The sequence below is a fragment of the Gemmobacter sp. genome (assembly GCF_046292685.1).
Classification (GTDB): domain Bacteria; phylum Pseudomonadota; class Alphaproteobacteria; order Rhodobacterales; family Rhodobacteraceae; genus Wagnerdoeblera.
Map to the genome: position 1 here is coordinate 1 of NZ_JBKBQM010000025.1, position 43,147 is coordinate 43,147.

Here is a 43,147-nt window from a genome sequence, read left to right on the forward strand (position 1 = left end):
TGAACAGCGACCCGCTCGCCTCGTCCGTCCCGCGCATCATCACCCCCACCGTTGTCGTGCAAAGGGTGAAACATGTTCCTAACTCCGGGTCGAGGGCTGACTTCTTCAGCAGCCTGCTAGGGCACGCGGCCGGCGCGGGCTCAGGCCGGATGCGCCGGCATCAGCCCCCGCAGGGCATTGCCGACCCAGAGCCGGACATGGGGCAGGTCGGACACCTTCAGCACCGCCTCGCGGCAGGCGCCCGTCGCCAGCAGTTCGGCCCGCAGACAGCCGGGCAGGCAACCACAGGACAGGGGCGGGGTGCATAGCCCCTGCCCGGCATCGAAGAAAAGGTTGGTGATCGTGCCTTCGCAAAGCTCGTCGCGGGTGTTGGCATAGATCAGTTCGTCCACGCCTTGGGGCAGCACGGCGCGGTCGGCATCATAGCGGGCGCGGCGGGTGGATTTGACGCGCAACCACGGATCGGCAGGGTCGAGCCGCACCGCTGCCAACCGGATGCGCCAGGCGGCCGTGGCCGGCGGCAGGGGGGCCACCGTCACCGTGGCGCCGTCTGGCCCCGACAGCAGCCGCACCCGCTGCGCCTGCCCCGGCGCCACGACCGCTTGCAGCAATGGCACAGGGTCCAGCGGCGCCCAGCCAAAACCCGCCCGCCCCGCCGCGTGCCGCGCCAGATGCCGGCGCAGCAACGGAAAGGCCGCACCATCCCACAGCAACGTCTCGATCAGCGCCACGCCGCTCAGGTCAAGGTGGCGAAACGGGCTTTCCACAGCGCCTCCTCCCATTCGCCAGCGGCGGTCGAATCGGCCACCACGCCGCCACCGACGTTCAGCACCGCGCGCCCGTCGGGAAACAGGCTGACCGTGCGGATGGTGACGTTGAAGCTGGCATCCCCGCCGGGGGCCATCCAGCCCAGGGCGCCGCAATAGGCCCCCCGCGGGAGAGGCTCGACCTCGCGGATGATTTCCATCGCGCGGATCTTGGGCGCCCCGGTCACCGAGCCGCAGGGAAACAGCGCCGCCATCAGCGGCGCCATGCCGCCTTGCCCCGGCCGCAGGCGCCCGACCACCCGGGAAATCATCTGATGCACCGTGGCATAGCTTTGCACATGGAACAGCGCCGGCACCCGCACCGACCCGACCGCGCAGACCCGGCTGAGGTCGTTGCGCAAAAGATCGACGATCATCAGGTTTTCCGCCTGCCCCTTGTCGCTGTCGCGCAGCGCCTGGGCCAGCGCGGCATCGCGCTGCGGGTCGGGGTCGCGCGGCGCGGTGCCCTTCATCGGGCGGGTTTCCACGGCATCGCCCGCCACCCGCAGGAACAGTTCCGGCGACCGCGACAAGACCACCGGCCCTTCGCCCAGATCGGCCATGCCGCCATGCGGCACCGATTGCCGGGCGCGCAGCGCGGCGTAAAGCCCGCGGGCATCGCCCGACCAGCGCGCCGCCATCGGGAAGGTCAGGTTGACCTGATAGATGTCGCCTGCGGCGATATAGGCGGCCACGCGGTCGAAGGCCGCCTGATACTGCGCGCGGGTGACCATCGGTTCCGGCCGGGTCAGGTTGCCTGCAGCGGCGCCCTCCAGCCACCCCGCCGCCGGCAGCGGGCGATCGAACAGGCCAAAGGCCAGCAGCGGGCCTTCGGGCGCGCGAAACCCCGGCCGCAGACGTGGCTCCAGCACGTGCCCCGCCTCGTAACCGATCCAGCCGGCAACCCAAAGCCCGGCCGCGCGCGCCGCATCCAGTGCGGCCAGGGCGGGTGCCACCTCCTCGGGGCTGCAGGCCACGACCACCCGGCGCGGCGCGGCAAAGACGGCCGGTTCCCCGCCCGGCCCATCCTCGACCAACACCCACCCGTCGCTCATGCCGCCCCCTCGCGCCTGCCCCGAGCCGCCTATCACACCCACCCCGCGCTGCCGAGCCATGTCCGACACGCAATCCGCCTTTTGCGCCACCGAACAGGCTTGCACGTGGGGGCGCGGTAGCTATAACGCCGGACAATTTGCGCAAGGGGTCCGTCATGCCGAAAAGAACCGATATCTCCTCGATCATGATCATCGGTGCCGGTCCCATCGTGATCGGCCAGGCCTGCGAGTTCGACTATTCCGGCGCGCAGGCGTGCAAGGCGCTGAAGGAGGAAGGCTACCGCGTCATCCTCGTCAACTCCAACCCGGCCACGATCATGACCGACCCGGGGCTTGCCGACGCCACCTACATCGAGCCCATCACCCCCGAGGTCGTCGCCAAGATCATCGAGATAGAGCGCCCCGATGCCCTGCTGCCCACGATGGGCGGCCAGACCGGCCTGAACACCAGCCTGGCGCTGGCGGACATGGGCGTGCTGGAAAAGTTCGGGGTGGAGCTGATCGGCGCCAACCGCAAGGCCATCGAGATGGCCGAAGATCGCAAGCTGTTCCGCGAGGCGATGGAGCGCATCGGCCTGGAAAACCCCAAGGCCACCATCATCGCCGCCCCGAAACTGCCGAACGGCAAGTACGACATCGCCGCCGGCGTGCGCGAGGCCGTTGCCGCGCTGGATTACGTGGGCCTGCCCGCCATCATCCGCCCCGCCTTCACGCTGGGCGGCACCGGCGGCGGCGTCGCCTACAACCGCGACGACTACGAAGCCATCGTCAAATCGGGGCTGGAGGCCAGCCCCATGGCGCAGGTGCTGGTCGACGAATCGCTGTTGGGCTGGAAGGAATACGAGATGGAGGTGGTGCGCGACCGCGCCGACAACGCCATCATCGTCTGTTCCATCGAAAACGTCGATCCGATGGGCGTGCATACCGGCGACAGCATCACCGTTGCCCCGGCCCTGACGCTGACCGACAAGGAATACCAGATCATGCGCAACGGCTCCATCGCCGTGCTGCGCGAGATCGGGGTGGAAACCGGCGGATCCAACGTGCAATGGGCGATCAACCCGCGCGATGGCCGCATGGTGGTGATCGAGATGAACCCGCGGGTGTCGCGCTCGTCCGCGCTGGCATCCAAGGCCACCGGCTTCCCCATTGCCAAGATCGCGGCGAAACTGGCCGTGGGTTACACGCTGGACGAGCTGGACAACGACATCACCAAGGTCACGCCCGCCAGCTTCGAGCCGACCATCGACTATGTCGTGACCAAGATCCCGCGCTTTGCCTTCGAGAAGTTCCCCGGGTCGGTCCCGAACCTGACGACCGCGATGAAATCGGTGGGCGAGGCGATGGCCATCGGCCGCACCATCCACGAATCGCTGCAGAAGGCGCTGGCCAGCCTGGAAACCGGCCTGACCGGCTTTGACGAAATCGCCATCCCGGGCGCCCCCGACCGCGCCGCAATTTCCAAGGCGCTGTCCGAAGCCACCCCCGACCGGCTGCGGGTCATCGCCCAGGCGATGCGCTATGGGTTTTCCAACGACGACATCCAGGCGATCACCGCCTTCGACCCGTGGTTCCTGGCCCGCATCCGCGAAATCATCGACACCGAGGCCGAGGTCCGCAGGAACGGCCTGCCGGTGACCGAAGCCGGGCTGCGGAGGCTGAAGATGATGGGCTTTACCGACGCGCGCCTGGCAAAACTGACCGGCCGCGACGAAGGCCAGGTCCGCCGCGCCCGCCGCAATCTGGGCGTGACCGCCGTTTTCAAGCGCATCGACACCTGCGGCGCCGAGTTCGAGGCGCAGACCCCCTACATGTATTCCACCTACGAGGCCCCGGCGATGGGCGACGTGGAATGCGAAGCCCGCCCGAGCAGCGCGAAAAAGGTGGTGATCCTCGGCGGCGGCCCCAACCGGATCGGCCAGGGGATCGAGTTCGATTACTGCTGCGTCCATGCCTGCTATGCGCTGACGGCGGCGGGCTATGAAACCATCATGATCAACTGCAACCCCGAAACCGTGTCCACCGACTACGACACCTCGGACCGGCTGTATTTCGAGCCGCTGACGCTGGAACACGTGCTGGAAATCCTGCGGGTGGAACAGTCGAAGGGCACGCTGCACGGGGTGATCGTGCAGTATGGCGGGCAGACGCCGCTGAAGCTGGCCAACGCGCTGCACGAGGAAGGCATCCCGATTCTGGGCACCACCCCCGACGCCATCGACCTGGCCGAGGACCGCGAGCGGTTCCAGAAACTGCTGCACGACCTGGGCCTGCGCCAGCCGGTGAACGGCACCGCCCGCAGCCGGGACGAAGCCTTTGCCGTCGCGGCCGAGGTGGGCTACCCGCTGGTGATCCGCCCCAGCTTCGTGCTGGGCGGCCGCGCGATGGAAATCATCCGCGACGATGCCGGTCTGGAACGCTATATCCGCGATGCGGTGCAGGTGTCGGGCAAGAACCCGGTGCTGCTGGACAGCTACCTGTCGGGCGCGATCGAAGTGGATGTGGACGCGCTGTGCGACGGCGAACAGGTGCATGTCGCGGGCATCATGGAACATATCGAGGAAGCGGGCGTGCATTCCGGCGACAGCGCCTGCTGCCTGCCGCCGCACAGCCTCGATGCGGCGACGGTCGAGGAGCTGAAGCGCCAGACCGTGCTGATGGCCAAGGCGCTGAACGTTGTGGGCCTGATGAACGTGCAGTTCGCCATCAAGAACGGCACGATCTACGTGCTGGAGGTGAACCCCCGCGCCAGCCGCACCGTGCCTTTCGTGGCCAAGGCCACCGACAGCGCCATCGCCAGCATCGCCGCCCGGCTGATGGCGGGCGAAAAGCTTTCGGCCTTCCCGATGCGGGCCCCCTACCCTGCCGGCGTCGGCCCCGACACGCCCTTGCCGCTGGCCGACCCGCTGACGCTGGCCGACCCGCACACCCCCTGGTTCAGCGTCAAGGAGGCCGTGCTGCCCTTTGCCCGTTTCCCGGGCGTGGACCCGCTGCTGGGCCCCGAAATGCGATCGACCGGCGAGGTCATGGGCTGGGACCGCACCTTTGCGCTGGCCTTCCTCAAGGCGCAGATGGGCGCGGGCACGCATCTGCCGACCGCTGGCCGCGTGTTCGTCTCGGTCAAGGATGCCGACAAGTCCGACGCCCTGGCCGATGCTGTCCGCGACCTTTCGGCGATGGGGTTCGAACTGACCGCGACCAAGGGCACGGCCGACTGGCTTGCCGCGCGCGGAATCCGGGCCGTGCCGATCAACAAGGTCTACGAAGGACGCCCCAACATCGTCGATGCGCTGAAAAACGGCGACATCGCGCTGGTGATGAACACGACCGAGGGCGCGCAATCCATCAACGACAGCCGCGATATCCGCCGCGTCGCGCTGATGGACAAGATCCCCTATTTCACCACCGCCGCCGGCGCCATTGCCGCCGTGGCCGCAATGAAGGCCCGCAGCGAAGGCTACGGCGTCCGCACCCTGCAAGGCTAGGGCAAGCGGGCCCGCACGCGCGTGGTGAATCGGGGCGGCACAGAGGTTTGCGCCGCCCCGATCTGCTTGACAGTCAAGCTTTTGCCTAAAAAATAGTCAAGCCGCACCGAGGCCCAACCTCAAGTTGCCCTTGCGGCAACCGAACCGCGACGCCTTGCCGTGGCATCGCCGCAAGGCCGAACAAGTATTTTTCAGTCAAAACATCGACTTGCGCACAGTGTCGCCGCATGCGGCAGGCATTTTCGCCTATCGAAACGCAACAGTCTGATTGACAAAGATTTTCCCCGCTCCTTAGCCTGCACCTCAGCGCGTTCGAGTAGCCGACCGCCGTAACCGCGGCACATGTCCACCGACCGAGGGCCACCCATGACCTGGTTCGTCACCGCCGTTGTCGTTCTTGTCGTCGCCGTTCTGGTGATCCTGTTTCTCAACCGCTATTACCGCAAGGCCTCGCGCGAGGTCAGCGTGGTGCGCACCGGGGCGGGGGGGCAGCGGATCGTCCTGGATGGCGGCTGCATCGCCTTGCCCTTCCTGCACAAGGTGGCCGAGGTGAACATGCGCACCACCCGGCTGGAAATCGAGCGTCTGGGCCCGAAGTCGATCATCACGCGGGATCGTCTGCGCGTCGATGTGGCCGCAGAATTCTACGTGCGCGTGATCGCCAGCCGCGAAGGCGTTGCAACGGCCGCGCAGGCGCTGGCCGGCAAGTCGTTTCGCGCCGCCGAACTGGCCGAAACGCTGGAAGGCAAGCTTGTGGACGCGATGCTGTCGGTTGCCGCCCGCTACACGATGGACGAATTGCAGGACAACCGCGGCGCCTTTGCCCGCGAAGTCTCGGATGCGCTGCGCGACAACCTGGCGCAGAACGGGTTGATGCTGGAATCGGTGTCGCTGACACGCATCGACCAGACCCCGTTTCATGCGCTGGACGAAAACAACGCCTTCAACGCGCTGGGGATGCGGCGCCTGGCCGAAATCATCGCCGTGAACAAGAAGGAACGCGCCGCGATCGAGGCGGATGCCGAAGTGGCCGTGCGGCAAAGCCAGCTCGACGCCACCAAGCGCAAGCTGACGATCAGCCGCGAGGAAGAAGAGGCGATGATCGTCCAGCAGCGCGAGATCGAGATCGCGCGCTCGCGGTCGATCGCCGAAACGGCCGAGGAACAGGCCGCCAGCGAAAAGCGGCGCGAGGCCGCGCGCATCGCGCGCGAACGCGAGGTGCGCCTGACCGAGATCGAGAAAGACCGCGAACTGCGCCGGCAAGCGCTGGCCGCCGATCTGGCAACCGCGCTGGCGAAATCCGAAAATACCGTTCAGCTCGCGGCCAAGCGCGCCGAGGAAGCCCAGGCCGAAGCCGCCGCCATCGCCGCGAAGGCCGCCGAGGCCGAGGCCGAAGAACGCGTGCGCACCATCCGCGAACAGGCCGCGGCCGAAAGGGAAAAGGCATTGGCCCTGATCCGCGCTGCCGAACAGGCCGAGGTGGACGATACGCGCGTGAAGTCCGAGGTCGGCACCCTGCTGTCGATGGCCGAAGCCGAAGCCCGCGCGACGCTGGAGCGGGCCGAAGCGCAACGAAAGCGCCTGCTGGCCGAGGCCGAAGGGCGCGCCGCGGTGATCGCCGCCGAAAACGCCCAGTCGCCGGAACTGATGGCGATGAAACTGGATGAGGCGCGGCTCAAGGCCTTGCCCGACGTGGTGGAACGCCTGCTGAAGCCGGCCGAAAAGATCGAAAGCATCCGCATCAACCAGATCACGGGCATCGGCGGCGCCTCGGGCGGCGGCGGCACGGCAGAAGGCGGCGGCAGCACCGTGAATCAGGTCGTCGATGGCGTGCTGTCGATGGCGCTGCAGCTTCCGGCCGTTCAGCGGCTGGGCGAGGAAGTGGGGATGAACATCGGCGACGGCGTGCGTGGCCTGGCCGCGCAGCTGGACCGCCGCGGTGTCGCGCGCGGCGCCGACGACAAGGGCGACAAGCCCGCTGAAAAGGCCTAGGGCTACGCATCGCCCCGGCACCAACCCCAGACAGGAGATATGGAAATGGCACTATCCCGCAGACAGTTCGTCGTCGGCACTTCGGCCTTTGCCCTGGCCTCGCCCGCCCTGATGGGGCGCGCGCAGGATGCGACGATCAAGATTGCCTCGATCCTCGACCTTTCGGGCGGGCTCGATATCTACGGTGCCCCGATGGACGTGATGACCCGCCTTGCGGTGGATGACATCAACGCCGCGGGTGGCCTGCTGGGCCGCAAGGTCGAGCTCAAGACCTATGACGCGCAATCCTCGATCCAGCTTTACACCCAATACGCCACCGAAGCCGCCGCGGGCGAGCGGGTGGCCGCCGTGCACGGCGGCATCACCTCGGCCAGCCGCGAGGCGATCCGCCCGACGCTGGGGCGGTTCAAGACGCTGTATTTCTACAACACCCAGTACGAAGGCGGCGTCTGCGACTACAACTGCTTCTGCACCGGCACGACGCCGGCGCAGACGGTGGCCAAGGTCGTGCCCTATGTGATGAAAAAGTGGGGCAAGAAGGCCTACATCGTCGCGGCCGACTACAACTACGGCCAGATCATCGCGCAGTGGATGCAGAAGTTCGTGGCCGACGCGGGCGGCGAGACGCTGGCGGTGGAATTCTTCCCGCTGGACGTCACGAACTTCGGCCCGACCATCACCAAGATCCAGCAGGCGAAACCGGATTTCGTGTTCTCGGCGCTGGTCGGGGGAGCGCACGTTTCCTTCTACCGCCAGTATGCGGCGGCGGGGCTGAAATCCTCGATCCCGATGGCGTCGACGACCTTCGGCGTCGGCAACGAGAACATGCTGATCTCGGCGGCCGAAGGCAACGGGCTGGTGGCATCCTATTCCTACTTCGAATCGGTGCCCACGGCGAAGAACGCCGACATCCTGGCACGGCTGACCGCCAGCATGGGCGACAAGCGTCCCGGGCTGAACGAGCTGGCCGTGCGGTCCTACGAAGGCGTCATGCTGTGGGCCGAGGCGGTGAAGGCCGCCGGCACCGCCGACCGCGACCCGGTGATCGAGGCGTTGCGCACCGGGCTGACCTATGACGGCCCCACCGGCCCCCTGACCGTGGACCCGAAGACGCATCACTGCATCCAGAACGTCTATCTGGCCGAGTTGCAGGACCAGAAGTTCAACATCATCGAAACGCACGAGGCGCAGCCCCCCAGCGATACCCAGCTGGTCTGCGACCTGGTGGCCAACCCCGATCAGGCGACCTTCTATTTCGAAAACGGTCTGGCTGCCGCCGGGATCAAGTGATCCGGCCTTCGTGAACCCCGGGCCGGGGGCCTTGTCCCCGGCCTGACCGATCCGCCTGCCCGGAGGCCGTCTTGGACCTAGTCATCGCCATCGGACTGCAACTGCTCTACGGCATCGCGCATCTCGCGCTCATCAGCCTCGGCCTTGCGATCATCTTCGGCATGATGCGGGTCATCAACCTGGCCCATGGCGAATTCCTGATGCTGGGGGGCTATACCGTGGTGGTTTCCACCAACGCCGGGGTCAACATCTGGCTGGCGATGCTGGTTCTGGCGCCTCTGGTGGTGGGAATCGTCGGCGTGGTGGTCGAACGGCTGCTGATCCGCTGGCTTTACGGCCGGATGGTTGACACCCTGCTGGCGACCTGGGGCCTGTCGCTGCTGCTGATCGGGATCGTGACATCGGTGTTCGGCGCCTCCACCGCCAGCACCATCGCGCCGCCCCTGGGCGTGGTTCGGATCGGGGACTATTCCGTTTCGGGCTACGAGATGTTCCTGATCTGCGTGACGGCGGTGCTGCTGCTGGCGGTCTGGGCGACGCTGCGCTTTACCCGGCTGGGGCTGCTGGCACGCGGCACGATGCAGAACGCGCAGATGGCTTCGGCGCTGGGGGTCTCGACCAATCGCATCTACATGGTCACCTTCGGCCTCGGCGCCGCGGTCACGGGGCTGGCCGGCGGGTTGCTGGCGCCGGTGACCGGCGTGTTGCCCACGATCGGGGCCACCTACATCGCCAAGGCCTTCATCACGGTGATTTCCGGTGGCGCGGCGATTCTGGCAGGCACGGCGGCAGGCTCGGTGCTGCTGGGCGGCATCAACGGCATTGTCACCTTTCTGTCCGGCCCGACCTTCGGCGAGGTTGCCTTGCTGCTGACCGCCATCGTGCTGTTGCGCCTGATGCCGCGCGGCATCACCGGCCGCTTCTTTCGGAAATCGCTATGAGCGCGGAGAGCTGGCGCCAGATGCGCCCCGCGCTGGCATGGGCGCTGATCGGGGTGGTGTTCATGGTGGCGGCACCGCAGGTGCTGGCGCTGTTCACCATCATCAACCTGACCACGGCCATCGCGCTGGCGGTTCTGGCACTCAGCCTTGCGCTGATCTGGGGGCACGGCGGGATCCTGTGCTTTGGCCAGGTCGCGTTCTTCGGGCTGGGGGCCTATGTCTACACCATCTCGGCGATCAACTTCGGCGGGTCGACCTGGGCCATCCTGCTGGCGGTCGTGCTGACCTCGGCCTTTGCGGCGGCGCTGGGGTATTTCATCTTTTACGGTCGCGTGTCGGACGTGTATCTGGGCGTCATCACGCTGACGGTGACGCTGATCCTGTTTTCGCTGATCCGCCGCACCTCGGGCCCGGAATACAAGATCGGCAAGGCGCTGCTGGGCGGCTTCAACGGGGTCACGGCGCCGCCCTTGAACCTGCCGTGGGATGCGCGCGCCTTCCTCTTTCCCGAACAGGTGTTCTACGTGGCGATGGCCGCGCTGATCCTGTGCTATCTGTTTGCGGCCTGGCTCATGCACACGCGTTTCGGCCGGGTCTGCGCCGCCATCCGCGAAAACGAGGTGCGGGCCGAGCTGCTGGGCTATGACGCGCGCGCCTACAAGCTGGGCATCTTCACCATCGGCGCCGGCATTGCCGCCATCGGCGGCGTGCTGTTCGCAAACGGGGTCGGTCGGGTCACGCCCGACGTGTTCAGCCTGTTCAACGCGGCGCTCACGATCATCTGGGTGATCGTCGGCGGGCGCGGGACGCTGATCGGGCCGATCGGGGCCACCTTTGCGCTGTTCTACCTGACCAGCGCGCTCGGGGGGCAGTCGGTGCTGAACAACAACCTCGTGCTCGGCATCATCCTGATCGTCTTCGTGCTGCTGGTGCCGCGCGGCGTGGCGCCCACGGTGGCCGATTGGGTGCAGGGCCGGCGCAAGGGCGCGCCGGTGCGCCAGCGCCGCCGCCGCAGCCAGCCGGAGGACCGGGCATGACCCGCAACCGCGGCGAAACCGTCGTCGAAACGCGCGACCTGTGCATGCACTTCGGCGGGGTGCGCGCCGTCGAAGGGGTGAACTTCACCTTGTTCGACAAGGAGTTGCGCTGCCTGATCGGGCCGAACGGCGCGGGCAAATCCACCTTCTTCAAGTGCCTGACGGGGCAGCTTGTGCCCACTTCGGGCGAGGTTCTGGTGCGCGGGCAGAACGTGACGGGCTGGGAAAGCCACCAGATCGCCAGCCTTGGCATCGGGATCAAGACCCAGGTTCCCAACGTGTTCGACGGGCTGACGGTGGACGAAAACATCTGGCTTTCGGCCCGCCGCTGGCATGGCGAGGCGCGCGCCCGCAGCCTGACCGCCGAAACCATCGAGCGCCTGCGCCTGGGCGACATCCGGCGCAAGCTGGTGGGGCGGCTGGCGCATGGCCAGCGGCAATGGGTGGAGCTTGGCATGGTGGTGGCGGCCGAACCCTGGCTGGTGCTGCTGGATGAACCCGCCGCCGGCATGACGCACGAGGAAACCTTTCGCACCGCCGAGCTGATCGAGGAGATCAACAAGACCGCGGCCCTGATCGTGGTGGAACACGACATGCAGTTCATCCGCATGATTTCCCGCAAGGTGACGCTGTTCCACGAAGGCCGCATCCTGATGGAGGACACGATGGACGCGATTTCCGCCGACAAGCGGGCGCGCGAAATCTATCTGGGGCACCGGGCATGAGCGTGCTGCTGAAGGTCTCCGGCCTGCGGGCGGGCTATGGCCGGGTGCCGGTGCTGCATGGCATCGACCTGCACGTGAACGAAGGCGAGATCCTTGGCGTGCTGGGCCATAACGGCATGGGCAAGAGCACGCTGCTGAAAACGCTGATGGGCATCGTGCCCGCCACCGGCGGCAGCATGGTCTATGACGGGCAGGATCTGGTCGGTGTGCGGTCCTCGGGGCGGGCGCGGTTGGGCATCGGCTATGTGCCGCAGGGCCGGGGGATTTTCCCCAACCTGACGGTGCGCGACAACCTGCGCATGGGCGTTGCCGCGCATGACATGGACGAGGACGCCGCCATCGACCGCGTGCTGGGCGACTTTCCGCGCCTCGTGCGTCTGCTTGACCGCGACGGCGGCGCGCTGTCGGGGGGCGAACAGCAGTTGCTGGCGCTGGCGCGCTGCCTGATCGCGCAGCCCGACCTGATCCTGCTGGATGAACCGACCGAAGGCATCCAGCCCTCGATCATCGACGAGATCATCGAGACGCTGAAGGCCCTGAACCGCCGCGAAGGGCTGGCCATCGTGCTGGTGGAACAGAGTCTCGATTTCATCACCGCACTGTCGGACCGGGTGCTGCTGATCCAGAAAGGCGTGATCGTGGGCGAGGTTGCGGGCTCCGACGCCGCCGACCCCGCCCTGATCGAGGAGTTTACCGGCCTTGGTGCCAGCGCCGCGGCACGCCGCCCCGCCAGCGGTGCGGCCGCCGCCGCCGTTGCCGCCACCCACGGGGCCGCGCCCGCCAAGGCCGCCGGCCCATCCCGCCCGCAGGCGCCCGCCAAGGGCAGCGCCTCGGCCCCGCTTCAGGAAAGGATGTCCTACATGACCGTCCAGCGCCCGACCCATGCCCAGATGAAGGCCATCGTCGCCGAGCTGGGCATGAACATGTCCGACGCCCGCATCCAGGAATTCCTCGACGTGATGCAGGGCACGCTGGACGCCTACGACGTGGTGGATGCCCTGCCCGATTACCTGCCCCCGGTGCTGTATCCGCGCACCTCGGGCATCCGGCCCTTGCCGGAAGACAACCCGATGAACGCCTGGTATGTGAAGACCGAAATCCGCGGCGCACCGCGCGGGCCGCTGTTGGGCCGCTCCGTGGCGCTGAAGGACAACGTGTGCCTGGCCGGCGTGCCGATGATGAACGGCGCCTCGACGCTGAAAGGCTATGTGCCCGACATCGACGCTACCGTGGTCACGCGCCTGCTGGATGCCGGCGCCACCATCACAGGCAAGGCGCATTGCGAATACTTCTGCCTTTCGGGCGGCAGCCACACCAATGCGACCGGCCCGGTGCACAACCCGCACCGGCACGGGTATTCCGCTGGCGGGTCATCCTCGGGCTCGGCGGCGCTGGTCGGTGCGGGGCTGGTGGACATGGCCATCGGCGGCGATCAGGGCGGGTCGATCCGCATGCCGGCCAGCTGGTGCGGCATCTACGGCATGAAGCCGACCCACGGCCTTGTGCCCTATTCCGGCATCATGCCCATCGAGACGACCATCGACCATGCCGGGCCGATGACGGCGAATGTCATGGACAACGCCCTGATGCTGGAGGTGATCGCCGGTGCCGATGGCCTCGACCCCCGGCAATACGACGTGCGCACCGACCGCTACACCGCTGCCGTCAACCGCGGCGTATCGGGCCTGCGCATCGGCGTGCTGAAGGAGGGGTTCGGCCATGCCGGGTCCGAACCCGATGTCGATGCCAAGGTGCGCGCCGGGGCCGAGCTGTTCCGCAAGCTGGGGGCCACGGTGGACGAGGTTTCGATCCCCTGGCACCTGCACGGGCTGGCGATCTGGACCCCGATCGGGCTGGAAGGCCTGACCAACCAGATGATGATCGGCAACGGCATGGGCACCGGGTGGGAAGGGCTCTATACCACCTCGCTGCTCGACTATCACTCCAACTGGCGCAGCCGGGCGGACGAACTTTCCGACACGCTGAAGATTTCCATGCTGGTCGGCCAGTATCACCTCAAGCACACCCGCGGGCGCTATTACGCCAAGGCGCAGAACCTGGCGCGGCAGTTGCGCGAACAGTACAACCGCATGCTGGCGTCCTATGACCTGCTGCTGATGCCGACGACGCCGATGAAATCCACGCCCTTGCCGCCGCCCGATGCCTCGCTGGCGTTGTGGTGCCAGCGCGCCTTCGAGATGCTGCCCAACACCGCCCCCTTCGACGTGACCGGCCACCCGGCCATGTCCATTCCCTGCGGCATGTCGCAAGGGTTGCCCGTGGGCCTGCAACTGGTGGGGCGCCGTTACGAGGAAAGCACGATCTACCGCGCGGCCGGCGCCTTTGAACAGGCCGGCGACTGGCGGCGCATGTAATGGCCGCGCGCCTGACCGACCGACCCGGCATCGTGCCGCAAAACGGCCTGTCGCATGTGGCAGGCGCGACCTCCCGCCCGCTGCTGGAGGCCACGATCCCCGCCTTTCTGGCCGAGGTCGTGCGCCGCCACGGCCCCCGCACGGCGGCCGTGTTCCGCGCCACCGGCGACCGCTGGAGCTATGAGGACTTCGCCCGTCTGGCCGACCGGCTGGCCGCGGGGCTGCTTTCGATCGGGGTTTACAAGGGCGACCGGGTGGGCATCTGGGCGCCGAACCGCCCCGAATGGCTGCTGGCACAGTTCGCCACCGCCCGGATCGGCGCGATCCTGGTGAACATAAACCCGGCATACCGGGTGGCAGAGCTGGAATATGCCTTGAACAAGGTCGGCGTATCCACGCTGTTGCTTGCCCCGCAGTTCAAGACATCGGACTACCTCGGGATGCTGGCCGAGCTTGCGCCGGAACTGGCCGGGGCCGTGCCGGGGCGTTTGCACGCCAGGCGCCTGCCCGACCTGCGCCGCGTCGTGCAGCTTGGCCCGAACCCGCGCCCGGGCGCCTATGGCTTTGCCGAGGTGATGGACCGCGGCGGCAAGGCACCGCGCTCGCGGCTGGATGCAATTTCGGCCGGGCTGAAACCCGACGATGCGATCAACATCCAGTTCACCTCCGGCACCACCGGCGCGCCGAAAGGCGCCACGCTGAGCCACCGCAACATCGTCAACAACGCCATTTCCACCGCCCGCGCCATGCGGCTGCAACCGGGCGAAGGGCTGTGCATTCCGGTGCCGTTCTATCATTGCTTCGGCATGGTGCTGGGCAACCTGGCCGCCTGTTCCTATGGTGCCAGGATGGTGATCCCGGGCGAAGGCTTCGATGCCGGCGAAACGCTGGCGGCCATCGCGGCCGAAGGTTGCGCCGCGGTGCATGGCGTGCCCACCATGTTCTCGGCCATGCTGGACCATCCCGATTTCGCCCGATACGACCTGCGGTCCTTGCGCACCGGCATCATGGCCGGCGCCCCCTGCCCAGAACCGCTGATGCGCCGGGTCATGGCCGACATGCACTGCCGCCAGATCACCATCGGTTACGGCATGACGGAAACCAGCCCGATCAGCTTTCAATCCGCGGTGGACGACCCGGTTTCCGTGCGGGTTTCCACCGTCGGGCGCATCCAGCCCCATGCCGAGGTGCGCATCGTCGATGACCGGGGCCGCACCCTGCCCATCGGCGCCACCGGCGAGCTGGTGACCCGCGGCTATCTGGTGATGAAAGGCTACTGGAACGACCCCGAGCGCACCGCCGAATCCATCCGCGACGGCTGGATGTATACCGGCGATCTGGCCACCATCGACGCCCAGGGCTATTGCCGCATCGTCGGCCGGTCCAAGGACATGCTGATCCGCGGCGGCGAAAACGTGTATCCGGCCGAGGTGGAGGAGTTCCTTTCGGCCCATCCGGCCATCCAGCAGGTGCAGGTTTTCGGCCTGCCCGACCCGAAATACGGCGAGGAGGTCGCCGCCTGGGTCATCCTGCGGCCCGGCGCGGCGCTGACGGCCGAAGCCTTGCGCGACTGGTGCAAGGGCCGCATCGCGCATTACAAGGTGCCGCGCTACATCCGGTTTGTCGCCGAAATGCCGCTGACGGCCACGGGCAAGCCGCAGAAATTCGTCATGCGCGATGCGATGATCGCCGAGCTCGGGTTGAAGGGTTAGCCCCTTCAACCCGTTGTGCGGTTTCAGGACGCCACGTGCACGTCGCGCGACAGCCCCGACAGGATGCGACAACCATCGGCGGTGACAACGGCGACTTCCTCCAGCCGGATGCCGAAGCGGCCGGGCAGGTAGATGCCGGGTTCCACGGTAAAGACCATGCCTTCTTCCAGCAGCAAGGGGTTGGTGGCGGTCATGTAGGGGGGCTCGTGAACCTCCGACCCCAGCCCGTGCCCCGTGCGATGGGTGAAGAACGCGCCATAGCCTGCCGCCGCAATCACGCCGCGCGCCGCGTCGTCTACCGCATGGGCCGGCACCCCGGGGCGGATCGCCGCCAGCGCCGCCTGCACCGCCGCATCGACCACGGCATGCACCTCGGCATAGCCTTCGGGCAGGTGGCCCACCGCCGCCATGCGGGTGATGTCGGAGTAATACCCGCCCTTGCGGCCGCCGATGTCGACGACCAGCACATCGCCGGGCTTCAGCACCGTGTCCCCGGTGTGGTGATGCGGAAAGGCCGAATTGGCCCCGGCGCCCACGATGGCGAATTCGCAGCGCGCGCCATGCGCGGCAAAGGCGGCGCGGGCGGCATCGGCCAGGTCGGTTTCGGTCATCCCCGGCCGGATCGCGGCGCGCACCGCGATTTGGGCAAGGTCGGCGATGCGCGCGTTTTCGGCCAGCGCGGCCAGTTCTGCGGCATCCTTGACCATGCGAAGGGCGCCCAGGGTTTCGCTGGCAAAGCCCCGCGCCACGTTGGGCAGGCTGTCGAGCAGCAGCAGCGCATGGTCGGCGCGCATCGCCTCGTCCAGGCTGACGCGGCGCGGGTTGGGGGCGACCGCCTGCAAGGCGGCCTCCAGCGCGGCGGCCGGGCCGGTCGCATCGGTCCAGTCCCAGAACGGCAGGTCGGTGTGCTGGCGCGCATCGGCGGCGTTCAGCCCCGGCATGACGAACCCGGCCTTGTCCGGGCCGACCAGCAGCAGGCAGGCGCGTTCGTCGGGGTGCGGGGCAAAGCCCAGCAACCATTGCATGTGCGCACCGGGTGCCAGCGCGACCAGGCCGGTTCCGGTGGCCTGCATCCGCGCCCTCAGGCGGTCGAGCCGGGTCATGCCGGGTTCTCCATCGGCACTTGCGCCATCGCCGCCAGCAACGCCGGGCGATGTTCGGCCACCAGACGCTCCAGCACCGCGACGCGTTCGGGGGTGAAATGGCCGGCCGCGTCCAGCACGTTCACCGTGCCCACAACCTGCGTTCCGTCCGACACCGGGATGTTCAGGGCGGATTCGCACCCCAGCGCGTTGATGAGCGCGTGATCGGAAAAGTAGATCGCAAACTCCGGCGTGGAATTGGCCACAAAGCTGCGCCCGCCGTCGATCACCTGCACCGACCAGGCATCCGAGCGCATGGGCTTGGTGCCGGTCGCCGGATAGGCGTCGGGGTGCGAAGTATAGGCCCGACGCGCCAGCCCCGCCTTGCGGTCCAGCACGGTCACGGTGAAAAGCCGGGCCCCGGCGGCGGCATCGGCCGCAGCATGCAGGGCCGCAAAAGCGGCATTCGGGTCGGTCATGGCGAAACTTTCGGAGGCGAGAAGGCCCGGGGGCGGCGGAGTGCCGCCCCCGGCTTGTGCGGGTCAGTTCTTTTCGACCAGCCGGTAGAAGACGTAGTCGGCCGAGGCGCCGTTGACATAGCCCTTCACCTTGTCGGCCATCGCCACCTGCTTGATGGCCTGGAACATGATGACGAAGGGGGCTTCGTCCTGCATCGCCTTCTGAAGCTCGACATACATCTGCAGGCGCTTTTCCGGGTCTTGCTCGGCCAGCGCCGCCATCGTCTTGGCGTTGATTTCGGCCGGCGGCATCCAGGCGTTGCGCCAGGTGGTGGTGGACACGTACTTGTCGTCCGAGTTGTCGGCGTTATAGGCGAACGCCTTGGCGTTCGAATGCGGGTCCATGAAGTCGGGGCCCCAGTACAGCAGCATCCCCTGATGGGTCCGCGCGCGATACTTGGTGATGACCTGCGCCCCCGTGCCCGGCAGGATTTCAAAGTTGATGCCCGCCGGCGCAAAGGTCTGCTGCAGGCTGGCCGCGATATCGGTGAAGGGGGCCGAGTTGATGACATCCAGCTCGATCTTCAGCGGCAGCTGCACCCCGCCCTCGGCCAAGATCTGCTTGGCCTTTTCCAGATCGTAGGAATAAGGCGTATCGTTCAGCGCGCCGGGGAAGCCTTCGGGCCAGAAGGCCTGGTGCACCTGCATCTGGCCTTTCAGGAAGCTGTCGGCCATGCCCTTGTAATCCACCAGATAGCGCGCGGCTTTCCACAGGGCCGGGTTCTGCAGGGCCTCGGTCTTCTGGTTGAAGCTGAACCAGTGGACAGCGGTTTGCGGATAGGTTTCCACCTTGATCGCGGCGTTGCCCGACAGGCCCGCGACCTGGTCGGGGGTCAGGTTCTTGGCCATGTCCACGTCGCCCGATTCCAGCAACAGGCGCTGGGTGGCGGCTTCGGCCACGTGCCGGATCAGCACTTGTTGCATCTTGGGTGCGCCGCCCCAGTAGTCGGGGTTGGCTTCCAGCATCATCGCCTCGCCGGGCGAAAAGCGCAGCAGTTTGAACGGGCCGGTGCCGGCGCTGTTCTGGTTCATCCAGGCGTGGCCCATGTCGCCGTCCTTGGCGTTGGCCATCGCGGTTTCGACATCGACGATTGTGGCCGGGCGCGAGGCCAGCACGTTCAGCACGAACGAAGGCGCAAAGTCGCCTTTCCAGCGCACGGTCACGGTGTTGCCGTCGGCGGTGACCATTTCCTCGATGTTGTCGGCGGTCCAGCCCAGGTTGGCCAGAATGAAGGACGGGGCCTTGTTCAGCACCAGAACGCGCTTCCAGCTGCCCACCACATCGGCGCCGCGCAGCGGGTTGCCGGAATGGAACTTCACGCCTTCGCGCAGCTTGAACACCGCGGTCTTGTTCGCCGCGTCGATTTCCCAGCTTTCGGCCAGGCCGGGCGACAGGGTGGTGGTGTCGGTCGCGTTGTATTGCACCAGCTGGTCGTAGGTGTTGGTCACATATTCGCCCGAGCTGAACTCGTAGGCGGTGGCCGGGTCGATGGTGACGATGTCGTCGATGTTCTGCGCGATCACCAGCGCGGTGTCGGGGGTAGCGGCCATCGCCGGGGCGGTGGCCAGCGCGATCAGGCTGACCGCAAGCGTGGTTCTGAGAAAGGACATGAGGGTCTCTCCTGTGGTGTGCCGCAGCTTGTCCCCGCTACGAGCTTTCGGGGGATCGTCCGATCAGGCGCGGCGAGGTGCCTGTCCACAACAGACGGGCAGGCACATCGCCCACGTTGGCAAAGGAATGAGGCGTATCACCCATGAAATGCAGGCTGTCGCCGGGGTGCAGCACGAAGGCGGCTTCGCCCAGGGTCTGGCGCAGGGTGCCTTGCAGCACATAGATCAGCTCCTCGCCGGTATGGGCGATGACCTCCGAGGCGTAGCCGACAGGAATCTCGATGATGAGCGATGACAGCGTGCCGCCAGGCAGCGTGGTGTTGATCCGCTCGTAGCGCAGCGAGGTGTCGGCGATGGCAAAGCTGGGCCGTTCGCCGGCGCGGGTGATGCTGTCGGACGGGCGCGGGGTGGCGATGAACCAGTCGATATCCACGCCCAGCGCGGCGGCCAGACCGGCCAGGGTGCCCAGCGATGGCGTCGCCTTGTCGCGTTCGACCTGCGACAGGAACCCGACCGAGATCCCGGCCTGATCGGCCAGCGCCTGCAACGTCAGCCCCGCCTTGCGCCGCAATTCGCGGATGCGGCCGCCGAAGGCCGGCGGCTGGGCAGGTTCGGGCTGGCGCATCGGTTCGGACATGGCTACCTCCCACGGGTCACAGGCTAGTAAAAAAATTTTGCCAAGTCAAAAAAATTTGTTACGCTGGCAAAAATCATCCACGGAGACTGCTGCCCATGTCCCAGGCCCTGACACCACGGCTTGCCCGGCCGTTGCTGGCGCTCGGCGGGTTCGGCCTGACCATCGCGGCAACCTTTCTTGGCCTGCTCGCCATCACCTTCGTCATCGGACGGGTGGTGCCGATCGACCCGGTGCTGGCGGTGGTGGGCGACCGCGCCAGCAAGGAAACCTATGATGCCGTGCGCACGGCGATGGGGCTGGACGACCCGTTGATCGTGCAGTTCGGGCGCTATGTCTGGGCGGTCCTGCAAGGCGATCTGGGGCAATCGGTGGGCACCGGGCGCGCTGTGGCCACCGATCTGGCCCGGGTGTTTCCGGCAACGCTGGAAATGGCCACCCTGGGCATCCTGATCGGGGTGGCGGTGGGCGTGCCGATGGGCGTGCTGGCGGCCGCGCGGCAGGGCTCGTGGGTGGATCAGGTGATTCGCGTCGTGGGGCTTGCGGGCTATGCAATTCCGGCGTTCTGGCTGGGGCTGGTGGGGCTGGTGCTGTTCTATGCCAAGTTGCGCTGGGTCGGCGGCCCCGGGCGAATCGACCTGTTCCTGGACGGCATGGTGCCGGTGCGCACCGGCCTGTTGCTGGTTGACAGCGCGCTTGCCGGCAACTGGAACGCCTGGCGCAGCGCCTTTTCGCATATCGTGCTGCCGGCGACGATCCTGGGGTTCTTTTCGCTGGCCTACATCGCGCGGATGACCCGCAGCTTCATGCTGGAACAGCTGGGGCAGGAATTCGTCACCACCGCGCGGGTCAAGGGCGTGCCCGAGCGCGTGGTGATCTGGCGGCACGCGTTTCGCCCGATCCGGGTGCAACTGCTGACGGTTGTAGGCCTGTCCTATGCCGGCCTGCTGGAAGGATCGGTGATGATCGAGACGGTGTTTTCCTGGCCCGGCATCGGCAACTACCTGACGACGGCGCTGCTGAACGCCGACATGAACGCGGTGCTGGGCGCCACGCTGGTGATCGGCGCGGTCTTCATCGGCATCAACAAGGGGTCGGACCTGCTGTATCGGTTGCTGGACCCGAGGGCACGGGCATGATTTCGCGCGCATGGCTTTTGTCGGACGATCCCGAAACCCGGGCCCAGGCGCGGCTTGGCCAAGGTTACAGGCTGGCGCGCGACCTGGCGCGCAACCCGCTGGCGATGGTGGGGCTGGCGATCATCGTGGCCCTGCTGGTCGTGGCAGCTCTGGCGCCCTGGCTTGCGCCCTATTCGCCGACCGAAGGGATGCTGGCCAATCGCCTGCAGCCCCCGTCGGCCGCACACTGGATGGGCACCGACGAACTGGGCCGCGATATCCTGTCGCGGGTGATCCACGGCGCACGCATCACGCTGGTGATCGTGCTGCTGGTGGCGGTGATCTCGGCCCCGCTGGGGCTGATCGTCGGGGCGGTGTCGGGATATTTCGGCGGCTGGGTCGACCGCGTGATGATGGGGCTGACCGACATTTTCCTGTCGATGCCGCGCCTGATTCTGGCGCTGGCCTTTGTCGCGGCACTTGGCCCCGGTATTGAAAACGCGGTTATCGCCATCGCCATCACCGCCTGGCCGGTCTATGCCCGCATCGCCCGCGCCGAGGTGCTGACCTTTCGCAAATCCGACTTCATCGCCGCCGTGCAGATGCAGGGCGCCAGTGCGGCGCGCGTGATCGGGCTGCACGTGCTGCCGCTGTGCATGTCGTCGTCCATTGTCCGGGTGACGCTGGACATGGCCGGCATCATCCTGACCGCGGCCGGTCTGGGCTTTCTGGGTCTGGGCGCGCAGCCGCCCTTGCCGGAATGGGGCGCGATGATTTCCAAGGGGCGGGCCTTCATCCTGGATCAATGGTGGGTCGCCACCATGCCCGGCTTTGCCATCGTGATCGTCTCGCTCGGGTTCTGCCTGTTCGGCGACGGCTTGCGCGATGTGCTGGACCCCCGCCAAAGGAGCAAGGGATGACCCTGCTGTCTGTTCAGGATTTGCGCGTCAGCTTTCCCGACCGCCAGGGTGGCCGGGTGGAGGTAGTGCGCGGGCTGTCGTTCGACCTGGACCGCGAACGGCTGGGCATCGTGGGCGAATCGGGTTCGGGCAAAAGCATGACCGGGCGGTCGCTGATGGGGCTGATCGCGGCCCCTGGCCGGGTCACCGCGCAGCGGATGGAGTTCGACGGCATCGACCTGACGCGCCTGTCAGACCGCGGTTGGCGCGCGTTGCGCGGGGCGCGCATGTCGATGGTGTTGCAGGATCCGAAGTTCAGCCTGAACCCGGTGATCCGCATCGGCGACCAGATCGCCGAGGCGCTGGAGTTCCACACCCGCCTGTCCGCCCGCGCCCGCCGCGCCAAGGTGCTGGAGGCGCTGGAGGCCGTGCGCATCGAAGACCCCGAGCGCGTCGCCCGCCTGTTCCCGCACGAGGTGTCGGGCGGCATGGGCCAGCGGGTGATGATTGCCATGATGGTGGTGCTGGAACCCGACCTGATGATCGCCGACGAACCCACCAGTGCGCTGGATGTGTCGGTGCGCGAACAGGTGCTGGCAATCATGGACGATCTGGTGCGCCGCCGCGGCATGGGGCTGATGCTGATTTCCCACGACCTGAACATGGTGGCGCGCTGGTGCGACCGCATCCTTGTCATGTTCAACGGCCAGGTGGTCGAGGAGATCGGCCCCGGCGGGTTGCACGCCGCCACCCATCCCTACACCCGCGGCCTGATCGCCAGCCTGCCGCGACTGGACGAGGACCGCGCCGAATTGCCGGTGCTGGACCGCGCGCTGCTGGGGGCCGGAACATGATTGCAGTTCAGGAACTGACGGTGCGTTTCGGCCCGACCACCGTGTTGCACGGTGTCAGCTTCGACGTGGCGCAAGGCGAAAGCTTTGCGCTGGTGGGCGAAAGCGGGTCGGGCAAGTCGACCATCCTCAAGGCGCTGGCCGGACAGGTCGACGACTGGTCGGGCCGCATGACGGTCGGCGGCCAGCCGATCACGCGGTCGCGCACCCGCGCACAGGCCGCACAGGTGCAGATGGTGTTCCAGGATCCCTACGGCAGCCTGCATCCGCGCCGCACGGTGGACGATACCCTGGCCGAGCCGCTGGCGATCCACGGTTTGCCCGACCGCGATGCCCGGGTGCTGGCAATGCTGGATGCGGTGGGGCTGGCGCGGCGGTTCCGGTTCCGGCTGCCGCATCAGCTGTCGGGCGGGCAGCGGCAGCGGGTGGCCATTGCCCGCGCGCTGATGCTGCAACCACGGGTGCTGTTGCTGGACGAACCGACCAGCGCGCTGGACGTGTCGGTACAGGCGGAAATCCTGAATCTGCTCAAGCGGTTGCGGGCGGAACAGGGGCTGACCTTCCTGCTGGTCACGCATGATCTGCCGGTGGTCAGCTTCCTGTGCGACCGGCTGGCGGTGCTGCGGTCGGGGCGGATCGAGGAAACCGCCCCGGTCGCCCTGCTTCGCAGCCGGGCGCTGAACAGCGCCTATGGCCGCGAACTGTTGGCCCGCAGCGAAGGCAAGGCCGGCTGACCGGCGCCGCGGTCAGATATCCTTGACCAGCCGCAGCGCGTCGAAGATCGCCGCATGCGTGTTGCGGGCGGCAACCGCATCGCCGATGCGATACAGCCGGAACCCGGCCCCCCTTGGCGCTTCGGGTTGCGGGCGGCCCGCGATCAGCGCCGCATGATCGACAGCGCCCAGGTTGGCCGACAGGGGCTTGAGGTCGAAATACAGCCCGTCCAGCGGCCTGGTGCCGTTGTTGACCACCACCTGATCCACCCGGCGTTCGCGGCGCAGGTCGGTGCGGTAGTCGCTGGTCAGCGTGGCGCGCAGGGCATTGCCATCGCGCTCCACAGCCATCAGCCGCCATGCCGGGGTAAAGGTCACATCGTGGGCCTGCAACGCGCGCATATAGGGCACAAGGTTCATCCCCATCTCCTCTGGGGCAAGGCTGCGGTCCGGGTTCACCACCTCCACCTGCGCCCCGGCCTCGGCCAGCATCTGCGCGGCCTGCAAGCCGGCATGGTCGCCCGCGGCATCGAACAGCAGCACATTGCCCCCCGGCTTTGCATCGCCCGACAGGATGTCCCAGGCGGTCACCGTCAGGTCGTCGCCGGTGGCCAGCCCGGCGGTGTCGGCCAGCCCGCCGGTGGCGACGATCACCACATCGGGGGCCAGGGCCAGAACATCGGCCGCCTCGGCCCAGCAGTCGAACCGGAACTCGACCCCGCGGGCCGCGCATTGCGCCATGCGCCAGTCGATGATCCCGATCATCTCGGCCCGGCGCGGGCTGCGCGCGGTCAGGCGCACCTGCCCGCCGGGTTGGCTCGCGGCCTCCAGCACCGTGACGCGGTGGCCGCGTTCGGCGGCCACACGCGCAGCCTCCGGTCCCGCCGGGCCCGCGCCGAGGACCACCACATGCCGCCGGACCGGCGCCGGCGCGATGGCATGCGGCATCCCTTCGGACTCGCGCCCCGTGGCGGGGTTGTGGATGCAAAGCGCCATGCCGCCCTGATAGATGCGGTCCAGGCAATAGGTGGCGCCGACGCAGGGGCGGATATCGGCCTCGCGCCCTTCGACGATCTTGCGCACGATATGGGGGTCGGCCATGTGGGCCCGCGTCATGCCCACCATGTCCACCTGCCCGCTGGCCACGGCGTGCCGCGCGGTGGCGACATCGGGGATGCGCGCCGCGTGAAACGTGGGCAGGCCCACCTCGGCCCGGATGCGGCCGGCGAAATCCAGATGCGGGGCGCTGCACATGCCCTGCACCGGGATCACGTCGGTCAGGGCCGCGTCGGTGTGAATGCGCCCGCGGATGATGTTGACGAAATCCACCAACCCCGCGTCGCGGAAGCGGCGGGCCAGCTCTACCCCTTCGTCCGCCGTGATGCCGCCCGGGTCCACCTCGTCGGCGGTATAGCGCAGGCCCAGCAGGAAACCGGGGCCGACGCGCCGGCGGCATTCGGACAGCACGGCCTGCGCAAAGCGGATGCGATTGTCGAAGCTGCCCCCCCAGGGGTTCGCCCATGCTGTTGGTCAAGGGGCTGATGAACTGGTCCATCAGGTGGCCGCAGCAGTCGAACTCCGCCCCATCGAGCCCGGCCGCGGCCATATGCTCGGCCGCGTCGGCATAGTCCTGCACGATGCGGTCGATATCCCAATCCTCGATCACCTTCGGATAGGCGCGGTGCACGGGCTGGGGCATCGGACCGGGGGCCACCACGGGAAGCCAGTCGCCCCGGTCCCAGCGGGTGCGGCGGCCAAGGCGCGTCGGCTGGATCATCACCGCCGCCCCGGCCTCGTGGCAGTCGTCGGCCGGGCGGCGCATCCAGCGCACCACCTCGTCCTTCCAGGCCAGCACAATGTTGAAGGCCGGCGGTCATGGTCAGCGCCACCCCGGCCCGCGCCCGTAACAGGTGATGCAGGCGGTAACGGTCCCCGGGCATGCCGTCTTCGGGATAGGCCGGTTCATGGCTGGTGGTCATGATCCGGTTGCGCAGAGTCAGGTGCCTGAGGCGCCAGGGCTGCAACAGGGGGTCATTCGTCATCGGCAACGGCTCCGTCGGACGCCCCATAGGGGCCCAGCCCCACCGCTTTGGCAAGGGCTCAGAGCGCGCCGGCCAGGTGCCCCAGGTCGGCCGAAAGCTGTGCGGTGAAGGCGCGGGTGGCCCGGACCGTCGGGCCCTCGGGCGACAGGTCGATCTGCGGGGTCGGCCCGATGACGGTCACGGCCAGCTGCATGGCCCCGGTATGGTCGAAGACCGGCGCGGCCACCGCCGACACGCCGGGAATCGGCAAATCCAGCGTGGTTTCGAAACCGGCCTCGGCCACGCGGGCCACCTCGGCCCAGTAGGCCGCTTGCCGGTCGGGGTCGGGCAGTTCCTGCGCCACCAGGGGCTGCACGGTGGCCCGCGGCATAAAGGCCGCGAACAACCGCCCGGTGGCCGTGCCGGTCACGGTGAACATGCCGCCCACGCGCACGTTGGCGTGAATGCGCGTCGGGCTATCGTGGACAAAGACGATCACCGGCCCGTGCAGCCCCCAGACCGAAACCGCCACCATCAGCTGCACCTCGTCGGCCAGCGCAGGCAAGCGGCGCATCGTCTCGCGCCAGGCATCCTGCGCGCGCAACCGCACCAGGCCCAGTTCCAGCGCAAAGGGGCCAAGCGCGTAAAGCCCGGTTTCCGTCTGCTCGACCATGCGGATGGTGCGCAGGCTGACCAGATAGGGGTGCAGCTGCGACGGCACGACCCCCACCGCCTCGGCCAGGTCGCGCAGCTTCACCGGCTGGCCGGCCCGCGCCAGTTCGCGCAGGATCGCCCCACCCGTTTCCAGCGACTGCACGCCGCGCTGCGGCTTGGGTCTGGTCTGGTTCATGTCGCGCCTCCCGCCGCCGAGGTAGCGCCGCCGCTCCGCGCCGGCAAGGCCATCGACAGGATCAGCCCGGCCGACGCCAGCGCCACCCCGGCCCATTGCAGCGCGTTGGGCACCAGCCCGGTCAACGGCATCGCCATCAGCACCGCGGCAGGCGGCAGCAGCGCGTTGTAGACCGCCCCCCGCCCCGCGCCCAAGATGGCGACCGCCGCGGCATAGGTCACCGGCGCCAGGCAACCGCCCACGATTCCTTGTGCCATCACCTGATGCACCCAGGCCTCGGCCGGCAGGTCGGGCACCCCCCAGACCAGCCACCAGACCGGCACGAAGGCCAGCGCGGAATACAGCGTGATGCAGGACGTGACCTCCACCGCCGGAAGCCGCCAGCGCCCCAGCAACCAGCTGTAGCTGCCCCACAACGACCCCGAGGCGACAAAGCACAGATCGCCCAGCACCGCCTGCCAGCCGCTGGCCTTGGTTTCGTCGGCCCGATCGGCGCCGATGGCCAGCAACCCGGCCAGCAGCAGCATAAGGCCCGCCACCCGCAGGGGCGACAGCCGCTGCCCATCCACCGCGTGCACCAGCCCCAGCGCCACCAGCACCGTGCCCCCCGGCCCGACCACAACCGCATGGCTCAGCGGTGCCAGCTGGAAGCCGATGTTGAACAACAGCGAAAACGAGGGCCCCACCATCAGCGCCAGCAGGAGCACCCGCCGCTGCGCCAACCGCCAGCCGCGCCACAGGAAGAAGGGTAACAGCAGCACCGCCGCAACGCCAAAGCGCAAGGCCGTCAGATCCCAGGGGCGGAACCCTTCGGCGCGGGCCAGTTCGGTGCCGATGTTGAAATAGGCCCAGCCGGTCGTGGCAAGCAGACCCAGCGCCACACCGAACACGCGCCTTGTGCCCTCAGTCATTCCCGCCCGCCATGTGGCGCGCCGCGATCCAGCCAAAGGTGATCGCCGGGCCAAGCGTGATGCCCCCGCCGGGGTAGTTTCCGCCCATGATGCTTGCCGCGTCGTTGCCCGCCGCATACAGCCCTGCCACGGGCCGCCCGGCTTCGTCCAGCACCTGCGCGTTGGCGTTCGTCTTCAACCCGGCGAATGTGCCCAGATCGCCCACATGCAGGCGCACCGCATAAAAGGGTGCGGCCGTCAGCGGGGCGATGCAGGGGTTGGGCTTGTGGTCGGGGTCGCCGAGCGAACGGTTGTAACTGGTCGAACCCTTGCCGAAAGCGGGATCCTCGCCGCGGGCGGCATGGCGGTTGAATTCGGCCACCGTCGATTCGAGCGCGGCGGGGTCGGCCCCGATCTGGCGCGCCAGATCGGCCAGCGTGCGCCCGCGGATCAGGTAGCCATCCTCGATGAGATGCCGGTAGGGCACCGGCGCCGGCTTGGCAAAGCCGAGGCCATATTTGCGAAACGCCCGATGGTCGGCCACGAACCAGGCCGCCAGTTCGGCATCGGGGCCGCCTTCCTCGCGGCAGCGCGCCACCATCGCCTGGCAGAAGTCGTGATAGCTTTGCGCCTCGTTCACAAAGCGCCGGCCCGACCGGGTCACCGCGATGATGCCCGGCTTCGAACGATCGACGAAGTGCGGAAACGTTCCCAGCGTGCCGTCGCGCCGCCGCGGGCGCGAAATGGGCACCCAGGCAGCGGCATGCGGCAGCGTGGTGTCCACCGCCGCGCCCACCGCCTCGCCCAGACGCAGCCCGTCGCCGGTGTTGCCGGGCGGCGCCGGCGAGACGTGTTCGTGCCCGGAGGGCGCATGCGGCATCAGCTCGGCCCGCCGGAGCGCGTCTTGCGGGAAGCCGCCTGCGGCCAGAACCACGCCCTTGCGCGCCGTCACCTGCACCTCGCCGGTGCGGGTATGCAGGATCGCGCCGGTGACGCGGCCGTCATCCTCGCGCAGCAGGCGCTTGACCGGGGCTTCGGTCCAGACCTCGACCCCCTTGTCGAAGGCCGATTTCGCCAGCCGGCCGACCAGCGCGTTGCCGTTGGTCAACCGCATCGGCCGGCCGAAAAACGCCATGTCGCGCAGGAACTTGGCGAACAGCTTGCCCACGAAGAACGCCGAAACGACCGAGCGGGTGACGTTGAAGAAGTGCAGCAGTTCCTTGCCCGAGCCGATCATCATTCCCAGCACGGTGATTTCGGCCAGCGGCGGGCGAAGGCGGCGGATTTCGGGGCCAAGCTCGCGCCCGTCGAAGGGGCGCGCCACGATGGAGCGCCCGCCATCCATGCCGCCCGGCGCGTCGGGGTGGTAGTCGGCAAAGGTCGGCCCCAGGTCGAACTGCAAGGCGGTGTTCTGTTCGAAGAACTCCACTGCCCGCGGCCCGGCATCGAGAAACGCCTCGACCCTTTCGGCATCGAAATGGGCGCCGGCCTCGTGCATCAGGTAGGTGCGGGCCTTGTCCTTGCTGTCCTGCACGCCGGCGCGCACAGCCGGGCCGTTGCAGGGTATCCACATCCAGCCGCCGGACCGCGCGGTGGTGCCGCCGAACACGGGTTCCTTTTCCGCCACCAGTACCGACAGGTGCCGGTGCGCCGCGGCAACCGCGGTTGCCAGCCCGCCGGCACCCGACCCCACGACCAGAACGTCGACTTCATGCTGCCGCATCGCGCAATCTCCTTCAGGCCGTCAGGTAACCGCCGTCGACCGGGACAAGCGCGCCGGTGACATAGCTCGACATCGTGGAACACAGGAACAGCACCGGCCCGACCAGTTCTTCGGGCCGCCCGGTGCGCCGCATCGGGGTATGCGCCATGAACCGGCCGATGGAGTCGGGGTTGGCGCGGGTGGCCTCGGTCATCGGGGTGTCGATCACCCCGGGGGCGATCGCGTTCACGCGGATGCCGTCGGCCGCCAGTTCATGCGCCAGCGCCCGCGTCAGTTGCAGCACCGCCCCCTTCGACGCCGCATAGGCCGACAGCGCCGGCCCGGTGGACAGCGACATGATGGAACACAGGTTCACCACCCGTCCGCCCGTGCCGCGCAACTGCGGCAGGAAGGCACGCGTCACGCGCATCGGCCCGGCGGCGTTCACAGCCATGACCGCGGTCCAGTCCGCCTCGAACCCCGGATCGTCGGCAGGGGTGCGGCGGATGATGCCGGCGTTGTTCACCAGGATCGCCGCCGGGCCAAGACCCGTTTCGACAGCCGCGGCAAAGGCCGTCACCGAACCCGGATCGGTCACGTCCAGCCCGAAACCCATGGCGCGCCCGTCTGCGGAACGGATTTCGGCCGCCACGGCAGCGGCACCATCGACGTTCACATCGCCCACCGCAACGGCCGCCCCGGCAGCGGCCAGCCCCAGCGCGATGGCCCGCCCGTTGCCCTGCGCGCCGCCGGTGACGACAGCGACCTGCCCTGCGATCCCGTCCATGCGTTCCTCCTTCGACGCCAATTTGCTTGTTGCAAATTAGTTTGACTATAACTAATCTTTTCGGCATGCCAAGCCCCCAACGCCTGGCAGCACGGAAGAACCCGGCCGAACCGGCCGGGGACGGCATCAGGGAGGACGACATGAAGAAAAGCCTTGCGGCGGCCTTGGCGGCTGCCGGCATCCTGGCCGGGGTCACCGCCCCGGCCCAAGCCCAGACCTTCGACCTGCAAAGCGTGTTCGGGCTGAACGTGCCATCCATCGGCCCGAGCCCGAAGCTGTGGGCCGAGCGTGTCAGCCTGATGACCGGCGGCAAGGTCACCATCAACGTCCACGGCGCGGGCGACTTCGTGCCGCCGTTCGAGGTGTTCGGCGCCGTTTCCTCGGGCGCGCTGCAAATGGGCTTCGACTGGATCGGCTATTGGGCCGGGCAGATTCCGGTGGCAAACCTCGTGGGCTCCATGCCCTTCGGCCCCGAACCCGACATCGCGCTGGCCTGGATGTTCAACGGCGGCGGGCTGGAGATCATCCAGAAAGCCTATGACCCGCACGGGGTCGTGGTGCTGCCTTGCCACCTGGTCGGCGCCGAAGCGGGCGGCTGGTTCAACAAGGAAATCAACACGCCCGACGACATCAAGGGCCTGAACATGCGCATCGCCGGCCTGGGCGGCAAGGCGATGGCCAAGCTGGGCGCCAACACCCAGCTGGTGCCGGCCGGCGAAATCTTCGTTTCGCTGGAAACGGGCCGCATCGACGCGGCCGAATTCTCGGCACCGCAACTGGACGTGGGCCTGGGCCTGCAACGGGTGACCAAGTATTACTACTTCCCCGGCTGGCACCAGCCCTCCAGCTGGGACAGCATCATCATCAACAAGGCCGTCTGGGATGGTCTGGGCGAACAGACGCAGGCGATCATGAAAGAGGCGTGCCACGCCAACATCGCCTACAACCTGCGCGATCAGGTGAACGCCCAGGCTGCCGCCATCAAGACTATCCGCGAAGCCGGGGTCGAGGTGCGCCGCTTCCCCGACGAGGTGCTGGCCGCGTTGAAGACCGCATCCGACGAGGTTCTGGCCGAAGAGGCGACCAAGGATCCGATCTTTGCCGAAGCCCTTGCCAGCCTGCGCGCCTATATGGACGGTGTCGGCGAATGGGCGCGCCTGCAGGCGCTGCCGCGCGACTGATGCTTTGGGGTGCGGCCCCGGCCCGGGGCCGCACCCACAAGTCCGGGGGGATGCACCGATGACACGCCTGGCCGAACGGCTGCTGGACCTGATGTGCCTGCCCGCCCGATGGGCCGGCTGGCTGATGCTGCCGTTGATCCTGTCGGTGCTGGTTGCCGTGGCCGGCGCGCAACTGGGGCAGAACGCCATTGCCCGCTGGCAGGCCGACCTGCCCTTGCTGGGCAACGGGATCACCATGAACAGCCTGGTCGATTTCCAGTGGCATGTCTTTGCGGCGATGGTGCTGTTCGGCGGCATCCTGGCCTATCGCCGCGACCGTCACGTTGCGGTCGAGACGTTAGCCGCCAACCTGCCGCCGAGGGTGCGGCTGGCGCTGATGGTGTTCGGCGATCTTGTGTTTCTCGTGCCGTTCTGCGCCATCATCGCCTGGTATGGCTGGTCTTACGCACTGGTCGCCTGGACAACCGGCGAAGGCTCGACCCAAGGCGGCCTGACCGATCGCTGGATCATCAAGGGCGCGATGCCGGTGGCGTTCGGCCTGTTGGCCCTGGCCGGGCTGGTGCGCGGGCTGATGCGGGTGGCGGAACTGATCCGGGGGCCGCAGGCATGACCGAACATCTCTGGCCGATCCTGATGCTGCTGGCGCTGATGGGCGGCATCTTTTCAGGCTATCCGGTGGCCTTCGTCCTGGCCGGGGTGGGCATCCTTTTTGCCTTCCTGACCGGGATTCCCATCCTGTTCCTGTCGCTTGGGGTGGGGCGCATCTTTTCGGGCGTGCTGGCCAACTGGCTGCTGGTCGCCATTCCGCTGTTCGTGTTCATGGGTCTGATGCTGGAACGATCCGGCATTGCGGAACGCCTGTTGCGGTCGCTGGCGGCGGTGTTTCGCGGCCTGCCGGGGGGCTATGCCTTTGCCGTGGCCATCATCGGGGTGGTGATGGCGGCCTCGACCGGCATCATCGGCGCCTCGGTGGTGCTGATGGGCATGATGGCGCTGCCGGCCATGCGGGAAAACCGCTATGACCTGCGGCTTTCGGCGGGGCTCATTGCCTCCAGCGGCACGCTGGGCATCCTCATTCCGCCGTCGATCATGCTGATCGTGCTGGGCGACCAGTTGCGGCTTTCGGTCGGCGACCTGTTCATGGGCGCGGTGGTGCCGGGGCTGCTGCTGGGGGCGCTGTATCTGGGCTACCTGATTGCCGTGGCCATCCTGGCACCGCACCGGATGCCGCCGGCCGCCCGGGCCGAGCCCGTGCCCCTGGGCGCCACGCTGCTGGCGCTTGGGCGCGACCTGCTGGTGCCGATGCTGCTGATCCTGTCGGTGCTGGGCACCATCGTGGCGGGCATCGCCACCCCGACCGAAAGCGCCGCGATCGGCGCGGCAGGGGCGCTGCTGCTGGCGCTGGCGTCGCGCACGCTCAGCCTGCGGACGCTGCGCGACGCGCTGGACGATACGACCTCGACCACGGCGATGATCGTCTTCGTGATGATCGGGGCCAGCATCTTTTCGGTGGTGTTCAAGCGGATCGGCGGCGATGCGATGCTGGCCGCGCTGTTCCTGGACGATGGCGCGAACCCCTGGGGGGTCATGCTGACCATCATGCTGCTGATCTTCGTGCTCGGCTTCTTTCTGGAATGGGTGGAAATCACCCTGGTGGTGGTGCCGATCGTCGCCCCGATCCTGTCGCATCTGGATTTCGGGATGCCGTCCGAACATGTGCTGATCTGGTTTGCCATCGCCCTTGCGGTGAACCTGCAGACCAGTTTCCTCACCCCACCCTTCGGCTACGCCCTGTTCTACCTGCGCGGCATCGCACCCGACCTGCCCATCGCCACCATCTACCGCGGCGTCATTCCCTTCGTGCTGCTGCAGATCACCGCACTGGCGCTGGTGCTGGCCTTCCCCGGGCTGGTGCTGGACCTGCCGCTCGCGTTGCGCTAGCCGGGCTTGCCCGGCCGGCGGATCGGGTCGGCCAGCAGGCGCAGGCCGTTCAGAACGACCAGAACGGTGCCGCCTTCGTGCCCGATCACCGCCAGCGGCAAGGGCAAGTCCCAGAACAGCGCGCCCATGACCAGCAGCGCCATCGCGCCCAGCGCAAAGGCAAGGTTCTGCCGGATGATCGCCGCCGTGCGGCGCGCCAGCCGATGCGCTTCGGCCAGGCGGGTCATGTCGTCGGACATCAGCACGACACCCGCCGCCTGCAAAGCCACCTCCGACCCCGCCGCCCCCATCGCCACGCCGACATCGGCCCGGGCCAGCGCCGCCGCATCGTTCACGCCATCGCCGACATAGGCCACCGGCCCCTTTTCGGCCAGGCCGGCAATCAGCCGGACCTTGTCGCCTGGCAGCAGGTCGGCATGCACCTCGTCCTCGCGCAGGCCCAGCTCCCCGGCGATGCGCAGCGCAACCGGGCGGCGGTCGCCGGTCATCATCGCCAGCTCCGCCAGCCCGCCGGCGCGCAAGGCTGCCAGCCCCGGCGCCGAACTGCCGCGCGGCAGATCGGCCACCGCCGCCGCACCCAGCACCTGCGCGCCGCGCCCCATCCAGACGACGGTTTCCGACGCCTCGTCGAAACCCGCAAGCTCCGCCGCATCGCCGTCGGCCGCCATGCGGGCCAGCATCCGGCGGTTCCCGGCCCAAAGCCCGCCATCCGCAGTCAGGCCTTCGCTCGGGTGGGCCACGACGCCCGTCACCGGCACCGGCGCAATTCCCCTGGCCGCCGCCTCGTCGCGGATCGCCCCGGCGATAGGGTGTTCGGCGTGCGCCTCGATCCCTGCCAGCAGGGCCAGGAAACCCTTCTCGTCCCTGTCGGGCACCATCACGCGGCGCACCTCGGCCTTGCCGGTGGTCAGCGTGCCGGTCTTGTCAAAGGCAAAGGCCCGGACCGAGGCCAGGGTTTCCAGCGCCGCGCCGCCCTTGAACAACACCCCGCCGCGTGCGGCTGCCGACAGCGCCGAAAGGATCGCCGCGGGAACCGAGATCACCACCGCGCAAGGGCTGGCGGCGACCAGCAGCGTTGCCGCCTTGTAAAGCGCGGCCCGGGCGTCGAACCCCAACCAGAGGAAAACCCCGAAGGCCAGCACCGAACCCGCCAGCACCGCCACCGTGTAACGCTGGCCGAACCAGTCGCTGAACTGTTCGGACGGGGCGCGGGCGGCCTGCGCCTCGGTCACCAGGCGGATCATTTGCGCCACCGTGCTGTCGGCCACGCTGCGGATCACCTCGACCTCCAGCACGGCATTCAGGTTGACCGTCGCCTCGTGCACCAGCGCCCCCGGGCCCTTGCTGACCGGCATGGATTCGCCGGTGATCGTGGATTCATCCATCGACCCCGCGCCCAGAACGACCCGCCCATCCACCGGCACGCGCGCCCCGGGCCGCAAGACGACCACATCGCCCGGCCGCAGATCGGCAGTGGCCACCTCCTCGACCGCCTCGCCGTTGCGGCGCAGCGCCCGGTCGGGCCGAAGCTGCATCAAGGCCTCGACCGCCCGCCGGGCCTTGCCCATCGCGCGATGCTCCAGCGTGCCCGACAGGCTGAACAGGGCCAGCAACACAGCGCCTTCCAGGGGCGCCCCCACCGCGGCCGCCGCCAGCGCCGCCACCACCATCAGCAGGTCGATGTCCAGCACCCGCTCGTGCACCAGCGCCCCAAGCGCCGACAGCCCGGCCGGAACGCCCCCCGCCAGGTAAGCCAGCCCGAAGGCAGCAAGGGCGATCATCGGCGCAGCACCCGAAAACTGTGCCGCCATGCCCGCCAGCGTCGCCAGCACGGTGATGCCGGTCAGGAACAGGTCGATCCGGTCTCGGGAAAGCTGCATCTCGGGCACTCTCGTCGGTTCATCGCTCGGGGCAGCATGCACATGCCGGGCACGGCGCCGCAAGCCGCCATCATGCCGCCTTGTCCTGCCGGCGTCTTTGGCTAGAATGCGGACGCAGCACTGCCCGAGGATTCACCCGATGACCGAACGCCCCGCCCATAGCGCGCCCGAAACCGAAACCGTCAGCCGCTGGAAGGTGGCCTGCGACGGTGGCGAAGGCGCGCTGGGCCATCCGCGGGTCTGGCTGGTCATCCCCGAGGAAAGCGGCTGGATCGACTGCCCCTACTGCGACAAGCGCTATGTGCATGAAAGCGCCAGCGGCAAAGCCGCCTGAGGCCGCTCAACCCGCTGCCAGCATCGCGTCGATCGCCGCCTGATTGCCGCGGGAAAACTCCAGCGGACAAGCGAATGCTGCCTCCCCCCGCGCTGCACGGCCGAAGTTCTCGATCATCAGCCGGTACTGGTCCACCTCGGGGAACCGCTCGACCAGCACAGATCCATCGGCCCGGTGCACCACGATCTGCGCCTCGCCCATCTGTGGCGGGTTGAAGGGCGCGGCCATGCGGATCCACCCCTCGCTGCCGTGAAACACCATGTCCTGCCGGCGTTGCAACCGCATGCCGCAGTGCATCGAAAAGGTGAAACCGGGAAAATCCGCCCAGACCCGGGCAAAGACGTCCACCCCGTTTTCCCGCCGGATGTCGGCGCGGATGGCACCCGGTTCGGCCCCCGTCGCAAAGCGCGCCGTCACCAGCGGATAGACCCCGATATCGCGCAGGCCCCCGCCGCCGGTTTCCGGCCGGTTGCGGATGTTGCCCATGTCGGTGTTGCGATAGGTGAACATCCCCTCCACATGCCCCAGCTCGCCGATCGCGCCCTCGGCCAACAGCACCCTCAGCCGCGCCCATTGCGGATGATGGCAGACCATGAAGGCCTCGGCCGCCAGTCGCTCGCTGGCATCGCGCGCCGCGATCAGTTGGTCGATCTCGTCTGCCTGCATCGCCAGCGGCTTTTCGCACAGCACATGCTTTCCCGCCGCCAGCGCACGCAAGGTCCACTCCACATGCATGTGGTTCGGCAAGGGAATATAGACGGCATCCACCCCCGGATCGGCCAGCAACGCCTCATACCCCATCACCCGCAAGCCCGGCGCCACGGCGGCAAACGGCGCCGCCTTGCCTGCATCCCCGGTTGCCAAAGCCACCAGTTCCGCCCCTTCGGCCGCCTGAATCGCCGGCAACAGCGCCGTCCGCGCAATCTTCGCCGCCCCGAGTATGCCCCAGCGCATCATTTCCCCCATTTTCTGTCCGAAAATATCCCGGGGGTCCGGGGGCAGCGCCCCCGGGGCGTCCCCCGAACGGCACGTTACCGCTATCGCGCCGCCAGCGCCACCTTCGGTTGGGGCGTGCCGCCCGCGCGGAAGGCAGCCAGCAACTCGGCGCGCCGGGCGGCGGCCTTTTTCGCATTTGCTTCCTTTACCGGGCCGAAGCCGCGGATGGTCAAGGGCAGCTCTGCCAGTTCCCGCGCCACGGCCATGCGTTCGGGTGTCAGCCCGGCCAGAACCTCGGCCATGTCGGCTTCGTATTCCGCGATCAGCGCGCGTTCCATCCGCCGCTCCGCGGTGCGCCCGAACAGGTCCAGCGCCCCGCCGCGCAAACCCTTCATCGCGGCCAGCACCCTGAACACCGGCACCACCCAGGCCCCGAAGGTGATCTTCTTCGGCCGCCCATCCGGCCCCGGGCGGCTGAGCAAGGGCGGGGCCAGATGGAACGAAGGGCGGAAGGCACCGTCGAACTCGGCCCGCGCCTTCTCCATCGTTTCCAGATGCAGGCGCGCGACCTCGTATTCGTCCTTGTAGGCCAGCAGCTTGTGATAGCCCTTCGCCACCGCCAGCTTCAGCCCGGGGTCTTCCACCCGGTCCACCAGCGCCAGATAGCGGCGCGCCAGCGCATCGTCCTGATAGGCGCGCAGATGATCGGCGCGGAAGGCCACCGGATCCACCGTCGGCGCATCCTCGGGCGCCAGCAAGGCTGCCGCCTGTTCGGGGTGCAGCACCGCCCAGCGGCCGATCTCGAAGGCGCGCAGGTTCGCCTCCACCCCGGCGCCGTTCAGCTCCACCGCCTTGCGGATCGCCGCCAGCGACAAGGGCACAAGGCCGCGCTGCCAGGCTGCACCGAACACCATCATGTTGGAATAGATCGAATCCCCCAGCGCCACGCGCGCCAGCGCCGACGCATCGAACAGCGCCAGCCGGTCGCCCAACCGGCGCTGCAACGACAGTTCCAGCTGATCCGAGGGCAGGCGGAAATCCGGCTTGCGGGTGAAATCCCCGGTGACGATCTCGTGGCTGTTGACCACCGCGCCGGTGCGCCCCGTGGTCATCAGCCCCAGCGTTTTCGCCCCTGCCGTCACCACCAGATCGCCGCCGATCACGCAATCGGCCTCGCCCACGGCAACGCGGATGGCCGAGATATCGGCCGGGCTGTTCGCCAGGCGACAGTGGATATGGACCGCCCCGCCCTTTTGCGCCAACCCGGCCATTTCCATCATGCCGGCCCCCTTGCCATCGACATGGGCCGCCATCGCCAGGATCGCGCCCACCGTGACAACCCCGGTGCCGCCCACGCCCGTAACCACCACGTTCCACGTGCCGTCGATCGCGGGCAAGGTCGGCTCCGGCAGGTCGGGCAGGTCCAGCGCGCGGGTGGCGGCCTTTTTCACTCTTGCCCCTTCCAGGGTGACAAAGCTGGGGCAGAACCCCTTGAGGCAGCTGAAATCCTTGTTGCAGCTCGACTGGTCGATGGCGCGCTTGCGGCCCAGTTCGGTTTCCACCGGCACCAGCGACACGCAGTTCGACTGCACGCCGCAATCGCCGCAGCCTTCGCAGACATCGGTGTTGATGAACACGCGCCTGTCCGGGTCGGGGAATTGCCCACGCTTGCGGCGACGGCGCTTTTCGGCGGCGCAGGTCTGGATATAGACCATGGCCGTCACCCCCGGGATTTTCGCCAACCTTTCCTGCATCGGCATCAGGTCGTCGCGCTCGGCCTTCAGGATGTCGCCAGGGAAGGCGGCCCAGTTGATGCGCTCCTTGGGGTCGTAGACAACGGCCACCTTCTTGACCCCCATCGCCTGCAATTCACGCACGATCTGCTGCGGGGTCAGCCCGCCTTCATTCGGTTGCCCGCCGGTCATGGCGACGGCATCGTTGAACAGGATCTTGTAGGTGATGTTGGTGCCCGCCGCGACGGCCGCCCGGATCGCCAGCGAACCGGAATGGTTGTAGGTGCCGTCGCCGAGGTTCTGGAACACGTGCGGGCGGCTGGAAAACGGCGCCTCGCCCACCCAGTTCGCACCTTCGCCACCCATCTGGGTAAAGCCCACGGTGCTGCGGTCCATCCACTGCACCATGTAATGGCAGCCGATCCCGGCATAGGCCCGGGCGCCTTCGGGCACCTTGGTCGAGGTGTTGTGCGGGCAGCCCGAGCAGAAATAGGGGATGCGCGCCGCCAGATCCTTGGCGTTGTCGGCCCGGCGCGCCTCGGCCAGGCGGGCAAGGCCGGCGCGGATGCGGTCGGTATCGCGCCCTTCCTCGATCAGGATGCCGCCCAGCTTTTCGGCAATCAGGATCGGGTCCAGCGCATAGCGCGTCGGAAAAATCTCGACCCGGCGGCCGTTTTCCCAACTGTCGCCCTTGTGCCAGCCATAGACGCGCCGGCCGCGCCGGTCGTCGAAGATGGCTTCCTTGACCTGCACTTCGATCAGCTTGCGCTTTTCCTCGACCACCACGATCAGGTCCAGCCCTTCGGCCCAGTCGTGGAAGCCGCGCATGTCCAGCGGAAAGACCTGACCGACCTTGTAGGTGGTGATCCCCAGCCGCTCGGACTCGGCCGCGTCGATGCCCAGGAGCGACAGCGCATGAATCAGGTCCAGCCAGTTCTTGCCCGCCGCCACCAGCCCGATCCTTGCCCCCGGCTTGCCCCAGATGCGCTTGTCCATGCCGTTGGCGCGCGAGAACGCTTCGGCGGCGAAACGCTTGTAGTCGATCATCCGCGCTTCCTGCGCCACCGGCGTATCGACCAGGCGGATGTTCAGGCCCCCTTCGGGCATGGCGAAATCGGGGGTGACGAAGGCCATGCGGTCCGGGCGGCCATCGACCACCGCCGTTGCCTCGATCGTGTCCTTCATGGTCTTGAGGCCGACCCAGACACCGGCAAAGCGGGAAAGCGCCCAACCGTAAAGGCCGTAATCCAGAATCTCCTGCACACCCGCCGGGCTGACCACAGGCATGTAGGCATCGACCATCGCCCAATCCGACTGGTGCAGCGTGGTGGAGCTTTCGCCCGTGTGATCGTCGCCCATCGCCATCAGCACGCCGCCGTGGCGGCTGGTGCCGGCCATGTTGGCGTGGCGCATCACGTCGCCGGAACGGTCCACCCCCGGGCCCTTGCCATACCACAGGCCGAAGACGCCATCGAACTTGCCTTCGCCGCGCAATTCGGCCTGCTGGCTGCCCCATATGGCGGTCGCCGCAAGGTCTTCGTTCAGGCCGGGTTGAAAGATGATGTCGTTGGCGCGCAGCAGCTTGCCAGCACGGGCCATCGTCATGTCCACCGCGCCCAGGGGCGATCCGCGATATCCGGTGCAGTAACCGGCGGTGTTCAACCCCGCGGCACGGTCGCGCGCCTTCTGCATCAGCATCAACCGCACCAGCGCCTGTGTGCCGTTCAGCAACACCGGCGATTTCGCAAGATCGTAGCGGTCGTTCAGCGACACATCCTGCCTGCTCATCGGGCACCTCCCTTGCTGTCCGAGCGTTTGCCGACATTATAGGTCAAAAATGCTGACCTACAAAGCCCAATCTTGGCCACGCTTTGAATTGCAATGGTTACAGTTGGCACATATCTGTCGTTGCGTGGTGACACCGCGATTGTGACACAGAGTATCGGAATGGACTGGGACAAACTCAGAATCTTTCACGCGGTGGCCGATGCCGGCAGCCTGACCCATGCGGGCGAGGCGCTGCACCTGTCGCAGTCGGCGGTCAGCCGACAGATTCGCGCGCTGGAAGAATCGCTGTCCACCACCCTGTTCCACCGTCATGCCCGGGGCCTGATTCTGACCGAACAAGGCGAACTGCTGTTCGATGCCACCAAGGCGATGGTCAAGCGGCTGGATGCCGCCGCCGCCCGCATCCGCGACAGCGAGGATGAGGTTCTGGGCGAATTGCGGGTGACCACCACCACCGGGTTCGGCACCCTGTGGCTGGCCCCGCGCCTAGGCAAGCTTTACACGCAATATCCCGACCTGCGCATCGACCTCATGCTGGAAGAGCGGGTGCTGGATTTGCCCATGCGCGAGGCCGACGTGGCCATCCGCATGAAGGAGCCCAGCCAGGCCGATCTGATTCGCAAGCGGCTTATGAACATCCGCATGCGGCTTTTTGCAACGCCGCAGTATCTGGACGAACGCGGGCGGCCGCAATCGCTGGCAGACCTTTCGCAACACCGGCTGATCTGCCAGCAGACCGGCGCGGCGCAGGTGGCGGCCGGGGCGCGCATCGTGAACGAATTGCTGGCGCAAGAGCCGGCCTCGACGCTGAAGGTCAACAACTACTTCGGCGTGCTGCAAGGCGTGCTCAACCACCTCGGCATCGGCGTACTGCCCGAATACCTGACCCCGGATTTTCCGCATCTGGAACGGGTGCTGCCCGATGTGGAATCGGACGAGGTTCCGGTGTTTCTGGCCTACCCGGAGGAGTTGCGCGCCTCGAAGCGGGTGGGGGCTTTCCGCGACTTCGTGATGGACGAAGTCATCGCCCACAGACGCACTGCGCGAGAGTGATCTTTCTGCAACTGCAAAACCATGCTGCGCCTGCGTATTTTTCAGGCAGATCAGGCAGTTGAATTGATACTCGGCCGCCATGCGCACAACGCATAGCTGCATTGCCGCATGAGCGGGCACATAACGCTTGAACGGCCGAACACCACCCCCTAAATCGTGCGTCGAGGGCAGCGATTGAGTATCTCTCGCTTCCCTTTACCTCCCTGTTGGACTTCGGCCGAGCGAAAGCTCGGCCTTTTTTTTGGCTGCGCCGCATCTGCCTGCCGCAAGGACGATTTTTCCCGGCGAAGACCACAAAAGCGGCAACCGCAAAACCAACCGTATTGTAAAAATTGCGCCTCGGCGTTTCCTGCGGCGGCATTGCCCTTTCCCGGCCGACAGACATGCCCTAACAGGTCGCAAGACACAGGACCGGAGGCCACCATGTCCGAACCCGCGATCACGCCCGAGCTTGTCGCCGCCCACGGGCTGAAGCCCGACGAATGGGAACGCCTGCTGGGGATCATCGGGCGGGAACCGACCTTTACCGAGCTCGGCATCTTTTCGGCGATGTGGAACGAACACTGTTCCTACAAATCGTCGAAACGCTGGTTGCGCACCCTGCCCACCAGCGGGCCGCAGGTGATCTGCGGGCCGGGGGAAAACGCCGGCGTGGTGGATATCGGCGATGGCCAGGCCGTCATCTTCAAGATGGAAAGCCACAACCACCCCAGCTACATCGAACCGCATCAAGGCGCGGCAACCGGCGTGGGCGGCATCCTGCGCGATGTGTTCACCATGGGCGCCCGCCCGATTGCCGCGATGAACGCGCTGAGCTTCGGCCTGCCCAGCCACCCCAAGACCGCACATCTGGTGAAAGGCGTGGTCGAAGGCATCGGCAGCTACGGCAATGCCTTCGGCGTGCCCACCGTGGGCGGCGAGGTGCGGTTTCACCGCAGCTATAACGGCAACTGCCTGGTGAATGCCTTTGCCGCCGGGTTGGCGAACACCGATTCCATCTTCTATTCCGCCGCCTCGGGTGTGGGGATGCCGGTCGTCTATCTGGGCGCCAAGACGGGCCGCGACGGGGTGGGCGGGGCCACGATGGCCAGTGCCGAGTTCGACGACACGATCGAGGAAAAGCGCCCCACCGTGCAGGTGGGCGACCCCTTTACCGAAAAGCGCCTGCTGGAGGCGTGCCTGGAACTGATGGCCTCGGGCGCGGTGATTTCCATTCAGGACATGGGCGCCGCCGGGCTGACCTGTTCGGCGGTGGAAATGGGCGACAAGGGCGGCCTTGGCATCCGGCTGCAACTGGACCATGTGCCCCAGCGCGAACGCGGCATGACCGCTTATGAGATGATGCTGTCCGAAAGCCAGGAGCGGATGCTCATGGTGCTAAAGCCCGAGAAAGAGGCCGAGGCACGGGCGATCTTCGAGAAGTGGGACCTGGATTTCGCCATCGTGGGCGAGACGATCCCCGAGGACCGCTTCCTGATCCTGCACGGCAACGAGATCAAGGCCGACCTGCCGCTGTCGAAACTGTCCTCCAGCGCACCGGAATACGACCGCCCCTGGGTAGAAACCCCGGCGGCCGGTCCGGTGGGCCCGCTGCCCAAGGTGGACCCCATCGAGGCGCTGAAGGGCCTGATCTCCAGCCCGACCTACGCCCACAAGGCCTGGGTCTGGGAACAGTACGACAGCCAGGTGGGCGCCGATACAGTCGTTACGCCGGGCTTGCCTGCGGGCGTTGTCCGGGTGCATGGCACCGGCAAGGCGCTGGCGTTCACCTCTGACGTGACGCCCCGCTATGTCAAGGCCAACCCCTATGAAGGCGGCAAGCAGGCGGTGGCCGAAGCCTATCGCAACCTCACCGCCGTGGGCGCGCGCCCGCTGGCCACCACCGACAACCTGAACTTCGGCAACCCCGAAAAGCCCGAGATCATGGGCCAGTTCGTCGGCGCCATCAAAGGCATCGGCGCGGCGGTGGCGGCGCTGGACATGCCCATCGTGTCGGGCAACGTGTCGCTCTACAACGAAACCGATGGCCAGCCGATCATGCCCACGCCGACCATCGGCGCGGTCGGCATCCTGCAATCGCTGGACGAGCTGATCGCGGGCAAGCCGCAGGGCGGGGATGTCGCGCTGATGATCGGCGCCGCGGCGGGCCACATGGGCCAGTCCGCGCTTCTGGCCGAGGTGTTCGGCCGCGAGGAAGGCGACGCGCCCCCCGTCGATCTGGCGGCCGAGCGGCGCAACGGCGAGTTCCTGCGCGCGAACCGCCGCCTGATCCGCGCCGCCACCGACCTGTCGGATGGCGGGCTGGCGCTGGCGGCCTTCGAGATGGCCGAAGGCGCAGGTATCGGCATCGCGCTGGACGACGGCGCGCTGCCGTGGCTGTTCGGCGAGGATCAGGCCCGTTACCTGGTCGCCTGTTCGGTCGAAAACGCGCGGGCCCTGTTCGACGCGGCCACGGCCGCAGGGGTGCCGATGCAGCCCGTGGGCCGGTTCGGCGGCGACATGGTGCGCCTTGGCGCGTCCGAGGCGCCGATGGCCGACTTGTCCGCCCTGTATCGCGGGGCCTTTGCCGCGGCGCTCGGGCTGGAATGACCGGAACGCCGGCCCTGCGCGCGCTGGCCGCTGCGGGGGTGGCGGTCAGCCTGCACCCCTACGACTACGACCGCGATGCCGAGGCCATCGGCCTTGCGGCCGCACAGGCGCTGGGGCTGGATCCGGGCCTGACGCTCAAGACCCTGATGGTCGAGGTCGATGGCAAACCCGGGTGTTGCGTGCTGCCATCGGACCGCCAGCTGTCGATGAAGAAGGTCGCGGCCGCCTTCGGCGGCAAGCAGGCCGCCATGATGCCGGCCGCAAAGGCCGAAAAGCTGACCGGCTACCGGGTGGGGGGTATTTCGCCCTTCGGGCAAAAGCGCAGCGTGCCCACCCTGTTCGATACCGCCCCCCTCGGCGCCCCCCGGGTGTGGATCAACGCAGGGGCACGCGGGTTGCTGCTGGGCATTGCGCCTGCCGATGCGCTGCGCACGACACAGGCCCGGCCGGCTTCGCTGACCCCCTGAACACGTGGTTGCCGGAACGGCGCGCAGGCGTTTAACAGGCTGCTGAAGAAGTCCACGAGGCGGAACAGTTTTCCCTCTGTTTGGGCGGCAGCGGTGAGCGTCGTGCTGGTCGAGGCGAGGTATGGGTGCCCGATGCCACCCCTCGTCGTCA

Annotated in this window: 32 protein-coding genes and 1 pseudogene; 19 read left to right on the forward strand and 14 right to left on the reverse strand. The window is 67.7% G+C overall.

The features are described 5' to 3' along the window. Positions 1–140: 140 nt before the first annotated feature. Complete coding sequence (locus ACK4S2_RS08715; protein ID WP_409623044.1) at positions 141–767, reverse strand: aminotransferase class IV family protein; 627 nt, start codon at positions 765–767, stop codon at positions 141–143. Next, positions 737–1,861 (reverse strand): aminodeoxychorismate synthase component I, encoded by a 1,125-nt coding sequence (locus ACK4S2_RS08720; protein WP_409623047.1) that lies wholly within the window; start codon positions 1,859–1,861, stop codon positions 737–739. Before ACK4S2_RS08720 ends, ACK4S2_RS08715 begins: the two co-directional genes overlap by 31 nt. Before the next feature lie 155 nt (positions 1,862–2,016). Between ACK4S2_RS08720 and carB the strand changes: the two genes are divergently transcribed. The 8 genes from carB (at position 2,017) to ACK4S2_RS08760 (ending at position 15,418) form a co-directional block, all read left to right on the forward strand. Next, positions 2,017–5,346: a carbamoyl-phosphate synthase large subunit gene (carB, locus tag ACK4S2_RS08725; protein WP_409623050.1), complete on the forward strand. Its 3,330-nt coding sequence runs from the start codon at positions 2,017–2,019 to the stop codon at positions 5,344–5,346. A gap of 366 nt (positions 5,347–5,712) precedes the next feature. Next, entirely contained in the window at positions 5,713–7,338 is a 1,626-nt protein-coding gene (locus ACK4S2_RS08730) for a flotillin family protein (protein WP_409623053.1), read from the forward strand. Positions 7,339–7,383: 45 nt separating this feature from the next. Further along, on the forward strand, positions 7,384–8,628 hold the full coding sequence (locus tag ACK4S2_RS08735) for an ABC transporter substrate-binding protein (RefSeq protein WP_409623056.1): 1,245 nt from the start codon (positions 7,384–7,386) through the stop codon (positions 8,626–8,628). A 71-nt stretch (positions 8,629–8,699) separates the two neighbouring features. Next, positions 8,700–9,569: a branched-chain amino acid ABC transporter permease gene (locus ACK4S2_RS08740; protein ID WP_409623059.1), complete on the forward strand. Its 870-nt coding sequence runs from the start codon at positions 8,700–8,702 to the stop codon at positions 9,567–9,569. Beyond that, positions 9,566–10,606 (forward strand): ABC transporter permease subunit, encoded by a 1,041-nt coding sequence (locus ACK4S2_RS08745; protein ID WP_409623062.1) that lies wholly within the window; start codon positions 9,566–9,568, stop codon positions 10,604–10,606. The genes ACK4S2_RS08740 and ACK4S2_RS08745 overlap by 4 nt, the downstream gene beginning before the upstream one ends. Beyond that, on the forward strand, positions 10,603–11,331 hold the full coding sequence (locus tag ACK4S2_RS08750) for an ATP-binding cassette domain-containing protein (protein WP_409623065.1): 729 nt from the start codon (positions 10,603–10,605) through the stop codon (positions 11,329–11,331). The genes ACK4S2_RS08745 and ACK4S2_RS08750 overlap by 4 nt, the downstream gene beginning before the upstream one ends. Continuing rightward, positions 11,328–13,706 (forward strand): amidase, encoded by a 2,379-nt coding sequence (locus ACK4S2_RS08755; protein ID WP_409623068.1) that lies wholly within the window; start codon positions 11,328–11,330, stop codon positions 13,704–13,706. The genes ACK4S2_RS08750 and ACK4S2_RS08755 overlap by 4 nt, the downstream gene beginning before the upstream one ends. Beyond that, complete coding sequence (locus ACK4S2_RS08760) at positions 13,706–15,418, forward strand: AMP-binding protein (protein WP_409623071.1); 1,713 nt, start codon at positions 13,706–13,708, stop codon at positions 15,416–15,418. The genes ACK4S2_RS08755 and ACK4S2_RS08760 overlap by 1 nt, the downstream gene beginning before the upstream one ends. Positions 15,419–15,441: 23 nt before the next feature. On the opposite strand, the gene ACK4S2_RS08765 is transcribed toward ACK4S2_RS08760, so the two are convergent. The 4 genes from ACK4S2_RS08765 to ACK4S2_RS08780 form a co-directional block, all read right to left on the reverse strand. After that, positions 15,442–16,521 carry a M24 family metallopeptidase gene (locus ACK4S2_RS08765; protein WP_409623074.1) on the reverse strand — a complete coding sequence of 360 codons (1,080 nt, stop codon included), beginning with the start codon at positions 16,519–16,521 and terminating at the stop codon, positions 15,442–15,444. Then, a complete protein-coding gene (locus ACK4S2_RS08770; protein ID WP_409623077.1) occupies positions 16,518–16,979 on the reverse strand; it encodes a GAF domain-containing protein in 462 nt (153 codons plus the stop codon). The genes ACK4S2_RS08765 and ACK4S2_RS08770 overlap by 4 nt, the downstream gene beginning before the upstream one ends. 63 nt (positions 16,980–17,042) lie before the next feature. Beyond that, complete coding sequence (locus ACK4S2_RS08775) at positions 17,043–18,629, reverse strand: ABC transporter substrate-binding protein (protein WP_409623080.1); 1,587 nt, start codon at positions 18,627–18,629, stop codon at positions 17,043–17,045. A 37-nt stretch (positions 18,630–18,666) separates the two neighbouring features. Then, a complete protein-coding gene (locus ACK4S2_RS08780) occupies positions 18,667–19,266 on the reverse strand; it encodes a helix-turn-helix domain-containing protein (protein WP_409623083.1) in 600 nt (199 codons plus the stop codon). Positions 19,267–19,361: 95 nt separating this feature from the next. Between ACK4S2_RS08780 and ACK4S2_RS08785 the strand changes: the two genes are divergently transcribed. The 4 genes from ACK4S2_RS08785 to ACK4S2_RS08800 are packed head-to-tail and all read left to right on the forward strand — an operon-like array spanning position 19,362 to position 22,865. After that, the gene (locus ACK4S2_RS08785; protein ID WP_409623086.1) at positions 19,362–20,402 is read left to right on the forward strand and encodes an ABC transporter permease; all 1,041 of its coding nucleotides are present in this window, start codon (positions 19,362–19,364) and stop codon (positions 20,400–20,402) included. Next, positions 20,399–21,301 carry an ABC transporter permease gene (locus ACK4S2_RS08790; protein ID WP_409623089.1) on the forward strand — a complete coding sequence of 301 codons (903 nt, stop codon included), beginning with the start codon at positions 20,399–20,401 and terminating at the stop codon, positions 21,299–21,301. The genes ACK4S2_RS08785 and ACK4S2_RS08790 overlap by 4 nt, the downstream gene beginning before the upstream one ends. Next, entirely contained in the window at positions 21,298–22,134 is an 837-nt protein-coding gene (locus ACK4S2_RS08795; protein ID WP_409623092.1) for an ABC transporter ATP-binding protein, read from the forward strand. The genes ACK4S2_RS08790 and ACK4S2_RS08795 overlap by 4 nt, the downstream gene beginning before the upstream one ends. Then, a complete protein-coding gene (locus ACK4S2_RS08800; RefSeq protein ID WP_409623095.1) occupies positions 22,131–22,865 on the forward strand; it encodes an ABC transporter ATP-binding protein in 735 nt (244 codons plus the stop codon). Before ACK4S2_RS08795 ends, ACK4S2_RS08800 begins: the two co-directional genes overlap by 4 nt. Positions 22,866–22,877: 12 nt before the next feature. Here ACK4S2_RS08800 and ACK4S2_RS08805 read toward each other — a convergent pair. The 5 genes and pseudogenes from ACK4S2_RS08805 to ACK4S2_RS08825 all read right to left on the reverse strand — a co-directional run bounded on the left by ACK4S2_RS08805 (position 22,878) and on the right by ACK4S2_RS08825 (position 29,094). After that, positions 22,878–24,886 (reverse strand): annotated as a pseudogene (locus ACK4S2_RS08805) (FAD-dependent oxidoreductase). A 58-nt stretch (positions 24,887–24,944) separates the two neighbouring features. After that, on the reverse strand, positions 24,945–25,715 hold the full coding sequence (locus tag ACK4S2_RS08810) for an IclR family transcriptional regulator (protein ID WP_409623098.1): 771 nt from the start codon (positions 25,713–25,715) through the stop codon (positions 24,945–24,947). Then, positions 25,712–26,626: a DMT family transporter gene (locus tag ACK4S2_RS08815; protein WP_409623101.1), complete on the reverse strand. Its 915-nt coding sequence runs from the start codon at positions 26,624–26,626 to the stop codon at positions 25,712–25,714. The genes ACK4S2_RS08810 and ACK4S2_RS08815 overlap by 4 nt, the downstream gene beginning before the upstream one ends. Beyond that, positions 26,619–28,328 carry an FAD-dependent oxidoreductase gene (locus tag ACK4S2_RS08820; protein ID WP_409623104.1) on the reverse strand — a complete coding sequence of 570 codons (1,710 nt, stop codon included), beginning with the start codon at positions 28,326–28,328 and terminating at the stop codon, positions 26,619–26,621. The genes ACK4S2_RS08815 and ACK4S2_RS08820 overlap by 8 nt, the downstream gene beginning before the upstream one ends. A gap of 13 nt (positions 28,329–28,341) precedes the next feature. Continuing rightward, a complete protein-coding gene (locus ACK4S2_RS08825) occupies positions 28,342–29,094 on the reverse strand; it encodes an SDR family NAD(P)-dependent oxidoreductase (protein ID WP_409623106.1) in 753 nt (250 codons plus the stop codon). Positions 29,095–29,234: 140 nt separating this feature from the next. On the opposite strand from ACK4S2_RS08825, the gene ACK4S2_RS08830 reads away from it, so the two are divergent. Genes ACK4S2_RS08830 through ACK4S2_RS08840 form a run of 3 tightly spaced genes read left to right on the forward strand, consistent with a single transcriptional unit; the run spans position 29,235 to position 32,216 of the window. Then, positions 29,235–30,275: a TRAP transporter substrate-binding protein gene (locus ACK4S2_RS08830; RefSeq protein WP_409623110.1), complete on the forward strand. Its 1,041-nt coding sequence runs from the start codon at positions 29,235–29,237 to the stop codon at positions 30,273–30,275. A gap of 58 nt (positions 30,276–30,333) precedes the next feature. Beyond that, entirely contained in the window at positions 30,334–30,885 is a 552-nt protein-coding gene (locus tag ACK4S2_RS08835; protein WP_409623113.1) for a TRAP transporter small permease subunit, read from the forward strand. Beyond that, positions 30,882–32,216, forward strand: coding sequence for a TRAP transporter large permease subunit (locus tag ACK4S2_RS08840; RefSeq protein ID WP_409623116.1), 1,335 nt, complete (start codon positions 30,882–30,884; stop codon positions 32,214–32,216). Before ACK4S2_RS08835 ends, ACK4S2_RS08840 begins: the two co-directional genes overlap by 4 nt. Here the strand turns inward: ACK4S2_RS08840 and ACK4S2_RS08845 are convergent. After that, positions 32,213–34,096: a heavy metal translocating P-type ATPase gene (locus ACK4S2_RS08845; RefSeq protein ID WP_409623119.1), complete on the reverse strand. Its 1,884-nt coding sequence runs from the start codon at positions 34,094–34,096 to the stop codon at positions 32,213–32,215. The genes ACK4S2_RS08840 and ACK4S2_RS08845 overlap by 4 nt on opposite strands. Before the next feature lie 139 nt (positions 34,097–34,235). Here ACK4S2_RS08845 and ACK4S2_RS08850 point away from each other — a divergent pair, with 139 nt between their 5' ends. Next, entirely contained in the window at positions 34,236–34,430 is a 195-nt protein-coding gene (locus ACK4S2_RS08850) for a zinc-finger domain-containing protein (RefSeq protein WP_409623122.1), read from the forward strand. 6 nt (positions 34,431–34,436) lie between these two features. Here the strand turns inward: ACK4S2_RS08850 and ACK4S2_RS08855 are convergent, their stop codons facing one another. After that, positions 34,437–35,396, reverse strand: a complete 960-nt coding sequence (locus ACK4S2_RS08855) for a Gfo/Idh/MocA family protein (protein ID WP_409623124.1) — start codon at positions 35,394–35,396, stop codon at positions 34,437–34,439. A 71-nt stretch (positions 35,397–35,467) separates the two neighbouring features. Beyond that, positions 35,468–38,887 (reverse strand): indolepyruvate ferredoxin oxidoreductase family protein, encoded by a 3,420-nt coding sequence (locus ACK4S2_RS08860; protein ID WP_409623127.1) that lies wholly within the window; start codon positions 38,885–38,887, stop codon positions 35,468–35,470. Positions 38,888–39,046: 159 nt separating this feature from the next. Between ACK4S2_RS08860 and ACK4S2_RS08865 the strand changes: the two genes are divergently transcribed. The 3 genes from ACK4S2_RS08865 (at position 39,047) to ACK4S2_RS08875 (ending at position 42,996) form a co-directional block, all read left to right on the forward strand. After that, on the forward strand, positions 39,047–39,940 hold the full coding sequence (locus tag ACK4S2_RS08865; protein WP_409623130.1) for a LysR family transcriptional regulator: 894 nt from the start codon (positions 39,047–39,049) through the stop codon (positions 39,938–39,940). Between the two features lie 423 nt (positions 39,941–40,363). Next, positions 40,364–42,529: a phosphoribosylformylglycinamidine synthase subunit PurL gene (gene purL, locus ACK4S2_RS08870; protein WP_409623132.1), complete on the forward strand. Its 2,166-nt coding sequence runs from the start codon at positions 40,364–40,366 to the stop codon at positions 42,527–42,529. Continuing rightward, positions 42,526–42,996: an aminoacyl-tRNA deacylase gene (locus ACK4S2_RS08875; protein WP_409623135.1), complete on the forward strand. Its 471-nt coding sequence runs from the start codon at positions 42,526–42,528 to the stop codon at positions 42,994–42,996. The genes purL and ACK4S2_RS08875 overlap by 4 nt, the downstream gene beginning before the upstream one ends. Positions 42,997–43,147 lie beyond the last annotated feature (151 nt).

What these genes read in the sequence shown, in the direction of transcription:
- ACK4S2_RS08720 (WP_409623047.1), bottom strand. Translation starts at nt 1,861, where the DNA reads ATGAGCGACGGGTGGGTGTTGGTCGAGGATGGGCCGGGCGGGGAACCG.
- carB (WP_409623050.1), top strand. Translation starts at nt 2,017, where the DNA reads ATGCCGAAAAGAACCGATATCTCCTCGATCATGATCATCGGTGCCGGT.
- ACK4S2_RS08730 (WP_409623053.1), top strand. Translation starts at nt 5,713, where the DNA reads ATGACCTGGTTCGTCACCGCCGTTGTCGTTCTTGTCGTCGCCGTTCTG.
- ACK4S2_RS08735 (WP_409623056.1), top strand. Translation starts at nt 7,384, where the DNA reads ATGGCACTATCCCGCAGACAGTTCGTCGTCGGCACTTCGGCCTTTGCC.
- ACK4S2_RS08745 (WP_409623062.1), top strand. Translation starts at nt 9,566, where the DNA reads ATGAGCGCGGAGAGCTGGCGCCAGATGCGCCCCGCGCTGGCATGGGCG.
- ACK4S2_RS08750 (WP_409623065.1), top strand. Translation starts at nt 10,603, where the DNA reads ATGACCCGCAACCGCGGCGAAACCGTCGTCGAAACGCGCGACCTGTGC.
- ACK4S2_RS08755 (WP_409623068.1), top strand. Translation starts at nt 11,328, where the DNA reads ATGAGCGTGCTGCTGAAGGTCTCCGGCCTGCGGGCGGGCTATGGCCGG.
- ACK4S2_RS08760 (WP_409623071.1), top strand. Translation starts at nt 13,706, where the DNA reads ATGGCCGCGCGCCTGACCGACCGACCCGGCATCGTGCCGCAAAACGGC.
- ACK4S2_RS08765 (WP_409623074.1), bottom strand. Translation starts at nt 16,521, where the DNA reads ATGACCCGGCTCGACCGCCTGAGGGCGCGGATGCAGGCCACCGGAACC.
- ACK4S2_RS08770 (WP_409623077.1), bottom strand. Translation starts at nt 16,979, where the DNA reads ATGACCGACCCGAATGCCGCTTTTGCGGCCCTGCATGCTGCGGCCGAT.
- ACK4S2_RS08775 (WP_409623080.1), bottom strand. Translation starts at nt 18,629, where the DNA reads ATGTCCTTTCTCAGAACCACGCTTGCGGTCAGCCTGATCGCGCTGGCC.
- ACK4S2_RS08780 (WP_409623083.1), bottom strand. Translation starts at nt 19,266, where the DNA reads ATGTCCGAACCGATGCGCCAGCCCGAACCTGCCCAGCCGCCGGCCTTC.
- ACK4S2_RS08785 (WP_409623086.1), top strand. Translation starts at nt 19,362, where the DNA reads ATGTCCCAGGCCCTGACACCACGGCTTGCCCGGCCGTTGCTGGCGCTC.
- ACK4S2_RS08790 (WP_409623089.1), top strand. Translation starts at nt 20,399, where the DNA reads ATGATTTCGCGCGCATGGCTTTTGTCGGACGATCCCGAAACCCGGGCC.
- ACK4S2_RS08795 (WP_409623092.1), top strand. Translation starts at nt 21,298, where the DNA reads ATGACCCTGCTGTCTGTTCAGGATTTGCGCGTCAGCTTTCCCGACCGC.
- ACK4S2_RS08800 (WP_409623095.1), top strand. Translation starts at nt 22,131, where the DNA reads ATGATTGCAGTTCAGGAACTGACGGTGCGTTTCGGCCCGACCACCGTG.
- ACK4S2_RS08810 (WP_409623098.1), bottom strand. Translation starts at nt 25,715, where the DNA reads ATGAACCAGACCAGACCCAAGCCGCAGCGCGGCGTGCAGTCGCTGGAA.
- ACK4S2_RS08815 (WP_409623101.1), bottom strand. Translation starts at nt 26,626, where the DNA reads ATGACTGAGGGCACAAGGCGCGTGTTCGGTGTGGCGCTGGGTCTGCTT.
- ACK4S2_RS08820 (WP_409623104.1), bottom strand. Translation starts at nt 28,328, where the DNA reads ATGCGGCAGCATGAAGTCGACGTTCTGGTCGTGGGGTCGGGTGCCGGC.
- ACK4S2_RS08825 (WP_409623106.1), bottom strand. Translation starts at nt 29,094, where the DNA reads ATGGACGGGATCGCAGGGCAGGTCGCTGTCGTCACCGGCGGCGCGCAG.
- ACK4S2_RS08830 (WP_409623110.1), top strand. Translation starts at nt 29,235, where the DNA reads ATGAAGAAAAGCCTTGCGGCGGCCTTGGCGGCTGCCGGCATCCTGGCC.
- ACK4S2_RS08835 (WP_409623113.1), top strand. Translation starts at nt 30,334, where the DNA reads ATGACACGCCTGGCCGAACGGCTGCTGGACCTGATGTGCCTGCCCGCC.
- ACK4S2_RS08840 (WP_409623116.1), top strand. Translation starts at nt 30,882, where the DNA reads ATGACCGAACATCTCTGGCCGATCCTGATGCTGCTGGCGCTGATGGGC.
- ACK4S2_RS08845 (WP_409623119.1), bottom strand. Translation starts at nt 34,096, where the DNA reads ATGCAGCTTTCCCGAGACCGGATCGACCTGTTCCTGACCGGCATCACC.
- ACK4S2_RS08850 (WP_409623122.1), top strand. Translation starts at nt 34,236, where the DNA reads ATGACCGAACGCCCCGCCCATAGCGCGCCCGAAACCGAAACCGTCAGC.
- ACK4S2_RS08855 (WP_409623124.1), bottom strand. Translation starts at nt 35,396, where the DNA reads ATGGGGGAAATGATGCGCTGGGGCATACTCGGGGCGGCGAAGATTGCG.
- ACK4S2_RS08860 (WP_409623127.1), bottom strand. Translation starts at nt 38,887, where the DNA reads ATGAGCAGGCAGGATGTGTCGCTGAACGACCGCTACGATCTTGCGAAA.
- ACK4S2_RS08865 (WP_409623130.1), top strand. Translation starts at nt 39,047, where the DNA reads ATGGACTGGGACAAACTCAGAATCTTTCACGCGGTGGCCGATGCCGGC.
- purL (WP_409623132.1), top strand. Translation starts at nt 40,364, where the DNA reads ATGTCCGAACCCGCGATCACGCCCGAGCTTGTCGCCGCCCACGGGCTG.
- ACK4S2_RS08875 (WP_409623135.1), top strand. Translation starts at nt 42,526, where the DNA reads ATGACCGGAACGCCGGCCCTGCGCGCGCTGGCCGCTGCGGGGGTGGCG.